The sequence below is a fragment of the Cupriavidus sp. 22TCCZM04-2 genome, assembly GCF_057798895.1.
On sequence record NZ_JBYOJS010000016.1, the window covers coordinates 1 to 55,781 of the forward strand.

The following is a 55,781-nucleotide window of genomic DNA, read 5'->3' on the forward strand; positions in this document are numbered from 1 at the left end:
CGGATACCCCCCCAGCGCCAACCGCGCCCCAGAGGCAGCCCCCCCGGGTCCCCGGAAGCATCGGCCGAAATCCCCCCCCCCCCCCCCCCCGCAGCCACCTTACTGAGATCAAGCATGACCAAGCCCTGCATCATTTCTGTCGCGATCACGGGATCCCTGCCGCGCAAGAAAGACAATCCGGCCGTGCCGATCACAGTTAGCGAACAGGTGGAGTCGACCCAGGCGGCATTCGAAGCCGGTGCGACCCTGGTTCATCTCCATGTCCGCAACGACGATGAAACGCCCACGTCCAATCCCGATCGCTTTGCCCTGGTGCTTGAAGGTATTCGCAAGCACGCGCCGGGCATGATTACCCAGGTGTCCACCGGCGGTCGCTCCGGGGCCGGCAATGAGCGCGGCGCCATGCTGTCGCTGCGACCCGACATGGCGTCGCTGGCGACCGGCTCGGTCAATTTCCCGACCCGGGTCTATGACAACGCGCCGGACCTGGTCGACTGGCTCGCCGCCGAAATGAAGGCTTATGGCATCAAGCCCGAAGTCGAGGCCTTTGACCTGTCGATGATCTTCCAGGCGGCAGCAATGCAGGCGGCGAACGCGATCGTCGGTCCCCTGCACATCCAGTTCGTCATGGGCATCAAGAACGCCATGCCCGTCGACCGCGAAGTGCTTGAGTTCTACGTTCGTACCCTCAAGCGCCTTTCGCCCGATGCGACATGGACCGGCGCCGGCATTGGACGCCATCAAATGACGATGGCTCGCTGGTCGCTCGAACTCGGCGGTCACTGCCGCACCGGGCTCGAGGACAATGTGCGGATGGACAAGAACACGCTCGCCCCATCCAATGCCGCGCTCGTGCGCCAGGTTGCCGAGCTCTGCGAGGAGTATGGTCGCCCGGTCGCGACCGCCGCCCAGGCTCGCGAGATGCTGAATCTGGGCTGAGCCGTTTCGGCGCATCGCGCCACGCGCGGAACGTCAACAGGCACAGCAGCGTGATCGCGCCGACTCGAGCTGGTCCGGCGCCAGGCTGCGCAACTGCGCAGCCTGCGGAACGGATCCTAGTCGAGCGAGATCTTGCCCGCCTTGACGATTGCACCGTAACGCGCAATGTCCCGATCGATCAGCTTGCGAAACTCGTCCGGCGTACCACTCACAGGTACGAAGCCCAGGTCGGTCAGCTTCTTCGCCACATCGGGGTTGCGCACGGCCATGGCGATCTCCTTTGCCATCCGGTCGACAATGGCCGGCGGCGTGCCTGCCGGCGCGAGGAGCCCGGTCCACGAGCTCATCACGAAGCCCGGAAAGCCAGCTTCCTCCATGGTCGGAATGTTCGGCTCGCCAGGCCAGCGCCTGGCCGAGGCGACCGCCAGCACGTTGATCTTGCCCTGCTTCGCATGCGGCATCGGCACGAGCAACGGATCGAACGCCACCGAGACCTCACCCGAAACGAGCGCCGGCAAGATCGGCGCGCTACCGTTGTACGGGATGTGGGTCATCTTCACCTTCGATTCCATCGCGAAGCGCTCGCCGGTCAGGTGCGCCGAGCTGCCGACGCCGCTGGAGCCAAAGGTCAGCGTGTCAGGATGCGCCTTGCCGTAGGCGACGAGCTCGGACACCGTTTTGACGGGGAGCTTCTTGCTGGAAAACAGGAACAGCGGCAGCTCCGCCATTTGCGCAACCGGCACCAGGTCAGACGGCTTGTAGCTCAGCTTTGAATACAACGACATATTGGCGCTGTACGCGGCAAGGATCGACACAAAGGTATAGCCGTCCGCTGCCGAGCGGGCCGCGACGCCGACCCCCAGCGTGCTGTTGGCGCCCGGCTTGTTCTCGATGATGATCGGCTGCCCGAGACTTTGGGAGACCTTCTCGAACACCACGCGCGACACCGTGTCGGTCGATCCGCCCGGCGTATAGGGAACGATCACTTTGATCGGCTTGGCGGGCCAGGCATCCGCGGCGGCGGCATGGTTGCCCACCGCCACGCAGGCGATTGCCGCAAGCTGCACCATGGTGACCCAATGTTTCTTGACGCTCAATTTCATCTCCATCCTTCATTGTCATGCGCGCCCCGCCTTCTTCCTGGAGGGCATTCACAGCCGATCCGATCGGCGGATCCATTTTCCGTGCGGCGGCGTCGGAGAGGTAGGCAAGAACAACGGTCTGCACCGAGATTTGCGCGATAAGCGCACAAAGGCAGGGGCAGTGCATGGGCTCCGGCAGATTTCATGGCGGGCACGCTCCGTTGCCCCTGAGGCCCCGCAACCTTCGCTTGAGTCATCACGGCCGCGTCGGGTACGGCACTCTTTCCAGTTCCACCTGGGTTGCCTCTCACCCTCGCGCCATCGAAAGATGTAATCGTCTGTAAATACCGGCGCCACGTCGACCCTTTCCCGGTGGAAGCCCCCGGTGGCTTTGGTACGATCGCGTTTTTTCTTCAGCCCCTGCCGCCGTGAATCGCCGCCCTGTCATTGTGTTTCGCGCGCATTGCGCACGGTGGCTCGCCCGCATCCGGCCTGTGGCGGCAGCCTGCAAAGCGACATCCGGGCATCTTCTCGACAGTGCCCGAAGCCAGCTTCGCCACCCGACACGACGCGGCGTCACTCTCGCGCTCGTCGCCTTGTCGGCACTCTTCGTGCTGTTTACGCTCGCACTCATCCGGTCGACGCCGACGCTCGGTGACATCCGCAAGGCCCGCATCGATCGGCCCGCTTTGATCCTGTCGGCCGATGGCCAAATCCTGGATGAACTCAAGCCGGTCAATCGCGCTTGGGTGCCGCTCAGGCAAATCTCGCCCGACGTCGTCGCCGCATTGATCGCGACGGAAGATCGCCGCTTCTACGACCATCACGGCATCGACTGGATGCGGACGGCGGCGGCGGCACTGCATACGTTTTCCGGCGACAGGCAGGGTGGTTCGACAATCACGCAGCAACTGGCGCGCAACCTCTATCCCGACGACATCGGCCGTGCGCCAACGCTGACTCGCAAGCTCAGGGAAGCCATCACGGCCTTCAAGATCGAATCCGTGTACAGCAAGGAACAGATCCTCGAGACCTACCTGAACACGGTACCGTTCCTGTACAACGCCTACGGCGTTGAAATGGCCGCCCGCACCTACTTCGGAAAATCGGCCGACCGGCTCGATATTCTTGAAAGCGCGACGCTCGTCGGCATGCTGAAGGCCAACAGCACCTATAACCCGGTCCTCAATCCCGAACGCGCACTGCAGCGGCGAAACACCGTACTCGGGCAGATGCAAAAGTACGGCAAGCTCAAGGCCGATGCCTACGCCCGGCTCGAACGGCAGCCGCTCCACGTCGAATTCGCGCCGCAGACCGAGCCGCCGGGTGCCGCACCGCATTTTGCGGCGCAGTTGCGCAAATGGTTGACCGCGTGGGCCGATCGCAATGGCTACAACCTCTACGCCGATGGGCTGGTGGTGCGCACGACGATCGATTTCCGCTTGCAATCCATGGCCACGCAGGCGCTGGCCTGGCAGACGAATCAGTTGCAATGGATCGCGAACCAGGCATGGAACGAGCATACGGGCTGCTGGCCAGGCAATGACCTGTTCCAGGCATTCATCCGGCAGACTTCCGAGTACCGCGCCGCGCGCGGGACCGGACAAACGGACCGCAGCGCACTCAGGAACCTCGCGTCCAATCCCGACTTCGTACGCGCACTCTGCCGCGGCAAGACTCAGGTCCAGGCCGGATTCGTCGCGATCGATCCACGCAGCGGTGACATCAAGGCCTGGGTCGGCAGCCCCGACTTCCGTGCCGAGCCGTTCGATCACGTGCAACAGGCGCGCCGCCAGCCGGGCTCGACATTCAAGCCGTTCGTCTATGGCGCAGCGTTCGCAGGCGGCGCCCAGCCAGGCGATACCATCGTCGACCGCAACGTGGCCATCCCCCTGTCCGACCATGCCGTCTGGCGGCCGACCGACGCCGAACCCCCTACCGACCGGCCCATGACGCTGCGCGACGCGCTGGCGTTCTCGCGCAATCGCATCACGGCGCAGCTCATGCAGAAGCAGGGCCCGGAAAAGGTCGCACGCCTGGCGCAGGCGATGGGCGTACGCGAGAGCCCGCTCGAACCGGTGCCTTCGCTTGCGCTCGGCACGAGCCCGGTGACGCTCAGGGAAATGGTTTCGGCATACGCGACGATCGCCAACCGTGGCAACTATGTCGCGCCTCGCATGGTAACCCGCATCGAGGACCCCCATGGCAAGCTTCTGGCCGAGTTTGCGGGCGCCGCGCCAGCCGCGGCGCTACCCGCCGGGGCCGCGCTGACGCTGGTCGACGTGATGCGCGATGTCGTCACGCGCGGCACCGGCTCGGATATCCGGTCGCGCTTCGGGATTCGCGCTGACGTGGCCGGCAAGACCGGAACGACGCAGGACAACGCCGATAGCTGGTTCATCCTCATGCACCCGCAGCTCGTCGCAGGCGCGTGGGTGGGCTTCGACGATGGACGCGTGACCCTTGGCAGCTATTGGAGCCAGGGGGCGCGCAGCGCCCTGCCAATGGTGGGCGCCTTCTACGACATGGCGCTGCGCGCGAAGGCGATTGATCCCGCCGCGCGCTTCAGCCCCGCAAAGCGCCCTTCTCCGGCGGCCAAGCCCCGGCAGCATCGCTTCCTCTTCTGGCGATTCTGACAGGACATCGGCGCCCGGCACGCCGGACCGCGGCGCCCGGATTCCGCCTCTTGCGCGACCTCAGGTCGCGCCAAGCCGATCCCGGGTGCGGCGCGCGACGTTCCTGGTCCAGGGAAATGCCGACCAGTACTTGTCCGCGAACGCTTCAATCTCGGCCTGGTGCTTCAGCGAAAGACCAATCATGTCGAGGCCTTCGATAAACATGCGGCGGTGCCGCTCGGACAACCGGAACGGATGCTCGCCCACGGGCGTCTTCACGCGCAAGGTCTCCACATCGATGTGGATCGCGTTCCCGCTATCCGCATCCGCCGCATCCATCAGCGCCTCGATGACAGCGCGCGGAAGCATCACCAGCAGCAAGCGGTTGTTCATTGCATTGGAGTAGAAGATCTCTCCATAGCTCGGCGCAATCACGGCCTGGATGCCGAACTGCTGCAGTCCCCAGACGGCATGCTCGCGGCTCGACCCGCAACCGAAGTTGGCGCCGCCGATCAGGATGCTTGTGTCCGCATACTCCGGGCGATTCAGTACAAAGTCCGCACGCGGATTGCCGTTTCCATCGAAGCGTTGGTCGTACAGAATCCCCTTGTCGAGGCCTGCCTTGTCAATGCCGCGAAGAAACTGCTTCGGGATGATCTGGTCGGTGTCGAGGTTCTCGAAGCGGATGGCGGCCGCCTTGCCGGTGATGCGGGCGTACTCAGACATTGGCGATCTCCAGCTTGCGCACGTCGGTAATCTTGCCGGTGATGGCAGCGGCTGCGGCCATGGCCGGGCTCATCAGGTGCGTCATGGCGCCACGCCCCTGCCTGCCTTCGAAATTTCGATTGGTGGTCGATGCGCAACGAATGCCATCCGCCAGCACATCATCGTTCATGGCCAGGCACATGGAACAGCCAGGCTGCCTCCATTCAAACCCCGCCGCGATCAGGATCTCCGCAATCCCCTCCCGCTCGGCCTGGGCCCTCACCGCGCCGGACCCGGGCACAACCATCGCCCGGACGCCGCTGGCTACCCGCTTTCCGCGCACGACGCCGGCAACCGCCCTGAGGTCTTCGATCCGGCCGTTCGTGCAGGAGCCGATGAAGACATGCTGGATGGCGGTGCCTTCAAGCGCCGAGCCGGGCGAGAGGCGCGTATAAGAGAGTGCGCGCTCGACTGCGCGCCTGCCAGCCTCGTCCATCTGGTCCTCCGGGAACGGGATACGTCCCGACACCGGCACCACCTGGTCGGGACTGGTGCCCCAGGTCACATACGGCTCGATATCGCCGGCGTCGAACGCGAATTCGAGGTCGTATGCCGCCTCCGGGTCGCTCTTCAGCGTCTGCCAGTACGCCAGGGCCGCTGCGCGCTGGGCATCGTCCATGTCCGGCGCGCGGCGCATCACGTAATCGGTCGACACCGCGTCCGGCGCAATCAGCGCGCCGCGTGCGGCCGCCTCCACCGTCATGTTGCAAAGCGTGAAACGCGCTTCGACGCTGAGATCGCGGATGGCCGAGCCGCAGTATTCCACCACGTAGCCGCGTGCGCCCTGCGCCCCGATCCTGCCGATGATCATGAGGATCAGGTCCTTGGCCGTCGTGCCGGCCGGGAGCTTGCCGTCCACGCGAATGCGCATGGTCCTGGCCATGCGGTAGACCAGCGTTTGCGTAGCGAGCACGTGCTCGACTTCCGACGTGCCGATGCCGAAGCCCAACGCGCCCAGCGCGCCATAGGTCGTGGTGTGGCTGTCGCCGCAGATCACCACCATGCCCGGACGGATCATGCCGTGCTCGGGAGCGATGACGTGCTCGATGCCTTGCAGCGTATCGTTGGTATCGAACAGCGGGATACCGTGCTGATCGCAGTTGGCGCGCAGGTTCGTCGCCTGCAGCGACGAGGCAGGGTCGGCGATCACTCGGATCTTCGCCGGATGCGTCGGGATGATGTGGCTGACGACACTGACGTTCTGCCCCGGCATCAACACGCCGCGGTCCTGCTCGTGCAAGCCGGCAAACGCCTGCGGACTCGTGTACTCGTTCATCAAGTGCAAGTCGCAGTACAGCAGGACGTTATCGTCGTCGAGCCTGGTGACGGTGTGGGAGTCGACCAGCTTGTGGTACAGAGTTCGTGGGGACATCGCTGCTACCTGTTTGGCAAACATTCGGCAATCATTCGGCGGCAATGCCGCGCTGCCTGATCAAATCGGCCCACATCGGCATCTCCTTCTCGAGCCGTTTGCGGGCCGCGTCGGGCGTGGTCGGCGTGGGCTCGAAGCCTTCCTTCAGCATCCGGTCCCTGGTTGCCTGCGCCGTGAGCGTGGCGTTCAGGGCGGCGTTCAGCTTGTCGATCACCGGCCTGGGCGTGCCGGCCGGCGCGAATACCATGAACCACGTTTCGAAGTTGAAGCCCGGCAGGCCCGCTTCGGCCGCGGTGGGCACGTTCGGCAAGAGCGCCGAGCGTTTCGAACCCGTGACGGCGAGCGCGGTGAGCTTGCCGGCAAGCACTTGCTGTTGCGCGGCGGACACCACGGGAAAGCTCATGTCGACCTGGCCGGCAATCGTGTCGACCAGGGCCGGGCCGCCGCCACGATAGGGCACGTGGACGATCGATACATTGGCCACCGACTTGAACAACTCGGCGGACATATGGAACGTGCTGCCATTGCCGGCCGAGCCATAGGTCAGCTTGTCCGGCTTCGCCCTGGCAAGGGCGACCAGCTCCTGCAGGTTCTTCGCCGGGACCTTGTTGTTGATGACCAGGACATGCTGGGAGCCGGCCACCATGCCAATCGGCGCCAGGTCCTTGAGCGTGTCGTAAGGCATGCGCGGGAACAGGCCGGGATTGATAGCCAGCGAAACCGTCTGCAGGCCAATGGTGTAGCCGTCGGCCGGCGACTTGGCGACCGCGTCCACGCCAATATTGCCGCCCGCGCCAGCGCGGTTCTCGACGACGATGGTGCCGGCCAGTTGCTTCGACCACGCATCCGACACGAGCCTGGCGGCGATATCGGCACTGCCGCCGGGCGCGTACGGCACGATCAGACGAACCGGGCGCTGCGGATACGACTGCGCCGATGCGGTTCCCAACATGGCGGCACAAGCGGCGAACGCGGCAAGGCGGGCAAGGCTCATCGGGTGTCTCCTTGAATTGATTTTTGTGCGAGGAATGCTAGCACTTGCCTGCGGAAACATAATTTAGGCAAAATCCATTCTTTATTGCCTGGAGTTCATGAGTGGACAGCTTCTCCGACGTCGCCTTCTTCATGGCAATCAACAAGCAAGGGAGCCTGGCCGCGGCCGCGCAGGAGCTTGGCGTAACGCCATCGGCGGTCAGCAAGCGCCTGCTCGCCCTTGAGTCGCGCCTCGGCGTCAGGCTGTTGAACCGGACGACCCGGCGCATCAGCCTGACTGTCGAAGGGGAGAACTATCTGGTCGAGGGCGCGCGCATCCTTGCGGAGCTGGAGACACTTGAACGGTCCGTGGCCGGCAGCAGCAGCACGCCGCACGGGCTGTTGAAGATCGGCGCAACGCTGGGCTTTGGACGCCGCCATATCGCGCCCGCGCTGGCTGCGTTCTCCAGGGCGTTTCCGAAGATCGAGATCCAGCTTCACCTCAGCGAGCGGCCCTTGAACCTGACCGAAATGGGCCTGGATGCCGTCGTGCATTTTGGCGAAATGCCCGATGTCCGGCTCACCGCGCGGCTGCTCGCCAACAACCGGCGCCTGCTCTGCGCCGCACCGTCCTACCTGGCGCGGGCGGGCCTGCCCGGCAGTCCGCGCGACCTGGCCCGGCACAGCTGCATCTTCATCCGGGAGGCGGACGAAACCTTCGGCACCTGGCACATGCGCAACGGCGCGCAGCAGGAAACCGTCAAGGTGCGGGGCCCCATGAGCACGAACGACGGCGAATCCGCGGTGGTCTGGGCGCTTGAAGGGCAAGGGCTGGTGGTGCGGTCCGAATGGGACATCGCGGAACCGTTGCGGACCGGCGCCCTGTGCCGGGTGCTGCCACAGTGGCAGTTCACGCCGGCCGATATCTACCTGGTCTACGGCGCCGGCAAGACCCGGTCAGACCGGGTGAAAGTGCTCGTCGACTTCCTGCTCGATCGCTTTGCGTGCCATCGACAGGAAAAGCCCGGGGCCGATGGGGGCTGGTAGGGGTCGAAGGACTGGCACCCCAACCCTCATGGCCCGCCGCCCCGCGGGTCGCGCAACGGGAAATGAAGCGCTCCATGTTGGCCATGTCCGCCGAGCCACGGCGCAAGGCTGCGAATGGTACACATCGCGGATATAGTGAGCCTGGGTCTTGATCCGAAAGCCGGCGCGGCGAGCCAAGGTGTTCCCGCGCCGTACGACCAGGGTGCGCGACATGGATTACCTGACACATCCTCTTGCCTTGGGCGTCGCGGTTGTCCTGTGCGATGTGCTGGCCTGGCGCCTCATCCGCCCCGAAGGCAGGCGGCTGCGGATCGGCGTGCGCGTTGCGGTCTTTGCGCTGCTGAGCCTGGTGCTCGTCAGGAACGGCATGGGCCCGCTTGGCGGTGCCCCGTTTCCCGGGCAGCCCATGCTGCAGTTCCTGGCCCAGGCGCTGCAGATCGTGTGGTGGCTCCTGGGCGCGCGCGTCCTGACGATTACGCTCGATGCGCTGTTCCTGCCCAAGGCCTGGCAAGGCGAACGCCTGTTCCAGGACGTGCTGGGCGCGGTCATCTTTGTCGCGGCAGCGGTAGCCGCCACGGCCTATGTGCTGGGCCTGCCCGTCAGCGGTTTGCTTGCCACCTCGGGAGCCCTGGCAATTATTGTCGGCCTGGCGATCCAGAGCACGCTGGGCGATGTCTTTTCCGGACTCGTGCTTAACGCCACGCAGCCTTACCACCTGGGCGACTGGGTATCGATCGACAGCATCGAAGGCAAGGTCGTGGAAATCAACTGGCGCGCCACGCACCTGTTGAATGGGCAGGGAAATCTCGTGGTCATTCCCAACAATACGACGGCCCGCTCGAAGATCATCAACTCCAGCCGTCCATCGGAACTGCATGGCGTGAGCGTAACGATCGAGGTCACGCCGGAGGCGCGGCCGAAGGCGGTGATCGAGGCACTGGAACGCGCCATCACGGGCTGCCAGACTGCGCTGCCGAATCCCAAATCCTCCGTGGTCGTCAAGCACGCCGGCACCAACTCGATCGAATATGAGATGACCTGCTATGTCGCGACCCTGGCGAACAAGCTGGTCGCTACGAACCAGCTCTTTGACCTGGCCCACCGCCATCTGGCCGCGGCGGATATCAGCCTGCGCTCGCTCGGCGTTCCCGGCAACGTCCCGCCGGCCATCGATCGTCGGGTCCGGTTGCTTTCGATGGTTGGCATCTTCCAGGCCATTGGCACCGACGAACTGACGCAATTGTCCGGGCGCCTGTCGCGGCACGAATACGCGTCGGGCCAGGTGGTCGTGACGAGTTCCGATGTCACCGACTACCTGCTTCTGGTCGATTCCGGCGTACTGTCGGTCCACCAACTGCGCAACGGACAAGCCACGGAAACCAACCGCCTGGGACCAGGCGACGCATTCGGCGAACCGGGCGTGCTAGCCGGAATCGCCATGGATGCCACCATCGAGGCGGTCACCGATGCCGTGCTTTACCGGCTGGACAAGGCGGACCTCACGCCACTGCTGCAGTCGCGACCGGAAGTCGGGATGCAGATGTGCCAGCTTCTCTCCCAGCGGCGCGAAGCCGGCCAGGACCTGGCAAGCATCCAGCCCCCCACGGCAAGCAAGGTCGGGATCATCCAGTGGCTGCAGGACAAGATGCACAGCCTCCACCATCTCGCCGGGGATCGCGGAACGTGAAGCGCGGTTCTCCCGGCCGCCGTGCCTGGGCTTGCATGTGCTCCTTCGTCGGCTATGGTGAATGCAGGACGAGATAAGTTCCGCCCTGGTCGGAAGGACATGCTCCGCCACATTCGGTGAGGACCGCGATATGAGCGCACAGCTAAACCACACCATCGTCTGGTGCAGCGACAAGCAGAAATCGGCAAGCTTCCTCGTGGACATGCTGGAACTTCCAGCGCCGGTCGTGTTCGGGCCGATGCTGGTCGTTGCACTCGACAACGGCGTCTCGCTCGACTTCTATGAAAGCGACGGCGCGATCGCAATGCAGCACTATGCCTTTCTGATCAGCGAAGAAGAATTCGACCGCGTCTTTGCCCGGATTCGTGACAAAGGGCTTCAGTACTGGGCCGATCCCGGCAAACAACGGGCCGGTGAGACCTATCTGCACAACGGCGGGCGGGGGTTTTACTTCGACGATCCTGACGGCCATTTTCTCGAGGTGCTGACTCGCCCTTACAAGATCGACGCCTGACACGCGCAAATTCACCGGCCGGGCTCGGTCCGCGCATTTCAGCCGTCCAGGCACGCGCGCAACGTTCGCGCAAGACGGCTCGCTTCCGCTGCATCGGAGATGTTCGCGAAGCCCATCACCAGGCCGCGTGGCGTATGCCGCGTGCGGCCGCTCGCATACCAGGTCGACAGTGGCAGCACCGCCAGCCCGGCTTCGCGTGCCCGCGCGGCCACGGCGACATCATCGACCGGGCCCTCGGCCTCTTCGGCGAATTGCACGGCGAACTGGATTCCCCCGGGCGGCAACTCGACAATCAGCCGATCGCCAAACGCCTGCGCCAGCGCTTGCGCGATCAACACGCGCCGCTGCCCGTACAACGCCCGCATCCGCTTCACATGCCGCGCAAAATGTCCCTGCTCGATAAAGTCCGCCAGGGCCGACTGCAATAGCAGCGGCGAGCCCGCGTTCATGCTGCAGGCAACCCGTCCTACACGCTCGACAGCGCGCTCGGGGACCACCGCATACGCCAGCCTCAGGCCGGGAAACATCACCTTGCTGAACGTGCCGCAATAGATCACGCGATCATGCCGGTCGAGGCTCTTCAACGCCGGAAGTGGCCGCCCCAGATAGCGGAACTCGCTGTCGTAGTCGTCCTCGATGATCCAGCAAGACCCTTTCTCTGCCCAATCGAGCAGCGCCATGCGCCGTTCAAGCGAGAGCGTGCGCCCGAGCGGGCTCTGATGCGATGGCGTGACCAGCGCGAAGCGCGCGTGCGGATCCAGTGCCAGGCCACGCGCGACATCGATGCCTTCGTCATCGACCGGCACCGGTACGAGCTGCACGCCGGTCTCCGCCAGAAAGCCTCGTGCGAGCAGGTAGCCGGGATCCTCGAACCACGCGCGGTCGTTGGGGCTCGCCAGGCTGCGCAAGACGAGTTCGAGCGTTGCGCGATAGCCGCTGGTGACGAACACCTGTTCCGGCACGCAGCTTACGCCGCGCGACAGACCCAGATAGGTGGCGATGTGTTCGCGCAGCGGCCGATAGCCAACCGGGTCCGGGTAAGCCAGCATCGTGCGCTCGCCACTGCGCGCGCGACGCGAGACAAACCGGTTCCAGATCTTGCGCGGAAATGCGTCCAGCGCGGGCAGCCCCGGCTGCAGGGGCCGCGGCTCGCCGCTCATGGCGACGCTGATTGCCGGCGGCCGCGGCGTCGGCCAGGGACCGCGCAATGCGTCGGGAATCTTCAGCGCGCCCGCGTCTTGAGCGGCCAGCCCGCCGGGCGCTGGCTGGCGGCCCTGCGCGGACACCGAACGCGTCACCGCCTCCGGCAGTGACGGCGACACGAACGTGCCCGCCGCACCGCGCATCTGCAGGTAGCCCTCGTCGACCAGGATCGTATAGGCCAGTTCGACGGTGCCGCGCGCGGTGCTCAGCTGCATGGCGAGGCCGCGCAGCGCCGGGACGCGATCGCCGGGGCGCAGATGCCCTGCCGTGATCGCCGTCCTGAAGCGCTCGCAGATCTGCAGATAGATCGGCAACGGCTTCTGCCGATCGATTTCGATGGCCAACGCGGGCGTTCGTACAGTCATGGCGGTCTGGCAGGGGTGGGACGCAGCATGGATTTGGCCTAGTCATATTGGCAATTCTTGGCCCTTATTGCTAGGGCATGATTGTTCCACAATGGCCTGAGCGATGCGGCGGTGACAGGGACTTCCACCCGATGTCGTGCGCTTGAGCGCCCCGCACGTTCCTCTTCCCTTATCTGGAGACTCTCCCATGAAGATCGTCGTAATCGGTGGTTCGGGCCTGATCGGCTCACGTGTGGTCAGGCTGCTTGGCGAAGCGGGCCATACGGCAGTTGCCGCATCCCCGCGTACCGGCGTCAACTCGGTGACCGGCGAAGGCCTTAGCACCGCCCTGGCAGGTGCGGATGTCGTCGTGGATGTGACCAATGCGCCCTCCTGGGAGCCCCAGGCGGTGCTCGACTTCTTCCGTACCTCGGCGCGCAATCTCGGCAAGGCCGAGGTGGCCGCGGGCGTGCGCCACCACGTCGCGCTGTCGATCGTCGGCGCCGAGCTCATGCCGGACAACGCGTACTTCATTGCCAAGGTCGCGCAGGAAGAAGTGATCGAAGCCGCTGGCGTGCCCTTCACGATCGTGCGCGCGACCCAGTTCATGGAGTTCATCGGCGGTATCGCGGATTTCGGCACGGATGCCGGCACGGTGCGCCTCGGCGACGGACTGTTCCAGCCCATCGCGGCGGACGACGTTGCGGCCAACCTCGCACAGGTCGCGCTCGCGGCGCCGCTGAATGGCTCGATCGACATAGCGGGTCCGGATCGGGCGCCGTTTGCGGAGATCGTGGCGCGTTACCTGAAAGCGGCGGGCGACGCCCGGCCCGTGGTGACCGATCCTGAAGCGCGGTACTACGGTGGCCAGGTCGAGGAACTATCGCTCGTGCCGCTGGGCGATGCGCGGATCGGCCACATCAGCCTCCAGCATTGGCTCGCGCAAGCCAATGCGGAGTAAGGCCATGAAAGCGATCCTGTCGATTGCCGCCGCCATGGTGCTGTCTAGCGTGATGGTCGGGCAGCCAGCCATGGCCGCACCGGAAGCCAGTGTCACGCCGCTGCGCACGGAGCCCTTGCCAGAGTACCCGGGCAAGGAAGTCCAGATGATCGTCGTCGACTATCCGCCCGGCGCGATAGACCCCGTGCATCGCCATGACGCCCAGGCCTTTGTCTACGTGCTGGACGGAAGCATTGTCATGGGCGTCAGGGGCGGCAAGGAAGTGACCCTCAAAGCCGGGGAAACTTTCCACGAACGCCCCGACGACATCCACACGGTGGGTCGCAATGCCAGCTCCACGCAACCGGCCCGGTTTGTGGTGTTCCTGATCAAGAACAAGGGCGCGCCGATCCTGACGCCCGTGAAGTAACAGGCTCGTTGACGCAGGCACCGGCGCTGCCGGACCTGCGCGTGATTCAGCGCTCGCCAAGCTGCCTTGCCGGGCTGAACCCCTCCCTGATTTCCTTCCCTGAAAGCGCGTTTCACATTACGAAATTCGCGCGAATTTTCCCCGCAATATTTTTTCGTTTCCCGAAAACGCGTTCCACATCGCAAAATCACACGCCTATCTCATTGAAAAATAAGGGAAAAGTAAGTCTTATGTCTTATATAAGACCTTACCGCACCGCACCAGATACACCCTACAATTACTCCACGCTGCTTGCTTCGACATCGGTAGCGACACACCGAATCCCTATTCTGAAACGCGCCTCATCCCTTAGGAAATTGACATGGCCCAGTATCAAGACGACATCAAGGCAGTTGCCGGTTTGAAAGAGAAGCATGGCAGCGCGTGGGACGCCATCAATCCCGAGTACGCCGCACGCATGCGTGCCCAGAACAAGTTCAAGACGGGCCTGGACATCGCCAAGTACACCGCCAAGATCATGCGCGCCGACATGGCCGCCTACGATGCGGATCCGTCGAAGTACACGCAGTCGCTGGGTTGCTGGCACGGTTTCATCGGCCAGCAGAAGATGATTTCCATCAAGAAGCACTTCAACAACAACACCGACCGCCGCTACCTGTACCTGTCGGGCTGGATGGTTGCCGCGCTGCGCTCGGAGTTCGGCCCGCTGCCGGACCAGTCGATGCACGAGAAGACTTCCGTCAGCGCGCTGATCCGCGAGCTGTACACCTTCCTGCGCCAGGCCGACGCCCGTGAACTGGGCGGCCTGTTCCGCGAACTGGACGCCGCCAAGGACGCCGCCGCCAAGGCCGCCATCCAGGCAAAGATCGACAACCACGTGACCCACGTGGTGCCCATCATCGCCGACATCGACGCCGGCTTTGGCAACGCCGAAGCGACGTACCTGCTGGCCAAGCAGTTCATCGAAGCTGGCGCCTGCTGCATCCAGATCGAGAACCAGGTGTCCGACGAGAAGCAGTGCGGCCACCAGGACGGCAAGGTCACCGTGCCGCACGAAGACTTCCTGGCCAAGGTCCGCGCCGTGCGCTACGCCTTCCTGGAGCTGGGCGTGGACGATGGCGTGATCGTGACCCGTACCGACTCGCTGGGCGCCGGCCTGACCAAGCAGATCGCCGTGACCCACACGCCGGGCGACCTGGGCGACCAGTACAACTCGTTCCTCGACTGCGAAGAAATCTCGGCCGACGCCCTGGGCAACGGTGACGTCGTCATCAAGCGCGAAGGCAAGCTGCTGCGTCCGAAGCGCCTGCCGAGCAACCTGTTCCAGTTCCGCGCCGGCACGGGCGAAGCGCGCTGCGTGCTGGACAGCATCACGTCGCTGCAGAACGGTGCCGACCTGCTGTGGATCGAAACCGAAAAGCCGCATATCGAGCAGATCGCCGGCATGGTCCGCGAAATCCGCAAGGTCATCCCGAACGCCAAGCTGGTGTACAACAACAGCCCGTCGTTCAACTGGACCCTGAACTTCCGCCAGCAGGCGTATGACGCGATGAAGGCCGCGGGCAAGGACGTGTCGGCCTACGAACGCAGCCAGCTGATGAGCGTGGAATACGACGACACCGAACTGGCCAAGGCCGCCGACGAGAAAATCCGCACCTTCCAGGCCGACGCCGCCCGCGAAGCCGGCATCTTCCACCACCTGATCACGCTGCCGACGTACCACACCGCCGCACTGTCGACCGACAACCTGGCCAAGGAATACTTTGGCGAGCAAGGCATGCTGGGTTACGTGGCTGGCGTGCAGCGCAAGGAAATCCGCCAGGGCATCGCTTGCGTCAAGCACCAGAACATGTCGGGCTCGGATATCGGTGATGACCACAAGGAGTACTTCAGCGGCGAAGCAGCGCTGAAGGCGGCGGGCAAGGACAACACGATGAACCAGTTCTGATACCGGTAATACCCCGAGCAAAACGCCAACCCGTGATGGGTTGGCGTTTTTTTTGGGCGTAAATGGGTGCTTACGCACCCACCCGGCGCATCGCCTTCATTGTTTTCGAGAATCCGAGAATTCTGAGCACGCGCTTCAGGTTGTACGCCAGAACATGCAGGCTCATTTCAGTACCTACATTGGGTAGCGTGCGCGTCAAGAAGTGCGTGTAGCCCATCCAATGTTTGAAGGTTCCGAAGACATGCTCGACCGTTCGCCTGCGAACCGCCATGGCATCTGGCGTCTTGTCGAACCGGCGCTGGACGGCCTCCAGCACTTCCTCATGCTCCCATCTGGAGATGCGCCGGTACGGACGCCGCGTGCATTTCGACCGCATTGAGCACCGTGGACAAGCACTGCTCCAATAGCGGCATAGCTGCAGTCCATGTTCTTCTGTGGTGAAGCGGTATATCGCACGTTCACCGGCGGGACATTGATATTCATCGTCTCGGGCAATGTAGATGTATCCGCGCTGACGCTTGTCGACCTTGCCAGCAGTGAAATTGCGGTCCCGAGTGTTGACTGCCTTGAACTTGCTGCCGTCGATGGGGACCATGGCCTGCGAGAATAACTTCAACTCGCGGCACAACACAACGAAACGACGGCAGACATTGCGAATGCCTGTGCTGTTATCCCTGCGGAAGGCTGCAATCGTCTTGAAGTCCGGCGCCAGTCGACCGGTGGGGCGGCCCGCGGCTACTTCAAGCAAGTCTTGGCAAAGACTGGGACGCACCGGCAGGGAGAACTTGTGTCACTTCTGCTACGCGGCAATATGCCAAGCGCGTGAAGGTGAGTCGCTCAAATTCGCTGAGGCTCGAGGCAATCGTCCTACATGAACATTACCGATAAATAAATTCCCGAATCAATTGGCGAAAGTTTTCCACCTGCGAACTTAATCCTCTGGACGGAAGGCTATGTTTCGCCACGATCGAAGGCATTGCGTAGACTAAAATCTGATCTGCGCAAAACTAAATGCCAGCCTGACCGGTCTTCGCCTAACCTGAAGCCACAATCAGCAAACAACAAGTGCTCCAGGAGGCCGTCATATGGATACGAGTGACAGGGCGGCCCTCCGGCAACGCGTTGCAACGGTCAGGCGAGTGGACGCGCTATTCCGCGCAATGTCGACGGACTTCCTCCTGCGCGAACAATTCATTACCAACCCCACACAGGTTTTGTCCGAGTTCCTGCGCGAGCGAGAGATCCCGCCAGAGCAGGCGGCCGCCAACAATGAGCTCGTGTATGCATTCCTGGCCCACCGAGGGCTCCGGGTGTGGTTGCATCGCTATGCAATCGCACGCCGCGACAGCATCCCGTCCGGGTTGGAGTTTGTCGGCGAATTCGCTCGCGCCGTAGTCGAGAATGGCGCGGTGAGCGTCGTGCGCGCTCTCAGCCGGGCTGCAGCCCCTGGCCATGGTGTTTCTTTCGACCCTGATCTGCTGCATTTTCTTCTGAACTTGCCGTTCGTGGGCAGGGCGAACGGCGACGGTGACACCGCCACCGGACAGACGGGGGAAACCGAACAGACGGGAGAAACCGGACAGACCGGGGAAACCGGACAGACCGGGGAAACCGGACAGACTGGGGAAACCGGACAGACCGGACAGACCGGACAGACCGGGCAAACCGGGCAAACCGGACAGACTGGCGAAACTGGACAGACCGGGCAAACCGGACAGACTGGCGAAACGGGACAGACCGGGCAAACCGGACAGACTGGCGAAACGGGACAAACCGGGGAAACGGGACAGACTGGCGAAACGGGACAGACCGGGGAAACGGGACAGACCGGGGAAACGGGACAGACCGGCGAAACCGGTGACGGCCCCGTTGCCGGCACCCTGACGGCAATCACCTTCAAGACCTTCGTCACCAATACAACCGGAACCGGCACCAATGTGACCGACCCGTTCACGCGCAGCCCTTTCACACATGGCGGCACTACCACCGGTACCCCTGTCGCAATCTTAGGTGAAGAAATGTCAGGCTTTGCACCACCCTACGTGATGGTCACGCTCGAAGCTCTGACACGCTATTCAGTCCGCCTAGAGGAAGACGGCGCGCTATAGGCCGCGCCTTGCCCCCCGGGAGGTCTCATGTCCAGGCCATTGGCTGATTCCGATCAAGTCGCCGCTCAACTGGTCGACACCGGCCAGCGGTTTTCGGATGTGCGAGCGTGGACGGAGGCAGAAGCCTGCTTCCGGCGGGCGATTGAGATCGACGACTGCAATGTCAAGGCCCATTGCGGCCTGGGCTCGATTTGCCGCGGCCGGGGAGAACACGCCGCCGCACTCCAACACTACGGTCAGGCGCTGAGGCTGGCCCCCGCCCATCGCCTGGCGCGACGTAATCTCGCCACGCTCCTGGTGCAGGCTGGGCGCATCGACGACAGTCTGCCGCTGTGGTGCGACGAGTTCGCCGAGCAAGGAGGACTTGCCTGGATGCAAGGACTGATCACCGCGAGCCTGAAGGACAAAGACCTGTCGCTCGCCGGCAGCTATGCGTCCATCGTCGCCCGACTGCGCTGGGGCGCCGACCAGGCATCCCTGGCTCGCTGCGGAAAATCCTGCGCGGAGCTGCTCAGTAAGCCTGGATTCGCACTGTCGGGGCCAAAGCTGCGCCATGACATTGGACAGATGCGGTATTTGATGGGCGAGGGTTTGCTTGACCCCGCCTTTCAGGAGGTAGTGACCCGCTACGAACAGGTCTTGGCCAAGCTCCTGCTTGCCGGCGAAGACGCAAGGTTACCGCTCCACACCGACGCAGCCCGCAGCCTGACCGATGTCTACAATCGACTGCTGCATGTGCATGAAGCGCCTCGAGCACCGCACGCACTGTCGCGCGAATGGGATGCTGCCGCCATCGAGCAGCAGTACCTCGGGAATCCACCCGGCGTGGTCTGCATCGACCGCTTCCTTTCGGACGAGGCACTCGATGGCCTGCTTCGGTTTTGCCTCGCCTCAACGATCTGGTCAACGAATCGTTATGCCAATGGGCGCCTTGGTGCGTTTTTCCAAGACGGCTTCAACTGCCCCCTCCTGCTGCAAATCGCTGAGGAAATCCGCGAGGTATTCCCCCGGATGATCGGCCACCGCTACCCTCTGCGACAACTGTGGGGCTTCAAGTGTGGCCCATACCTGCCACCGGCCGCCACCACCCACGCCGACTTCGCTGCCGTCAACGTGAATTTCTGGATCACGCCGGATGCCGCTAACCTTGATCCGAGTTCGGGCGGACTAGTCATCTACGACGTCGACGCCCCGCAACACTGGGACTTCGAAACCTACAACGGGCGTTCCGACGTCATCGAGCCCTTTCTGCGGCGCCAGCGCTCGCGCTCCATCACGATTCCATATCGCCAGAATCGAGCAGTGATCTTCAATTCCGACCTGTTTCACGGAACCGATCGCGTGCAGTTCCGCCCGGGCTATGAGCACCTGCGCATCAACATCACGATGCTGTACGGCGACCGCGAGCATGATGTCGACCACCGCAACCTGGCCCGTCCGGAGCCAGATTGGTATCAGGCGGGCACCACCCCTGCATGGCGTTCGGCGGCGTTCCGGCGCGCACGTGGCGCCTGGCCTTGAGTGCGTCGACGCTATCACCTCATCTGACTTTAAGGAAGGAGCCACTCATGGACGCAAACACCCTAACTTCACACCTCCACACTCGTACCACGCATGTGGTGACATTGGGTGGCCCCGGCAACGCCATGCTGACCTTCGACCTGGCTTCCGTCAGCATGACGCCCGAGCAGGAAGTTATCGTCCGCAAGCTGTTCAGCCAGCGGCCGGCTCTGGTCGCCACCGAAGGCCTGCACGCTGCCCATGAGGAAGCCGGCAAACCCGGTCCGGCCAGCCAATACCTGACACAGGCCGAATTCGAGAGCATCCGCAACCTCGGCGTGCGCCTGGGTACGAAGGGAGTGCTAGCAGCCACTGCTTGCGACTTCTGCCTCCATTGCGTCAAGTTAGAAGCAATGCCGGCAGCGGGACCGGTGCAGAACGCCTGAACCGAAATGCAACGACTTGACGGGGACTGCGATCTTGCCACGCAGGCCGCTGCCGATCGCCTGATTCTGGGCCGCGCCGCCGAGCACGAGATCGCGGCATTCTTGGACGGCCTGCCGCCGGGCAGATTCGCCGGCGCCTGTGCTGCGCTACTGAGCCGGGCCGACGACGCGCGGCTTCGCTTCGTCGGCGTCTCGCCGCCAGCGCTTGGTGGCTGGCTGTCCGCCCGGTTATCAGCACGCGGGTACGCAGTCGCCTACGACACTCGCACAGCGATGTATGCATTGGCCGATGCCGCAAGAACGCTCTCCGTTATCGACCTATTGCGCTGGCTGACGGTAGTCGAAGCATTGGCTGTGCCCCCCCAGTTCGATAGCGTCCGGGACAGGCTGCTCTTTCAAAGCCGTGCGTTGCTGCGCACACTCGCGCGCCTGGCAGACCACAAGGACCTGCGTCATGAGCACCGAGTGCTGAAATGCCTGAGAGACCGCCGATGAAGCCGGAGTTACAACCAGGCGCCATCGCCACCGCGCAGCGCGGCCTGTTGCTGGGATTGGGCTGGCTCGGCGAGAATCTTCAGCAATTTTCCGTACCCACGGTCGACCACCAGCGATTTGACAAGCACGACGTGGCACGCCTGAAGCCCCTCTCCGAATTGGCCCTCACACTGTGGATACTGACGAGCAGCGGCGTCCAGCTCCCTTTCCTTGATGCCGCTGCCAGTTGGATCTGGCAACAATGCGAGCATGGCCGCAAACTGGCAGCCCTGCTGCTGGCCCGGCACGACTTCCTGCCCTGCTGCGCACTCTATGCTCCGCTGCGCCAACTTGGCTTGCGCGACCCGGCGCTGGACCGGTTGCTGCGCATGCTGTCCCGCACCGATATGGCGACGGCGCTGCCGCTGCAGCCATGGTCGCGACTGGCTCTTCGCTACAACCTGTGGAAGCTTGGCTTGTCGCCATGGCCTGGTGATGAACAGGGCCTTTATGTGATGGCCCGCCCTGAGCCCTGGGTGGTTTCAGGTGAGGTGGCCTATGCCATCACCCACGAGGTGTTCTACCTGACTGACTTTGGCGCGCGCCCGCTTGAAGACGACCTGGTCACCGACTACCTGCGTGCCTGGCTGCCTTACTGGACGCGTTCCTTCGTTGCAGAGACAGATAATGACCTCGCTGCGGAGTTGGCAATGGTTGCGGCTTGTCTGCATGCCGACGACGACGAGTCGAACATCCAGGGGCTGCTTAGTGCCCTAGCCTGTCAGCATTCGGATGGCTCCGTCGCAGGGCCGGAAGGTGCAGGCAGCTTCCTTTTTAGCCACGACGACACTGCTGCGCGCAGGGCCTTCCTCGGCTGCTATCACACTACGCTTGTCACCCTGATGGCCATAGCGATGATCTTGCGGCACGCGGCCGCCTGACCATCGGAGCAAGACCGGCGGGCTCTTTGCGCATGGATTGCAGCCTACGACGTTGTTCTAGAGCCGCAGACTCTGGGTGGCCGTTTCTGGAAGCCTGTCGATCAACTCTTGCAGTGGGCGTGGGAAAGAAACGAATTTCACATTCACCATGGTGATTTCGCATACTGCCGTTTGCACCCGGCACTGGCGGGAAAAACTGATGAATTCAACGCCCTCGGCCTCTTTACAGCAAAGTGGTGCTCCGCGTGTCGAACCGGCCTTCGTCAGGCTGACGGAAACGATGCAAGTTCGAAGTTGGTGGTCAAAAACCCTTACTTTCGAACTGCCAAATTGCCAGCGCGTAGCCAGCGGGTGATCATCATTGTCCGACCGACTTCGCTGACGTTCTGCATATGAGTGCAATCCTGAAAGGCATCAAGGTGCTCGACTTGACCCGCGTCGTCGCTGGCCCATGGGCCACGCAGAACCTCGCCGACATGGGTGCCACCGTCTACAAGATCGAAAAACCCGGCGACGGCGACGACACGCGCCGCATGGGCCCCTTCCTCACGGACGCCAACGGCAACGAGACGAACGACTCCGCCTTCTTCCTCTGCTGCAACCGCGGCAAGCAGTCTGTCACCGTGGACATCTCCCGACCCGAAGGCGCAGACCTGGTGCGCCGGCTGGCGGCGCGTTGCGACGTGGTGGTGGAGAATTACAAAGCCGGAAGCCTGAAGAAATACGGGCTAGACTACGCCAGCATTCGCGCGCTGCGTCCGGACATCATCTATTGCTCCGTCACTGGCTTCGGCCCCGACGGGCCGTACGCGCCCCGCCCCGCCTATGACTTCATCCTGCAAGGCATGGCCGGCCTGATGAGCACCTGCGGCCAACCTGACGGCACGCCCGGCGCGGCGCCTATGCGCACCGCGATTCCGCTTACCGATATCCTCACTGGCTTGTACGCGTCAGTGGCGCTGTTGGGCGCGCTTTACCATCGTCAAGCCACCGGCGAGGGCCAGTACCTGGACGCCGCCATGCTCGACGCCGCCGTGGCCGCCAACGGGCATCTCGCGCTCGGCTACCACATGACCGGCAAGGTACCGCAGCGAGCGGGCAACACGAACCCGGTGGCATCACCGTCGGAGGTGTTCGCCTGCCGCGACGGCCACCTCATCATCGCCGCCGGCAACAATGGGCAGTTCGCGGCGCTGTGCCGCGTGGTAGGTTGCGAGGAACTGATCTGCGATCAGCGCTTCCTGCAGAACATGGACCGGGTCCGCAATCGTCCTGCTCTGCGCGAAGCGCTCACCGCGCACCTGACCAATTGGAACGCGGCGGACCTGATCCGCACGCTCGAAGCAGCCGGCGTGCCGTGTGGCCGGATCAACAGCGTCGATGAAGTCTTTGAGGATCCCCAGGTAAAGCACCGCGGCCTCCTGGTTCGGCTGCCACATGCGAGCGGCACGGACGCACCCACGCTGCGCAGCCCGCTGCGCTTCTCTGCCACGCCCGTGACCATGACAGCCCCGCCGCAACTTGGCCAGCACACCGAGACCGCGCTGTACGCCGAGCTGGGAATGACTCCGGCCGATGTGCGCGCGTACCGCGAGCAAGGACTGATCTGATAACAAACGGGCCGCGGCCCGTTCTTCATTGAAGCAAACTGCGAAGCAACGCATTCAATCCAGCTTCACTCCCGCCTTCTGGACCACCCCGGCCCAGCGCACGAACTCCTCTTTGATGAACGCCTGGAACTGCTCAGGACTACCTCCGACCGGGTCGATGCCGTAGTCAATCAGCTTCGCCCGAACATCCGGCGCATGCACCACCGCGTCGAGTTCCGCCGACAGCTTGTTCAGGATGGCAGGCGGCGTCTTCGACGGCGCCAGCACGCCGATCCAGCTACCGGGCATGATATTTGGGTAGCCTGCCTCGGCCATGGTCGGCACATCGGGCGCGGCAGGCCAGCGTTTCGGGTTGGTGATGGCGAGGGCACGGACTTTGCCTGCCTTGGCCAGTGGGATCATGGTCTGGACGGAGTCGAAGATCACGGCGATCTGGCCAGAAAACAGGTCTGTCAGCGCCGGAGAGATTCCCTTGTAGGGCACGTGGGTCATCGCCACGCCCGTGCCTTGGGCGAACAGTTCACCTGCGAGGTGTGCCCCGGAGCCACTGCCGCTGGAGGCAAACGTCATCTTGTCCGGATTGGCCTTGCCCCACGCCACCAGTTCCTTGACTGACTTTGGCGGCAATTGCGCGCTCGACACCATCAGCAAAGGAATGCGGCCGATCTCGCTGACGCCCGTCAGATCCTTGATCGGGTCGTATTTCATATTGGGGTACAGACTCGGATTGATGACGTGCGCTGCCACCACGACCAGCAGCGAGTACCCATCGGGCGCGGACTTGGCGACGTTGTCCGAGCCGAGCATGCTGTTGGCGCCGGGGCGGTTCTCGACCACCACCGGCTGGCCGATGCGCTCGGAAAGCTTGTGCATGACGAGTCGCGTCACGGTGTCGGACACGCCTCCCGGAGTGTACGGGACCACTACGCGCACCGGACGCGCCGGGAAGCCAGCCGCAGCATTGTCCAGCGCCAGCGCAGGCAAGCCGGGCAGTGCGCTGACTGCGAACACGGTGGCCTGGATGAGCCGCCGTAGCGCGATGCGTCGGCGCGATCCGCGTTGCGAATCTGAATTGTGTGGGTCCTTCATCTCCGTCAGTCTCCTCTCTTTGGTGATGGTGTCTTTTCCAAGTTCAGTCGTTCGCCCACGCCTGCGGCACGGACAGCGGCAAGTCCAGCAGCATCTGCGCAAAACTCTTCCCGAGCGGGTCGGAGCGCAGGCTCGCCACGCCACCGCCGCCAAGTGCGCCGTGCATGAGGAAGTTCAGCGCCTGCAGGCCCGGCACCTCGAACCGTTCCACGTCACCGGTTACAAGATGGGCGAAATACTCGCGCACGGCGGCCGGCGTCAGTTGTTCGCGCAGCAGGGCCAGATATTCCGGCTTGCGCGCGATCACGCCGATGTTCTCGTCGTCTCCCTTGTCGCCGCTGCGGGCGTAGGCGAGCGACACGAGCGGCCGTTGCACGCGCAGGCCAGATGGCACCGCCGTGGCTGGCGGCATGTCGACCGGTTCCGGGACAGATGGCTTGCCCGCTTCGGCCGCCACCGGCAGCACGATGCGGCGGTCGCCTATCTCGACGACCATCGGCACACGGTCCTTCGGCACAAGGAAGGAAAACACCTTGACCACAGGCTGGATATCGACACGGCCCGAGAACGAGGAACGCGTGCCCGCCGCCATCGACGTGCCGGCCGACGCGCATTCGCGCTGCAGGAAGGCAAGCGCCTTTGCTTGCGTGTGGCGGGCGCCGATGCGCAGAACGACCTCGCGCGTGGGCAGCGCGCGGGCGTGGGGGCCGTAGTGCGACTCGCAGCCGAGCAGTTCCACCACCGTCTCGCTGTAGTCGCCCATGCCTCGCTCGACCAGCATGTTGCGCGTGCGGGCAAGAAGCGCCTCGGCGGTGCGGCGAGCTTTGACGGGGGCATCGATGCCCCGGATCGCCATCATCAGGCTGATCTGGTAGCCGTCCTGCCACGTGGCGTTGCCCTTGTAGTGCGATCCCGGCGTACGCCCCCGGGCGCCATGCACGCGCACCCGGCCGTTGCCGATAGCTTCGGTACGTACCTGCCGGAAGTCGCAGGTGACATCGGGCATCAGGTAGTTGGCGGGGTCGCCCACTTCGTAGAGAATCTGCTCGGCCACGGCAGCGGGATCAATCAGGCCGCCGGTGTGATCGGGCTTCGACAAGACGAAGCTGCCGTCGTCGGCGCAGTCGATCACCGGGTAGCCGATGCGGTCCCAGTCGGGCACGCGCTGCCAATCGGTGAACAACCCGCCCGTTGCCTGTGCGCCGCACTCGATCACGTGGCCGGCGAGCGTGCCAGCGGCGAGGCGGTCCCAGTCGTTCCAGCCCCAGCCAAACTCGTGAGCGAGCGCACCGACCACCACGGCGCTGTCAACGCAGCGGCCGGCGATGACAATGTCGGCCCCGCTGTCGAGTGCGCGCGCGATGCCCTGCGCTCCGGTGTAGACGTTGGCCGACCACGGCTCGGTGGTGGGCACGGGATTGCCGTCGATCTGCGTCAGTCCCGACACGCACCAGCCGGCGAAGTCGTGCTCGACGTCGTCACCGCTGACGACAGCAATGCGCGGCGAAAGGCCTTGCTGCGCGGCGATCTTCAGCAACGCATCACGGCAGGCATGCGGGTTCAGGCCACCGGCATTGGCGATAACACGGATGCCCCTTTCCATGATCTCGGGCAGGTGCGGGCCGACCGCAACGTTGACGAAGTCGGTTGCGTAGCCCAGCGACGAGTCCTTGGCGCGGGCACGCGCCAAAAGCGACATCGTGGTTTCAGCGAGGTAGTCGTAGACGAGATATTGCAGACCCGGCACGGTCAGCAACTGGGGCGTCGCGACGGCCGAATCGCCCCAAAAGCCGCTGGCGCCGCCGATGCGGACTGTCCGGGTGGGAAGTGTGGTGCTCATGCCGCGCCCTCCCCTGTCGCTTCGGCTTCCACGCGCGCCAGCACCGCTCCGGCGGAGGCCTGTCCGCCGACCCGCGCCGGCAGTTCCGCCACCACGCCGGCGAATGGCGCGGCGAGTGTGTGTTCCATCTTCATGGCTTCGAGGATGACCAGCGGCTGGCCGGCTTCGACGCGGTCGCCTTCGGCCACGTTTACGGCGACGATGCGCGCGGTCAACGGTGCAGTTAGCACCCCGCTGGCCTCGCCGCCGATGTCGCGGCGACGCGGATCATGGCGGGCGAAGCGCCACGCGCGGCCGTCCTGGAAGAGGTGCAGCGCCTGCTCGTCCGTCGCGTGGACAAGGGGCCACGCGACGCCCTCGCATTCGATGAGGGCTGTGCCTTCGCCGGCATCGGTGCGCAGGATGCGGACACGCTGGGCAGGCGCGCCGGTCTCACCGCGCGGGTTGACGATGACGTCCCAGCCGTGCTCCAAGGCACGCAGGCTTGCCTCCCATGACTTTCCGTCGGCGTGCAGTACGATGGTCGATGCGGCGCGCGACAGTGCGGCAGGCTCAGATTGCGCTAGCAGCCCCGACGCGACCATCGCCGCCGCGGTCAGCACATGACGCGGCGGCTCGGCCGGCTGCAGCGCGGCCTGCATGTGGGTGTCGACAAAGCCGGTGTGGACATCGTTGCCGGCAAACGCTTCGCTGGCAAGACACGCCGCCAGGAACGGCTGGTTGGTCGGTACACCCAGCAGCACGCAGTCTTCCACGGCACGCTGAAGCTTGCGGCGCGCTTCCTCGCGCGTGCGGCCGTGGGCGACCAGCTTGGCAATCATCGAATCGTAGTGCGTGGGGATGTCGCCGCCCGCTTCGAGCGCATGGTCGACACGCACATCCCGCCCGGCATGCGGCACGCGCCAGCGCAGCACCGAACCGCCTTGCGGCAGGAAGCCCGCGGGGACGTCCTCTGCCGTCAGCCTCACTTCGATGGCGTGGCCGGCAAGCTTCACGTCGTCTTGCGTGACAGGCAGCGGCTCGCCGGCTGCGACGCGCAGTTGCCAGTCCACCAGGTCGAAGCCGGTGATGGCTTCGGTCACTGCGTGCTCGACCTGCAGCCGGGTGTTCATCTCCATGAAGTAGAAGTTGCCCTCGGCGTCGAGCAGAAACTCCATCGTGCCGGCGCCGACGTAACCGATCGCACGAGCCGCGCGCACGGCGGCGTCGCCCATGCGGGCGCGCAGGGCCGGCGACACGGCCGGCGACGGCGCTTCCTCGATCACCTTCTGGTGGCGGCGCTGCACCGAGCAGTCGCGCTCGCCGAGGTGGATCACGTTGCCGCGCGTGTCGGCGAAGACCTGGATCTCGACGTGGCGCGGAGTAATGACGGCGCGTTCGAGAATCAGTTCGTCGGAGCCGAAAGCGGCAGCGGCCTCGGAACGAGCGCTGGCAAGGGCGGCGGGCAAGGCGGCGGCGTCGCGCACGAGGCGCATGCCGCGGCCGCCGCCACCGGCGGCCGCTTTGACCATCAACGGAAAGCCGATGCGCGCGGCTTGGGCGAGCAGCGTGGCGTTGTCCTGCTCGCTGCCCTGGTAGCCGGGCACACAAGGCATGTCGGCAGCGAGCATCAGGCGCTTGGCCTCGGCCTTGTTACCCATGGCGCGAATGGCATTCGCGGGCGGACCGACGAAGACAAGGCCGGCGTCTGTCACGGCTTCGGCAAACGCGGCGTTTTCAGCGAGAAAGCCGTAGCCGGGGTGAATCGCGTCGGCGCCAGCCGACTTCGCAGCGTCGAGGATGGCGGGGATGTTCAGGTACGACTCGCGCGGCGCGGCGGCGCCAATGCAGACGGCGCGGTCGGCGAAGGCCACGTGCGGACTGTGGCGGTCCGCCTGGGAATAGACGGCGACGGTGGCCAAGCCGAGTTTGCGAGCGGAGCGCATGATGCGCACGGCAATCTCACCGCGGTTGGCGACGAGCAGTGTGTGGAAGGAGCGACTGGGTGCTGACATGGGAAGTTCTCTGGAAATGGTCTTTGCGCTCAGACGCCGGTTGATTGCGCCGCGCGGACGGTTTCTGTGTCGAACCGCACGGTCCATCTTGCCTCCCGCCTCTCACGGAACGCCTCTATACCTTCCGCACCTTCGGTGCGCATACAGGCCGCGAACTCGCGCGAGGCATCGTCAAGCAGACTGTCTACCGGCTCCTGGCCGCACCGCGCCACCAGCGCCTTGAACCGGCGATTGGCGTGCGGGCCGCAGCGGCCTATGCGCGTCAGCCATTCGGCGACGAGGCTGTCGAGTCCGGCACTGTCATCAGCCAACTGGTCGACGAGACCAATGGCAAGCGCCGCGGCCCCGTCCAGCCTCTCCCCGGTCAGCCCGAGGCGACGCGTCAGCGTCGGGCCGAGCCGGCCGACCACGAACGGCGAGATCTGCGCGGCGATGATTCCCAATGTGGTTTCGGACAAAGCGAAGCGCGCGGCGCGGGTGGCCAGGACGATGTCGGCCGCGCAGGCGAGGCCCATGCCACCGCCCATGGCCGGACCGTCGACCGCCGCAATCACCGGCACCGGCAGCGCGGTCAGCCGCGTCATGAAATAGCCGAACTGGCGGTTGCGCGTGGAAACGGGGTCTTCGTCATCGGCACCACCTGCGTCGAGCCGCGCCTGGAAGTTGCCGACGTTGCCGCCGGCGCTGAAGGTTCCCCCAGAGCCGCGCAGCACCAGGGCCCGGACGCCGCTGTCAGCCTCGGCCTGCGCCACGGCGTCGGCCAGGGCGGCGACGACTTCCGGGGCGAGTGCGTTGCGGGTGGCCGGAACGTTCAGTGTGGCAAACAGCACGCCGTCCACGCGGCGCACGATCACCGGGTCACTCATGGTCTTTTCCTCCTGGCGACTCAGCGGTCGTTGCGGGACATCAGCCCCATCTGCTTGGCGATGACCTGCAGCATCACCTCGTCCGCCCCACCGCCGATGGAGCCGAGGCGGAAGTCTCGGTAGGCGCGGTTCGCGTGGTTATCCCACGTGTAGCCCATGCCGCCCTGGAACTGGATGCACCAGTCGGCAATCTCGCGCGACAGGCGGCCGGCCTTCAGCTTGGCCATCGACGCCCGCTCCACGACGTCCTCGCCCTTGATATACGCCTGCGTGGCAACATGAACCAGTGCGCGCAGCGATTCGAGTTCAGTCTTCAGCTCCGCCAACTTGAACTGGATGTACTGGTTGTCGAGCAGCGGCTTCCCGAACGCGATACGCTGACGCAGGTAGTCTGCGGTGTTCTCGATCAGCGCGTCACAGGCCAGACGGCGGGCGGCACCATTCAGCCGCTCCTCCTGAAACTGCTTCATCTGGTAGATGAAGCCCATGCCCTCCTCTCCGATACGATTGCGCACCGGAACGCGGACCTCGTCGAGGAAGATCTGGGCGGTATCGGAGCACCACATGCCCATCTTGCGGATCTTTTGGGTCTCCACGCCGCGCGCGCGCTTGCCGTTCTCCTTCAGAGGCACGATGATCAGCGACTTGTTCTTGTGGACTGGCCCGTCGGACGTGTTGCACAGCAGGCAGATCCAGTCAGCCTGGGTACCGTTGGTAATCCACATCTTGGAGCCGCTGATGACGTAGTCGTCGCCGTCGCGGCGGGCGCGGGTCTTGAGCGAAGCGACGTCGGAGCCGGCGCCGGCCTCGGACACGCCGATGGACACCACTACGTCACCCGCGATGGCGGGGGCAAGGAATTCGCGCTTCAACGCATCGGAGCCGAAGGTGGCCAGCGCAGGGGTCGCCATATCGGTCTGCACGCCGACGCCCATGCCGACACCCTGGGCCCGCGCATGGCCCAGCGCCTCGGCTGCCGCCACGGCGTAGGAGAAATCGAGGCCCAGGCCGCCGTATTCCACCGGCTTGGTGATGCCGAGGAAGCCGAGGTCTCCCATCTTCTTGAACAGTTCATGCGCGGGGAAGACTTCGGCGGCTTCCCATTCGTCGACGTGAGGATCGATCTCCGCCGAGACAAACCGGCGGATGCTGTCCATGATGTTGCGGTGGTCTTCGGTGTAGAGCATGTGGTATCTCCGGTGTTCTTTCCTGTTAGAAGCGGGCCACGCCGAATTGCATGGCACGAGGTGTCCGGGCGGCCGCTTCGCGGACGGTGGCCAGCACGAAGGCGAGCACGGCGCGGGTGTCGCGGGGGGCGATCACGCCGTCGTCCAGAAGCAAGCCGCTGGTGACGAAAGCGCTGCCCTGCCGGTCGAAGTTGGCGACGATTTCGGCGGTCTGCGCGGCGAGCGCACCTTCGTCGACGGCCACGCCTTTGCGCTCGGCCTGCTGGCGGGCCACGATCTCCAGCGTCATCGCAGCCTGTTCGCCGCCCATCACAGCCGTGCGGGCATTGGGCCACGAGAAGCAGAAGCGTGGGCGGAAGCCGCGTCCGCACATGCCGAAGTTTCCCGCGCCGAAGCTCGCGCCGCAGTACAGCGTGATCTGCGGCACGGTGGAGTTCGACAGCGCCTGAATCATCTTCGAGCCGTGCTTGATCATGCCGGCTTCTTCTGACGCCTTTCCGACAATGAAGCCGGTGGTGTTCTGCATGAACACAATGGGCGTGCCTGACTGGTTGCAGGCCTGGATGAACTGGGCGGCCTTCGTCGCGCCGGCTGGATCAATGGGGCCGTTGTTAGTGATGAAGCCAACCACGTGGCCCTCGATGCGGGCGTGGCCGCAGACGGTACCGGGGCCGTAGTCGGGCTTAAAGGGGAGCCAGGCGGAGTCATCCGCAAGGCGGGAGATGACTTCGCGCATGTCCACCGGGCGCTTGTGGTCGAGCGTCATCACGCCATCCAGTTCTGCCGTATTCAGTTTCGGCTGGCGGGCCGGCTGCTGCGGCGTCACCTCGGCACGCGGCCAGTCGAGGCTGGCGACAATGTCGCGCGCGGTCGCGATCCCGTGTTCGTCGTCCTCGGCCACATATTCGGCCAGGCCGCTGACCGTGGCGTGCAGGTCGGCGCCGCCCAGCTCCTCATCGGTGGCGATTTCGCCGGTAGCCGCTTTCAGCAGGGGCGGGCCGGCGAGGAACGCGCGGGCGCGCTTGCGGACCATCACCACGTAGTCGGACAGGCCTGGCATGTAGGCACCGCCCGCCGTGGAAGAACCGTGGACCACGGTGATGATCGGCAGCCCGGCGGCCGACAGGCGGGCAAGGTTGTAGAAGATGGTGCCGCCGCGCACGAACTTGTCGACGCGGTACTTGCGCAGATTGGCACCGGCCGACTCCACGAGGTGGATGAACGGCAGCCGGTTTTCCAGCGCGATCTCCTGGCAGCGCATCATCTTCATGTTACCGGCCTCGGTCATAGCGCCAGCGTCAATGCCAGAGTCCGTGGCGAGCACCATGCAGCGCACGCCGCAGACGAACCCGATGCCGGCCACTAGCGAGCCGCCAGGGATCGACGTGTCTGGGTCGGGGTCGTCCATGCCGTAGCCCGCCAGCGTGGCGAGCGGCAGGAAAGGCGCGCCGGGATCGAGCAGGCGGGCGACACGCTCACGCGGCAGCAGCGCGCCGCGCTTGTCGAAGCTGACGCGGGCTCGGGCGGAGGCGTCGACGGCACGCTGCTCCAGTGCGCGCAGGCGGTCGATCAACGCCTGCATTCCGCTGCGCTGCGCGGCGAAGGCTTCCGAGGAGGGATCAATCCGGGTATCGAAGGGAATCATGGCGGTGCCTTCTGCGCTCATTGGCTTGTATGGTTTGGTGAAGGCATTGCATATCAGCGCACCGCTCCCGACAACCGCAACTACGCAGATCGTGCATAATATGCACAGTCTTGGTGTTTCCCCTGCCCTCCCCCCATGTCCACCACCTCGACCGACGCACGCGCGGTGCAGTCTGGCGTGCAGAGTCTGTCACGTGCCTTCGCACTGCTTCACCTGCTGGGAGAGCACCATGAACCCGGCCTGACCCTGCCCGAACTGGCCATGCTGGCGGGCATCGACCGCACCACAGCGCACCGGATGGTTCGGTTCCTGGAGTCCGCCGGCTACGCTGAGCGCGAACCAGCCGGAAAACGCTACCACCTCGGCACGGCGGCTATGGCCCTCGGCGTGCGCGCCATGAACCGGCCGCCGCCCAGCAGCCAACTTGTCACTCGCATGAAGGCCGTGGCCCGCCTGACCGGGGACGCCGTCTTCCTGATCGCGCGCTTGGGCGACCACGGCTACTGCCTGCACATGGAGGAGGACGCCAATCGCGCCAAGACCTTCCATTTGCTCACGGGCACCTCGCGCCTTCTCGGCCAAGGTACCGCCAGCATGGCACTGCTGGCACGGCTGGACAACGACAGCATCCGTGCGCATTACGACCGCCACCGGAGGGAATATGAAACTAGCGGCCTAAGCCTGCTGACGCTGCTGCGCGGCGTTGAGCGCAGCCGCCGTCTCGGCTACGCGCTGGCTGGCGCCGCCGGCGTGGCGGGCGTGGGGTATGTGCTGCCGCTGGCGTTGGCGGGGGATGCAGCAGTCAGCGTGGTGTCCACCGCCTCGCGGATGCCTGTGTCGCGCCGGCACGAGATCGGGGCGCTGCTGCGCGCGACGTTCGAGGCGACGTGAGAAGGTCCGGGCCGGCGAACGTTCGCCCGCTGGTCAGTTTGAATCAACTGGCCGGGACTCTCTATGACCGAACTGCCGATCACGCGCCAGTCAGCCGCCACGCCCGGTACGGACAACTTGCGCGCGAGCTTGCCGAATTCGTCCACCGTGTTCGCCGAGATACTGGCGACCAGTGCCGGTCGGTAGGGTCTGTAGAATGGCACCGTGTGCTTCAGGTAATAGTGCCCGCCCTTGCTGGGAATGCCGATGGAGAACAACGTCGCGTCGCTGAATTCCGCCAACGTGCGGCGGCGGATTGCCTTCCCGAAGGTCGTCAGTGATCGTCCTGGTCACTATCGCGCCAAGCCGGTTCAGGTCGAACTCATCGGCCAGACCTTCGGCAAGGGTGCCGGAGGCCGGCATGACGGGATTCTCTAGCCTTAAGGCGCCGATTTCCACGCCAGGATCTACCACGATACGGTCTCCTGGAGATTGAATACAGGTCCTTCCCAGCAGCCCCTTCGATAAGTGAGATCCTGCGTGACGGCCTCCTTGCGAAACTGCCGAACGCAGGCGAACCAGGCACCCAGGGCGCAGCCCATCTGCTGCTCGAGAGCGATCTCCCCCGGGATGCCGAGGTCGGCGGCAACCCGCTGCAGCAACTGCAGCAGGCGGTTCGATCCACAAGTGGCGACGTAGTCCAGCCTGCGCTCGGCGTGCATGCTGCTGATCAGCGCCTCGACTTGCCCGACCTGGCTGGTGCTGTCCTCGTGGGTGACGATCGGCACGTTTGCGCCGACCTCTCGCCGACATGACCGGTTCCTGGGATCTGACGCTCAGCACGGCAGTGACAGCGCCGTCGCGCGTTTAGTGCATGACAGCGTTTGTGCGGGTCTCGGGCTCGCTGCTATTTAGCAAGCGCAGGTCACGAGGCGTTCTCGTAGCGGCTGGCGGGCATGACTTCGTCCTCATTGAGCGCGTCCTGCAGGCGGAAATCAAAGCGAACGCGGATAAAGGGACCATCCAAGCCGAGCGACTCATATCCCGCCACACTTTCCACCGGTTCGAGTTCGACCACCAGGCCATCTCGGGTAGCAAACGCAAAGTCGTCGTCCAGGAACGTGTCGCCCGGAATATTTATCTGTGTGGTCAGGGCACGCTTGTCTGCCCCGGAGACCAGGAAATGGATGTGCGCCGGGCGATTGCCATGGCGACCAAGCAAGTCAAACAGTTCCGAGACCGGGCTGTGGGGTGGAATGGCGTAGCCCGGCGGCAGGAAGCTGCGGAAGCGGTAGGCGCCATCGGCGTCGGTCTGGATGCGCCGGCGCAGGTTGTAGTCCGGTTGGTCCGGGTCGAAATGGGAGTATCGGCCAAGTTCATTGCAATGCCAGACATCCACCAGTGCATTCGCGACAGGATTGCCCGCCACGTCCAGCACGCGGCCCTCCATCACCAGCGGCTGGCCCTTGCCTTCGTTGCCTTCATCGAGCCTCCCCTCGCGCTGATGAAGGGGCGCGCCAGCAATATAGAGCGGCCCTTCGATCGCGCGGGGCGTGCCTAGCGCGCGATCCGCTGCACGGTCGGCCTCGTCCTCTCGGATATCGAGCAGCCGATCAAAGCCCAGCCCGGCGGTGATGAGTCCGATCATGTCGACCTGCCCGAGCCGGGTCAGCCACTTGGTTGCAGCCCAGAATTCGTCGGGCTTCACGTCGAATTCCTCGATGGTCTGGAAGAGATCGCCGACAATGCGTGCGGTGATGGCGCGCACGCGCTCGTCGCCGGGTGCCACCTTGCGGGTATTCACCAGATCGAGCAATTGGGGGATATCAAGTTCGGACATGGTTGTCTCCTTGTCGGTGTAATGGGGAAATACAGTGGCCGGCAGCCACGCGCTCAGAACTTGTGCCGGATGCCGGCAACCAGTACGGTTTGCTTGTCGTTGGAGGATGGTGCGAACAGGTAGATGTCAGCCTGGGACGATGACGCTTTCTGATAGACGCCGTAGATGTAGACGTCGGTTCGCTTGGACAGGAAGTAATCCAGGCTCAGCTGTCCCATGTGCCATTTGGGACTGCGGTCGATACCGCTGTAACTGCCATCCGTGAATACATAGGCCGCGCCGAGTACGAGCGCCGGCGTGAGGTTGTAGGTGGCGTTGATGTCATAATTGGTCAGGCGCAGGCCAATGCCGTCCTGGTATTCGTATCGCGATTGCGTGACCATGGCGTTGGCACGCCATCTGTCGTTGCCATATCCCGCGGCGAAGCCGCCCACACGCTGGCGTGCGACCCCCGCCGACGGATTAATCGGGCTGGTATGGAACAGCACGAAGGGGGCGCCGGCATAGTCGTCGGTCACCGCCCCGTTGGGATTGCTACTGGCGGCCAGACCGGGGCGGTCCAGTTGCATGAATGCAGCCGCCAGGCGCAGCGCCCCGCGGTCGTAAGTGGCGCCGAGGCTGAAGGAGCGATTGTTCATGCTGGTGGCGCTATCCGACAACGCATATGAGGCCTCTGCACGCAGCCCGCCCCAGCTGGGGCTAACGTACTTGAGCGCATTGTTGTGCCGGAAGCTGCCGAAGGCATTGTCGTTGTCGCCGATGTGGGCCGCCATCCCATTCGCCGCCACGGGTGCAGACATGATGTCCAGCGTGTCATAAATGGCGTCGTACTGGCGGCCGAGCGTCAGCGTGCCCAGCGGATCGCTGCCCAGGCCAACATAGGCCTGGCGCCCGAACATGCGTCCCCCCTGCTGAAACTTGCCGTCGTCGAGGGCAAATCCATTCTCGAGCACGAAGACGCCGCGCATGCCGCCGCCGAGATCCTCAGTGCCGCGCAAGCCCCAACGGTTGTTCTGCATGGTGCCCGGCACCATCTTGACGGCCCCATGGCCGCCTTCATTACTGACATAGGCAACACCGGTGGACAACACCCCGTACAGGGTGACCGAGTTCTGGGCGTAGGCGCCGGGAGACTGCGAGAATGCCGCGCATGCGCCTAACGCTGCCATGCCGGCTTTGGACATCGACTTCATTTTCCTCCTCAATTTCTTGGTTTCTCGAACGGTAGGTTCACGGGGACCGATGCATTGCCGGCCACCGGGATCAGCTCTCCAACAGCCATTGCTGCAGCAGCACGGGATCTCGGGTCTGTGTCAGGGCCAGCATCAGGAAGATGCGCAGCTTTTGCGGCGCCAGATCGCCGCCCGCCAGCACGCCGGCGGCGCGCAGGAATGCCTGCGGCGGCACCATGCCACGCGGCGCGCGGGTGGACTGCACCACCGTGGTACCAGTCCCAACGGCGTCGGCCAGGCCTTGCATCTCTGCGTTCGCGGGCCTGCCAGGCGGCAGTCCTGCGCTGACAATGCCGGCGCAGCCGGCCGCCACCAATGCATCGATCGCCGTGCGATCGGCCCCGGCATACGACATGACGATGTCCACGCGCGGCATCGCGTCAAAGCTTGCCAGGTCAAGCATCGGAAGGACCCTGCGTCGTACCGGCAGCCGCCGCATGGTTACCGCTCCGCTGGGCTCGACGCGGCCCAGCGGCCCGAACGGCGGCGCCTCGAATGCGTTCAGATCGAAGCTGGCCGCCTTGGTAACGTCCCTTGCGGCGAAGATATGGCCGTCCATCACGACCAGGACGCCGGCGCCGCGCGCTGCATCGGACTGCGCCACTGCGAGCGCCGCCCGCAGGTTGGCCGGCACATCGCTGCCCGCCGTGTTCGCAGGGCGCTGCGCTCCTGTAATGACCACCGGCTGGTCCAGTACGAGCGCCAGGTCGAGAAACCAGGCAGTCTCTTCCAACGTGGCCGTGCCGTGTGTGACCACGAAGCCGGCCAGGCCAGGATCGCGCCGCGCGGCTTCCCCGATCAGCCGGGCCAGCGCGAGCCAGTCCGCCGGGGTGATGCCGGTGCTGCCCAGCGCCCGGAACGGCACGGGCACCAGTTCGACCGCCTCGGCCACCTCGCCGAGCTCGCCCAGGTCATCAAGCAGCTTTGCAATCGGATGGACCACGCCGCTCTCGCTGTACTCGACCCAGTCAAAGCGATGCCTTGCGTGCATTGCGAACGTCCCGCCGGTGCCGATCACGGCAATGCGTGGCCGCGCGCTGTCGCGCGAGGCGTTGGCCTCTGTGGAGGTCATGGCGCTCATTTTGCCTCCGGTGCGGCAACGTAGACCATGCCGGCTTCCACCTTTACGGCATGGCAGCGGGCATCGCGGGTCAGCGGCGCACACATCGCGCGGCCGTCGCGCACGTCAAACAAGCCGGCGTGCAACGGACACTCGATCCCGTGTCCGTCCATTTCCCCATCCGACAGCAGCGCATTGCCGTGCGTGCAGATGTCGTCCAGCGCATAGATGTCGCCGTCGACCTTGAACAGTCCGATGCGATGGCCATGGACGTCGAGACCGTGACAATCGCCGTTGGCGAACAAGGCGCCTACTTCGCCAGCTTGATACCAGCGGATGACGGTCTCGCGCGCCGCCGGTTCCCGGACCAGATCTGCTTGCTCGGTAATCATGGTGTTTCCTTTCTCACGAATTCAGGCACGCAACTCAGGGTGCCCAGGCTGGCTCGCTACCCTGGCGTCCAGTGCCGCCAGGGTCGCCGCCAGCGGCATCGCGCCCTGGCCCAGCGATGTCATATGGATTTCGGCGAAGCGCATGCGGCAGCACCGCCATTCGCCATCAACTTCACGTCGATAGTCTTCGTGCGTGGTGGCGGCCAGCAGGACGGCATCGCGGTTGTCTTCACGCAGCGCCAGCTGCCACAGGCGCCAGATGCCCTGAGCGCCATCGCCGTCGATCTCGAACCGTGGGCTGCCGTAGTAATGCGCGGCGAAGCACCAGGGCGAGCGCTGAAACCAGTCGTGCAGCTGCGCGCGCCCCACCAGCGAATCGCCGAATCCCTGTCCGCCTTCCCAGATCGCGTCCTCGGTGAAACACAGTGCTTGCTCCCACGCCACCCGGCGCATGCCGTCGTCGTCCAGCCGTGAGTAGTCAGGCCGGTACTTGGCGTCGGCCAGCGCGGCATAGCGCGCTTTCAGGGCACGGATTGCCTCCGCGGCTTCGAGCCGCGCCAACCGCTGTTCGGTGGTATGCGCGCTCATGACGCCAGCACCTTGAGCGCAATCGCACTGTCGGCGAGACGGCTGCGCTCGACCGGTGTGCCGCTGCGCACCAGGGCTTCCAGGTGCTTGCGCTCGCGTCCGTTGTCAATCAGGACCCCCCCCACGACTTGCTCGCCGCGCACCAGCAACATGGCTGCGGGATCGCCGGATGCGCCGTGGCGGACGACGATCTCGTCGGCGTCGCCGGGTTGCCCCACGACCTGGATGTTGTGCCCGAGCTGATCGGTCCACATCCACGGGATTTCGACGTATGGCTCGGTGCGCCCGAGCAGAAATCCGGCGACCGCTTGCGCCTGGTTCTCGGCGTTGCGCCAGGTTTCCTGCCGCACGGCGCGCTGGTAAATGGGGCTGTAGGTGAGCGCCACGTCTCCCGCCGCAAAACACCACGGCACAACCGGACTGCGGCAATCGGCGCCGACCGGAATGCCATGCTCACTGGCAATTCCTGTCCCCTCGAGGAAGCTCACGCTGCCATCGATGCCCACCGCCGCCAGCACGACGTCCGCGGCCACGGACCAGGCTTGGCCATCACGCGCCACCTCCACCCGCATGGCCGTGCCGTGGCGCTCGATACGACGGATCTCGATGCCGGTCTCAATGCGGGCGCCATTTGCCGTATGCAGGCCATGCAGCCATTCCGAAGCCGCTGCAGGCAAGCAGCGGGCGAGGATGCGGCTGCCCACCTCGAGCACGGTCACGTCTGCCCCGAGTGCCCTTGCGCTGGCAGCGACCTCCATGCCGATCACGCCGGCCCCGACGATCACCACGCGCCGCCCCGGACCAAGCGTCTCGCGCAACGCAAGACTATCGTCGAGGGTGCGCAGGGTCACGACGCCCGGCAGGTCAGCACCGGGAATATTGAGCGTACGCGCGCGGCCGCCGGTCGCAACGACCAGTTGGTCAAAGTGAATCTGGCTGTCGTCGTCGAGGGTCAATAGTCGCGCCTCGGCGTCCAGGGCGCGAGCCCGTGCGCGCACATGCTCGACTGCGCTGCCGTCCGTCCAAAAGGCGGCAGGGCCGAGCACAAGCTCTGCCGCAGTGCGTTCGCCTTTGAGCAGTTCCTTCGACAGTGCCGGCCGCTCATAGGGAGCGTGTGCCTCCTCGCCGACGAGCGTCAACTGTTGGTCATAGCCCAGCGCGCGCAAGTGCTGGGCGACACGACCACCCGCATGGCCCGCGCCCACGATGACGATATGTCGGGGCGTGCTCATGTCGCTGCTCAAGCTTGGGTCGCCAGCGAGGATCGGTTGATGACGCGATACAGGCGGCCGCCCTCGGCGTCGCATGTCCACTGCCGAGGCTCCGCACTGGGAATAATGATCCCTTCACCTTCCGAGAGGTGGTAGGTCTCTCCGGCGGCGTGGACCGTGAACGTGCCCGCCAGCACTGCAGCCACTTCCTCGCCCGCTTCGCCTGCCGCGGCCCCCAGCGATTCGCCCCGGCGCAGCACGTGGATAGCGATGTCGAAGGCGTCGCCACTGGTGGCGTGGCACGCGGGCGCAGTCGAAATCGATTCACCGACCGTTACGCGGCGGCAAAGTGCCTCGCCGGCGCGGGTGTGAACGCCCGCAAATTCTGTCTCGCTCATGCCCGTTCTCCCCGGTCGGCCAGCGGGTAATAAGGCACCGTATCTTCGGCGCCGTATTCCTTGCGGGCGGGTGTCACCACATTCAGCCGCATGCTGACGCCAGCGGGCGCAAAGCGATTGCTGCCGTAGTGCATCAGGCCGGCCGGGATCAGCAGGGCATCGCCCTGCTCCATTACGGTCTCGTGATCGCCGGCTTCACCCAGCCCTTCGAAGACGGAGCAGGCGCCCGAGAACTGCAGCGAGGCCTCCTCGCCATGCTGGTGGGATTTCGCCGGCAGATCCCGGCCGGCGGATTCAACGAACTTGACGACGGCAACGCTGACCGTTTCGCCAAACATGTGTTTCATGTACAGGCCATCGGCGACGACTTCTTTCAGGTTGTCGTCGATGGCAAACACGCGGCATTTGGGCATGGTGGACTCCTCTGCGAACGGGGCGATCAAAGTCCCGGCGACAACTTGAATGCCTCGTCGGCGATGAAACGACGCGGATCGTAGCCATCGATCACCGCTTGCTGGCGATAGAACTCAATGGCCGGCGCAACCTCCGCAAGCGACAGCAGCAGGTTCATGAGTGCCTGGGCTTCGGCGGGCATGGCGCCAAGTTCAAAGGTGTTCAGGTATGCGGTAATCGCATCGATCTCCCCGAGCATGGTGTCGGCGAACACGCGGATTTCGTCCATCGAGGCGCGATGGCGCTGGATATTGCGCGCGGTTTCAGTCGTCAGGCTCCAGTGCGCGATCGTGTTCAGGTGCGCAAAGCGCTCGGGCAAGGCTGGCGTGCGTTGCGTTTGCAGACCGCCGATGTTGATGATCTTTTCTTCCATGATTTCGCTCCGCGGTGTCTTATTGCGCTGCGCCGATCAGACGATCGACCACGTGCGCGCCATGGCGCACCAGGATTTCGCTGTCCTGGAGGATCATGTGCGTCTTTGCGCCGGTTTCCGCCGCGGCCTGCGTGCGTTCCAGCGTGCTCATGTCCTCCAGCAGCACGTCGCGTAATGCGACCTTCATGTATTCGAGGAAAAAGCGGCCGCCGGCCGTGGTCATCTCGGGGTAGTACACCCGGCCCTCGAACAGGATCTTGTTGTGCGCGATGGGACGGAACGTGTAAGCCTGGTAATAGTTGGGCCGCAGCGAGACGTAGAAGTCGGGGAAGATGACGTTGAGGTCGAACAGCCAGTTCTTGCTCTGCGTCCAGTTGACGCCTTTGGGCAGGGCCTCGAGGGGAAACTCGTGCTTCGCGCTGCCCATGCCGGCCCGCAGTGCAGCGGCGGCGATGGGTCGAGATCCCGCCGATTCTGCGAGCGCCTCGGTGGCTGCGGCGCCGCCGCTTGTCACCGCTTTCGGGTTGCCGTAAACCGACTTCTGATTGCCCGCGAGCGAGAGGCGCCTGTGCACGTCTCCGCAGACCACGTCAAGAGGGCGCATGATGCCGCCATCGGTCTTGTCGATCGCGTCCGCAATAGAATTGCCATGGATATAGGCAACGTGATAGGCCTCCTGAAAGGCGTCCAGTGCCAGCTTCCAATTGCAGTTGACGACGCTGGTCCACTGGAAGGCGCACGTCAGCTTGTCAAACGGGTATTCCTCAATATCGCCATAGACCGGCTTCATGAACTCGGCCAGCGTCTGTGCCGGCTGGGCTTGCATATTGACGAAGATGAATCCCTGCCACACGTCGCATGACACTTGCGACAGGCCATAGTCTTCACGCTGCAAATCGAAGAAGCAGCCTTCTTCCGGGACACCCGTCAGGCGGCCATCGAGGTCATAGGCCCAACCGTGAAACTTGCAAAAGAACTTTCGCGCGTTGCCGCACTTTTCATAGACCAGCTGGTTCAGCCGGTGCGCGCAAACGTTGTGCATGGCACGGATCTCGCCCTGCTTGTTGCGCACGACGATGATCTCGGTATCGCAGACCGCCAGTTCCTTGACAAAGTAGTCGCCCGGGTTCGGGATCTCTTCCACGCGGCCAACCTGCAGCCAGGTCCTCTTGAAGATCTCGGCTTTCTCGCGCTCGTAGTACTCGGGCGATATGTAGGGCTCGACCGGTATTGGACCTTTGCCAAGCTCCGGGTACCGGTCGGTGAAGAACGTTTGCTGCAATGTCATTGCGCATCTCCTACTGGATGGGGACATCGGCGAGGGGTCGCCGTCGAATAATGAATGGCATTTTATTTTCAACGGAAAAAAAGTCAAGTTCGAATTTAGATGACTTGCCGAGAGGCTCTTTCGGCATCACCCCTGCCCCATGTTGGTAAAATACCGAACCACGTTGGGGCATCTTTGCACCAGCGACAAGGCGGACAAGAAGACAGCCCGGGGGCGGGCTGGAAGGAAAGGGCAATGCCACAAGTCAAGAAGGCCGGGATGCGCGAGGCGATCCTTGCGGCAGCATTCGATCTGTTTTGCCGCAAGGGCTACACGGCAACCACCATGTCGGAGATCGCGCGCGCGGCCGGCATGACCGTAGCCAATCTGTACGTGTACTTCGATTCCAAGCTGCTGATCTTTTACGAGATCTATACGCCCTGGTTGCTCGCCCGGGTGGACACCCTGCGCGAGTCGGTGCAGAAATTTCCGACTCCTCGCACACGGCTGCGGCGCATCATCGTTGGCCTGTGGGGTGACATTCCCGCGGCGGACCATTCGTTTGCCAACGCGATGATCGAGGCACTCGCCAGTGCCCCGATGGACACCCCGAAGCCGAACAACCTGCTCGAACAATGCGAGGTCGCCATCACGGACCTCATCCTTGATTGCCTGCCGCCGGCGCGCGCCCACCTGGCGTCGAACCGCCTGCTGTCGCATATCCTGTGGATGGCCTTCGACGGCTTTGCCATCAACAGCCGCATTGGGGATACGCGTGACCTAGAGGCGATCGCCGCGTTGATGACGGATATGATCCTGGGGCCGGAGGTCGCCATGGACCCCGCCCCTCGCGGCAAGGGCCGTACGGTGCGCTCGCGCAAAGAAGCGAACACGAACACGGCGTCTTGAGCCTTTCGAAGGCTAAAACGGCCCGCCCCTCGCCCGCCTGAATAGCAAATACCACTTATTTGCCGGCGCCTCATCCACCGGGGCGCTCCCTCCGCATTGCCGTCCGGCAACCTGAATCCTGCCACACATAGCCCACCCACCCTGCCTCCGGGGAATCCGGCCATCCTTGAACGGCCCACGTGCAGTTACCTTGAAGCGCCTATATTTCTATCGCAAACGCGCTGGGGGGTATGCCCCCGAATGCTCTTTCACGCTTCAACCAGAACCGCTCAAGCTGCACTCTGAGGGGCCTCGCCCCATCCGGTGGCATTTTTCTTGAGTACGTGACTAGGGTATGTACCGATGCCTCGCATGTATTAACGAATACTACTATTTATTTAGCTGCTGCCTACGCGGTCTCAGCGTAGGTCGCCGGCAGCCAACGCCCCCATTAAAAGCCGCCCCCCCCCTTGGAGTCTTCGCCATGCATGTTGCTGGTACATCCGAAGCCGCCCGGTCCGTGCCCCAACGGACCACCTATCTTGTCCTGTTCCTTTGCTGGATCGCCATTCTTGCCGAGGGGTACGACATCGGCGTGATGGGCACCATCGTTCCCGCGCTGATCCAGGATCCGCAGTGGAAGCTGACACCCCTCGAACTCGGCCAGATGAGCAGCGCGGCACTGGTTGGTACCTTATTCGGCGCCTACTTCATCAGCCCGCTAAGTGACTTGGCCGGTCGGAAAAAGCTTCTGATCGCCTGCGTAGCATTGTTTTCGCTGTCCATGCTGGCCGCAGTCTGGGCCCCGTCGCCCGCTATCTTTGCCTTGGTGCGCGGCATTGGAGGGCTCGGTCTGGGCGGCGTCATCTCAGTAGCTGCCGCCCTCACGGTGGAATACTCGCCGCCCGGGCGCCGCAATCTGAACTTCGCGTTGATGTACTCGGGTTACCCAATCGGTGCTGTGGTCTCGGCGCTAGCCGGTATGGCGTATATGGAGCAATTCGGATGGCGCGCAGTCGTGGCCATTGGCGCCCTCCCGCTGGTGTTCATTCCGGCCCTGATGCTGTGGCTTCCGGAATCGCTGGACTTCCTCGTCAGCAAGGGCCGGCATCGGGACGCACAGGCACTAGCCGAGCGCCTCGGCGTCGAGACGCCTGCTGCGCTAGCCCTCGATGAGACGCCGCCCAAGTCGCTGAAGGACGTCTTTGCCGAGGTCTTCTCGCGCAAGAACGCTGTGGGGACGATCTGTCTGTGGACCGCACAGTTCATGGCGATCACTATGGTCTACGGGCTGGGAACGTGGCTTCCGCAGATTATGCGCAAGAGCGGCTATGACCTTGGCTCGAGCTTGTCTTTCTTCGCGGTCTTCAACCTTGCCGCAGCCATCGGCGGCGTAATGATCGGTCGGATAGCCGATTACTTCGGGCCGCGCAGAACCATCGCCGTCAGTTTCCTGGTAGGCGCGGTCTCGATTCTCGCGCTTTCCCAGAAGAACGGTCTGCTGGTCAACTATGTCCTTGTGGCTCTGGCTGGCTTTGGCAGTATCGCCACGGCCCTGGTACTGCTCGGCTACGTCGCTAGCTACTATGCGCCGCATGCCCGCGCTTCCGCAACTGGCTGGGCGGTCGGTGTCGGCCGCTTGGGCGCGATGGCAGGACCAGTACTTGGTGGCTATATCGCCGGCCTGCACGCCAGCCCGGTGTGGAACTTCGTGCTGTTCTCAACTGCTGCCGTACTGGCTGCGTTGGCGGTGTACGTCACGCCGACGCCAGAGCACGTCGGACAAGCACAGGGCAGGAAGTAATTCGCATAAATTTGCCGGCGCCGGGGCGATACCGGTACCGGCCTCGAATTTGACAGGAATCAGCATGAGCCTTGGTTTTGGATATCTAGCGCGCATCGGACACCTTTACCCGTCCGGCGGCCTATGCGACTTTGAAGTTCAACTGATGGCACCCGCCGGCGTGCAGTTCGTCACCACCCGCATGCCGTTCGCGCGAACCTCGTTGGAGAGCGACAAAGCGGTGGTTGCCGATGTCGAATCCCACGCCGCATTGCTGGCGACCGCCGGGGTCAGTCTGATCGCCATGAATTGCACCGCGGCGAGCATGGCAGTCGGGGCACAGATAATCAACCAGCGCATCTTCGATGCCACGGGCATCCGCTCGGTCACCACCACCGACGCCATACTCGCAGCCTTGGGCGCGGTCGGCGCACGCCGTGTCGCGTTAATGACCCCCTATCCGCGCGAAGTCGTGGAGATGGAGATCGCCTTTCTAGCCAGGCACGGCATCGACGTCGGCAGTGACGTTGCGACGCCCTGTTCCACCCCTATTGAACAAGGCTCCATTCGCGCCTCGCACTGGGCCAAACTGGCGCAGACACTCGACGTCCGCGATGCCGATGCAGTACTGGTAAGTTGCGCTGGCATTCAGGTGAGCGCTGTCATTGAAGAGATAGAGCGCTGTGGCAAACCGGTTATTACCAGCAACCAGGCGTTGCTGTGGCACTGCTTGCGCACGCTCGGGCTGCAAGACAGGCTCACCGGGTTCGGGGCCCTGCTCTCCGGCGCGTTTGACTAGTTGTTCGAGGTTGTTATCGTTGAAGTGATACTGACACCCCAGCCGTTGCGGCTGAGACGATGATTTCCACCAGAATGTCCGGATGACCCAGTTGGCATTGCGCGGTCGCCCGCGTGGACGCGGCGTTCGGAGCAGTCCACGCGTCCCAGATTTCATTCATGCCTTCGAAGTCCCGATCAAGGTTCTTCAGCCAGATCTGGGCTGTGAGCAATCGATGCTTGTCAGTGCCAGCTTCTGCCAGGAATTTCTCGATCTTGGCCAAGGCTTGTCTGGTCTGGCCGCGAATGTCCTGGCTGCGGTCGTCAGCGGTCTGCCCGCCGACAAACACCATGCCGTTGTACACGACCGCGCGGCTACGTCTTTTGTCCGTGGCAATTCGCCGGATTTCACTCATAGGAACTCCTGATTCAGGGCTGTTGATCGTCATACAGAAACATTGCACTTGTTGGCCTCGGCCAATTGGCTGCGGCCAGGTTAAAACTATCCCGCCAGCTCTCCCAAGCTGACGGGCTTGATCGGCGGACGGATCCGGTAATAGCCTACCTCTTGCGGCGGCACGCCACGCCCCTGCGCGATCATTTCGGTCACAGTCAACCCGCACAGGCGGCCCTGACATGGCCCCATGCCACAGCGCCCAAACGCTTTCGTCTGATTCGGGCCCTGGCAGCCAACTTCGATATACTTCCTGATCCGCCCCGCCGACACCTCCTCACAGCGACAGACAATGACCGAGTCATCCGGGGGCATGCGATGCGCGTCCTTGGGGCGATACAACGCGTCCAGGAATGGCCGGATGTGCAGATGCTTCTGCAACTCGGCACGCACCTGCTGCTCTTTCAGCCGCCGGTCGGTCATGCCAGGTCGCTGGAACCTGGAGGCAATCGAGATGGCGGCCAACCTGCCTTGTGCCGCCGAAGCCTTGGCACCCACAATGCCCCTGCTGTCGCCCGCGATATAGATTCGCGTGTCTTCGATTTCACCGTACTCGTCGGTATCGGGAATCCAGCAAAGCTGGGCGTCGCTCCAGTTGTGCCTGGCTCGCAGTGCCCAACTGATCTGAGTATTGGGCACGACACCCTGATGGAGCAATACCAGGGAAGTGTCGATGCGGCGCTCTACGCCCCTGTGCGTGAAGCACAGCGCTTCGGCACGTTGCTCCCCCTGGATGGCGATGGTCTGCGCCCCCGCATACACAGCAACTTTATGGCGACGCAATAGCCTGAGCATGTCCATGCCCTTGCGGAGATCCCGCCAGCCCCGCAGGGCTTTCGCCAGATGAGGAATGGCTCGCAGATAGTCGGCGCGTTGCGTGGTGTGCACGACGGCCTTGAGCTCGATCCCCGCTCGCAGGTACTGCACCGCCAACAGGTACAGCAGCGGGCCACAACCCGCGAGGACGGCAGGCTCTCGCGGCAACGCACCCGCGCTCTTGATCAGGATCTGCGCCGCGCCAGCGCCCATCACCCCGGGCAGCGTCCAGCCAGGCACCGGGAACGGACGCTCCATGGCGCCGCTGGCAAGCACGATGGACCTCGCCTCTACGGCGTGGCTGACACCGTCCTTCAGATAATTGATGTTCCGGTCCCGGCCGACGTTCCATACGGACGCGCCAGCGATATGCTGGGCGCCACTGAGGGCAAAGGCCTGTGTCAGCGCCGCACCAGCCGCATAGTCCTCGCCGAGCAGCGCACGCAGCTTCGGGCTTGCCCCGTCGACATTCCGATAGATCTGCCCACCCGTCGCCGGCTGTTCATCCAGTACGGCAACACTCAGTCCCCACTGCCGCGCTTCGATCGCGGCAGACAGTCCGGCAGGGCCAGCCCCCACGACAATGACATCGTGCATGTCAGCGTTCATTCGACTTCACCTTCTTCCTGTATGGCAAGTGCCGAGGCGCCTTGCTGGCGCTTGACGACCATGCCCTCGCGCACCATGGCCAGGCAAGCCTGGCGGCTGGGCTTTCCGTCCACCTCCACCAGGCATTCGAAGCAAACGCCCATCATGCAGTACGGCGCCCGCGGCGCCGAAGTCACTGGCGTGGTGCGAAACGGGGCTACGCCACTCAGCAGCAACGCTGCGGCGACGGTCGTGCCCGCCGGCGCTGTCAGTGTCTGGTCTTCGTACGTCAGCGTGACGCTGCAACAGCGATCCGCCTCTGCCGGCGCAAACAGGGGCGCCGTGGCGAGCTTGTGATCAGTGGGCATTATTAAAACTCCTGGTCGGATCAAGGTAACGGTCCCCGGCAAATGCATCGATGTCGTCTGGCGCAGGTCCGAAGCCCGCAACCCACGGACCGACCACGTATGTGTGCGTGCCGGCGAGCGTCACGCCGCTGTGACTGGTTGCAACGAAGGCTCCCGGGCATGACGTGGATTCCTGATAGATCGGGCTTCCGTCGGGCGTCATCACGCGCAGCGCGCCCCAGGCACGGACCAGGCGCACGTTGGCAAGGATGGGGAACGTCTCCACGGCACGCCGTGCAATCCATTCGATGGCGGACACGGTCGTCCCATCATCGAAGCCGACATCTTCGACCGAGTAGCCAAGCTGCACCGTTCCTTCGGACGTTTGTCGCGCCTTGTTGGTCGGATAGGGCAGGAACGGCCTGAGCCTTTCGGTGATCAACACCTGACCCCGGTTAGGCTTGACCGGCGCGTGCAGCCCGACCTGCGGTGCGAGATGCTTGTTGCCAAGCCCTGCCGCGAGAACGACCCGATCTCCGCTCCAGGTGCGCTTGTCCGCCGCTGTGACAACAAAGCCGCCGCCTGGGCGATGACGCACGGCGGTCACGTCCACGCTGGAAAACACCTGTGCGCCCACCGCCTTCAGACCTGCGTGCAGCGCGTGCAGCAGCTTCAGCGGGTTGACGTGGCCGTCCAGCGGACACCAACTGCCCCCGGCGACTTTCGGACCGAGCGCCGGAAGATGGCGCTTCAGCTCGGCATGGTCCATCATCTGGTAAGGCACGCCTGGACCAGTGTTCCTGAGGCCCTCCAGCATCGTCTGGCGAGCCCGCATTTCCTTGTCGCTGAAGCCGATCCAGAAGCCGCCAGACTGCTGCAGATCGACGTCAACCCCGGTCAGTTCCAGCAGTTCGCTGGCGAGTGGCTGCCAGTAATCGATGGCTTCCCTGGACCAGCGGGCATAGCGAGGAAACCCATCGCCTTTGCTCTGCGCCCATACCAGCCCAAAGTTGCCGCGCGAAGCCCGATTGGCGATGTCTCCCTGATCCAGCAATGTGACTGGCGCCCCGGCTTTCGCGGCGCCGAAGGCGATGGCCGCCCCCACCACGCCGCCGCCCACAACGATGACTTCTTCCTTGCGCATGTTTATCCTTCGACCGCCCGATCCTTCCTTCACAACACTGCAACATCGAACGCCGGGCGGCGTCATCTTTCAATCGATACTGATGTGACCGGCCTTGATGACGGCGCCCCATTTGGAGGCGTCGGCTCTGATCAGGTCGGCAAACTGGGCCGGCGTACCCGGCGCAACGGTCGCCCCCAGGCTTTCGTGCTGCTTGATGATCCTGGGATCCGACAGGATCGCGTTGATCTCGGCGTTCAGCTTCTGGACAATCGCGGCGGGCATGCGTGCCGGCCCGACGACTCCGCCCCAGGTCACCATTTCGACGGCGGGAAATCCGGCTTCCGCGATCGTTGGCACTTTTGGCAGCAGCGGCGAGCGGGTCGGGCCCGTGATGGCCAGCGCGCGAATCCGGCCAGCGCGCACCTGCGGCTCCATGGATGTGAAATTGCTGACCATCAACTGGATCTGTCCGGCGGCCAGGTCGGACTCAGCCGCAGGCGCGCTCTTGTACGGAACGTGCGTGATCTGGATACCCGCCTTTGTCCGGAAGAGTTCGGTCACCACGTGCAAGGACGTGCCAGTACCAGTGGAGCCATAGAACAGCTCCCCCGGATGCGCCTTCGCATACGTCACGAGCTCGTTGACCGAGTTGACGGGAAGCGAAGGCGTCACGCCCAGGAGGTTCGGTTGTGTCCATTGCTTTGCAATGGGCGTGAAATCCTGGATAGCCCGATAAGGCAGGCGCTTGGCAGCAAGCGCTGCCACCACGAACGTAGAGAGGTTTGCGCCCCCGATTGTGTATCCGTCAGGCTCGGCCTTCGCAATGACGTCTAGCCCGATAACCCCTGCCCCACCGGGCTTGTTTTCAACAATGAAGGGCTGGCCCAGGCGCTCGCTGAGCGCAGTGGTGAGAATTCGCGCCGTCACGTCGGCGGCGCCCCCGGCGGCCGCATTGACGATGAATCGGACAGGCCGGTTGGGGTATCCGCCCTGGCTGAAGGCCGTAGACGCGGCAAACGTTGCAATCAGGCCGAGGGCAGTCCGGCCGAGGTTCAGCATGGAAAACTTCACAACCGCCTCCTTGGAAAGTCATGATGGAGATGTTATGAAGAAACCGCCGCCGAACCCATGGCCGCCGCATGTGCAACCTATTCAGATTTGATATGGGTCTTGGCCCTCTCCGTCGCCGTCGACAGGTAGCGAAGCAGATCTCGGGCCGGCTCGCTGAGCCGGGTGTCGCTCATCGCCGTGGCATAGAAGGTATAGCTGAGCGTCGGCCTCAGCGGCAGGACTATCCCTCCACGCTTCCGATGCAGTACGCCGGTGAGCGGATCGACAATCGAGACACCCATGCCACGCAGCACCAGTTCGCTCATGGAGTGAAAGAGCGAGGTTTCGACGGTGATATCGAGTTGCAGGCCGGTGGTGGCCAACAAGGCATCCAGCCGCTTCTGAAATGTTCCGGTAGGACCGACAAAGGGCTTCCCGACGAGATCCTTCAATTCCACGGCAGAAGATTTCGGCGACAGCCATTTGCGGGTCCCGATGCAAACGCAGTCCGCACTGAACTCTGCAACGGTCTCAAGATCCCCAAGCGAAAGCGTATCCGCGGTGAAGCCAATGTCTGCCTGACGGTTCCGTACGGCGCGCGCGACTTCGACATACGAGGTCACCGACAGCGTAATGAAGACGTCGGGATACTTGCCGCTCAGATATTCGATCGCCTCCGGCATGATCGAGTGCCCGATCGACGGTATGGTTGCGATGGAGAGCCGTCCCATCTTCTGCTTGCGCAACTGGTCCGAGAATCTCATGATCTCCTCCAGCCCCAGGAAGGACTGCTGGACCTTGGTCATGAGGGCCAGGGCTTCCTCAGTCGGCTTGACCGTTCGCCCGTGCTTCAGAAAAAGCGGAAAGCCCACCAGCTTCTGGAGTTCCGCCACGACCCGGCTCATGGAAGGCTGGGACATGCCAAGCGCATCGGCACCGGCGCTCATCCCGCCATGCATGATGGCGGCTCGAAACGCCTCGATCATCTTGTGGGTAATCACTTTCTCGGACATATGTCACCTGCGGCCTGCTCAACAAGCATGCCACGATACCGCAAGGGATACCCGTCGGCGCTACCTGGCCCGGAAAAACTACACGTTCTGTCCCGAGTGCGCAGAATGAAAGCCTTCTGCGTGGAAGCCAACTTACGGGCGTGCACGACGGGGCCCACACGATCGCTGGCGCAATACAATGCTACTGTCCAGACGGCGGTGGGTCCTGAGGGAGTCTCCAGATGACCGACAGCAGAGTGAAATCCAATCTTCACAATACGTGGGAAGCGGCAGCAACCGGCTGGGCGAAGTGGGAGCATGTGTTCGCCACCAGTCTTTCGGGCGCCACGGACACGCTCATCGATATGGCCGGTATCCGGCCGGGCATGCGCGTTCTCGATCTCGCTTGCGGTGCCGGCAGCCAGAGCATCCAGGCAGCGATGCGAGTGGGTGCCGACGGCGAAGTGGTCGCCTGTGATTTATCGGGCACCATGCTCGAGCACGTCCGCCGAAATGCCGCTCAAGCCGGTCTTCAGAATATCGAAACGCTGGAATGCGCAGCAGACGAATTGGACGAGACATTGGCGCCGTTCGACGCAGCGATGTGCCGATTGGGATTGATGCTTTTTCCATCGCCTAGCGAGGCATTGACCGCTGTCCAACGGGCCCTCAGGCCAGGCGCGCGTTTCGCGGCGCTGGTCTTCACGACGCCGGCCAACAATCCCTTTATGGCTCAGCCGATGGCGATCCTGCTACGCCATGCGGGCAAGTCGCCTCCCGCGCCCGGCCAGCCTGGAATCTTCGCACTGGGAAGCGATGGCGTGATGGAACGCCTGCTGAACGGCAGCGGTCTTGGCGATGTGAAAACCCAGCGTGTTCGAGCGCAGCTCGTCTTGCCGAGCGCGTCCGACGCTCTGCAACTGATGCAGGAAGCCGCCGGGGCATACCGGGCTGTGGTAGCGGAGCTCGATGTCGCGGCGAGATTGAGGGCCTGGAACGATGTTTATGAATCCCTGAAGCAGTTCGACGTCGGCGAAGGCTTCAAGGCAGAGCTCGAACTCATCATCGGGTCGGGCGCCAAGCCTGGATAGCGTCGACAGGCCGATGCAGATCGGGAGGAAGTTTGCGTCCTGTCCGCGCTACCGAGTTTGCAGGTGTGAGCGAACGACGGCTCAACAACGATGGACGGCCGTTCGGGACACGAACTCTTGATCGACGGAGAAGATCCTTGTTGCTGCCAATACCCGATACCGCGCCCTCGCTCAGCGGCTGCCCTCGAATTCTGCCACGATGGCGTCGATCATCGCCCGCACCCGGGCGGTGTGGCGCAGGTCCTGATGGGTGACCAGCCACACCTCGTAGGGCTGCGCGCGCTCGCGTTTGGGCCAGATCCGCACCAACCCGTCGCGCTCGGCCAGGTGCACGGGCACTTCGCCGATGGCAATGCCGGCCTGGATCGTCGCGCGCAGCATCAGGCTGGAGTTGACCGTCGACACGAGCCGGCCCGCGTGGGTCGGCTCGCCCACCAGCGTCGGAAGGCGGCTACCGCTGGTGTGGGGCTGGTAGATGACGAGGTCGTGCCCGGCGAAGCCGGTGCCGGCGGCGGGCTCGCCGTGCCGCTTCAGGTATGCCCTCGACGCGTACAGTCCGACGGGCCAGCGGGCCAGCAGGCGAGCCGCCAGGTCGGGGTTCCCGGGCTTGATCGTGCGCACCGCGATATCGGCCTCGCGTCGTGCCAGGTTCATCATCTGGGTGGACGTGTTGAGCTGCACGCGTACGTCCGGGTGCTCGGCGTGCAGCCGCTCGATGGCCGGGATCAGGAACGCCAGCGCCAGCGTGTCGGTGGTGGTTACGCGCACCTCGCCCTCCAGCCGGGTATCGACGCCCTGCGCTTGCCGGGCTAGCTCGTGGGCCGACTGCTCCATTTTCTCCGCGGACCGGAGCGCGTTCTCGCCGGCGTTGGTCAGCACGTATCCATCGGAAGTGCGCAGGAACAGCGTCGCGCCCAGCGCGTGCTCCAGCGCAGCGATACGCCGGCCCACGGTGGCCTGGTCCAGGTTGACTACCTTGGCCGCGCGCCGCAGCGTGCGCTCGCGCTGCACGGCAAGGAATACACGGGTGTCGTCCCAGTTCATGTCGGATCCTTCCGAGCAGTCGGATGAGGTGATGCAAAAATGCATTGCTGAACGGGAATATATCAGCATGACTGCATCACCGGGCCTGGCCTACATTGAGGGCCTACCCCAGAAGCCGGGCCGCGTATCGCTCCCGTCGGCCTCCGGCCCATCCAAAGGACATTCCCATGAAAGCCATCGACTTCCTGGACTTCGGCGACGCCGACGTCCTGCAACTGCAGGATCTGCCCGCGCCCGAAATGCGCCCGCAAGACCTGCTGGTGCGCACCCACGCCGCCGGCGTGAACCGCGCCGACATCATCCACCGCCGCGGCGGCTATGGGCGCGCCAGCTTTGGCGATTCCACGGTGATGGGCCTGGAAATCGCCGGCGAAGTCATCGCAGCCGGCGCCGAGGTGACGGGCTTTGCGACTGGCGACCGCGTCATGGGCATCGTGGGCGGCGGCGGCTATGCCGAGGTGGCGCGCATCGACTACCGGCAGGCCATGCGCATCCCCGAGGGGCTTGACTACGTGCACGCCGCCGCGATTCCCGAGGTGTTTGTCACGGCGCACGAGGCGCTGCTGCACCTGGGCCGTCTGCAGCCTGGCGACAAGGTGCTGATCCACGCGGGCGCCAGCGGCGTGGGTTCTGCGGCCGTGCAATTGGCACATGCCACCGGCGCGCGGGTCTTCGCCACGGCCAATGGCGGCAAGCTGGCACGCGTTCGCGGCTTCGGCGCCGACGTGCTGATCGACTACAAGGCGGAGGATTTCGGCGAGGTGGTGAAGCGCGAAACCGATGGCAAGGGCGTGGACGTGATCGTTGATTTCGTCGGCGGTTCCTACCTGGAGCGAAACGTGCTGTCGCTGGCCAATGGCGGCCGGCTGGTGCAGGTCGGCCTGCTTGGCGGCGCAGAGGGTGCCAATCTGCCGCTGGAGCGATTGCTTTACGGCCATCTCCAGATCATCGGCACGGTGATGAAATCGCGTACGCCGGAAGTCAAGCGGCAGATGGTGGCGCGCTTCGCGCAGCGCTGGCTGCCGGGCTTTACCGAGAGCGGACTGGTGCCGGTGGTAGACAGCGTGTACCCGCTGGCCCGGGCCGCCGATGCGCACCGGCGCATGGAGTCGAACCAAAGCGTGGGCAAGATAATTCTGTCGACCGGGGCGTGATCACTACGTTGCCGGCAGGCGGAAAACGATGGTGGATCTGAGGCATCCAATGCCCCTCGCCGTCCCCCCCGGACGTGGATTGAACTGTTTGCGGCCCAATTGTTTACACCGTCCGTCAGTCAACGTCATGATGTCCAATCAAGAAGTTGTCCCAGTCGGAGCGCTCTCTTCCTGATCCGCAAGGCATGATCCGTTTTCGCATTAGACGTCCGGCAGCTCAATGCCATCGGCTTGCGTATATCGCGGACATTGAGTACGAATCTCAAAGATACCGCTCTCCATGTTTGCGCATACGGACAATCTTGGCCGGGACTCCATAAGCGACGGCGAACTCTGTAATGTCCTTGTTAACCAAGGCACCCGCACCGATTACGGTGTCGCCGCCAATTTTGATTCGGTGAGTCAGATTTGTGCCCAAGCCAATGGCAACATAAGGCCCGATCTTGCATTCCCCCCCGATGACTACTCCTGGCCCGAGACTGACACAGTCGGCAAGTTCACAGTCGTGGTCGACACATGCGTGAGTGTTGATGATGCAATGTCGGCCAATACGTGAGCACGCATTGATCACTGCACCAGCCATTACCACCGTGCCGGGGCCAATCACGGTATTCCTGCCGATACTGCTTGCGGGATGGATTGCCGTCGCAAACTGAAGCGTAGGGCACAACGCCTTAAGTGTCTCCGAAACGAGGGCGCGAACGCTGTTGTCACCGATAGCAATCAAGGCGCCTTGAATCCGTAGTTCCTTTACCATTCGGCCGAGGCCGGCCTCGTCGCAAACCACCGGATAGCCCAAAACGTGGCGCGGTATAGCGTCTACCAATCCGACAATGCGATATTTACCCTGCCTTTCCACTACATCAATGACGGATTTTGCGTGTCCGCCAGAACCGATGATGACGATGTTTTCCACGGCGGCCCTTTTGTATAGGTCAGGGAATGTGTCGTGAAGCCGGCAAGCCGTTCTGGAATGCCGAAAAGACCACTCAGCGCTGTTGGACGATCGTGCCAAATTGGTGCACCGCACCCGCTGGCAGACTCAATTAAGTGATACTAGGGTCTGATGTAAAAAATATAAAGGTCAGATGGAAGAAATACGAGTGCACGGCACTTCGCTCGCGGGGTAGTCTCTGTGAGACTATGCTTTGTCGGACACACCGGCCCCATTGCCGCGGGCGTCAGGCAAAGGGCTGCGGATCAACGCAATGCGCCCGGCGCGAGTTTTCGGGGGCCTGCAGGGCTCTCTCATTAAAATCGACGTCCAAGTCGGTACGCCATCCCGTGGGGCGCACCGGACAGCCCGAGGAGGCAGCAAGCCTTGTGGCCTGCCTCGCGTCCTGGAAGTCGTCTTTCGTGACAGGACAAGCATGGACGGTCGACGCGTGCGGATGGTGGCTTGTTCCCAGCCTGGACGCGGAGAATGGTGTCAAGCTACGTATGGTTGACCGTGACTTACCGAAGCCACCCACTCTGGACAGCCCGGGCACGCTCGCCGACGAACGTCGTGGGCCAATGCGGGCCGTCTGACCGAGCCAAGGTCAATGGCTGAGACGGGTCGGGTAGCGCCAACAGGCGCCCTGCCCTCTCGGCCGGCTCAAAATCGGCCAGGTTCCACCACTCGCCATCATCATGGCACGGTCATTCGAGCCGCGGCTCTGCTCTAAGCATCAGAGGGCTGGATGACCGCTGCACTTCGGTGCTGACGCCGGCGCCGCGCTTGGACGAACGGCTGCAGTGGGTCGCCTTCTGCCCTACTCGGACCGGTCCAGGAGGAGCGCTCGGTTGTGCTTGGCGTCGGGCCGCACCCGGCCATGAAGCGTCCTTCGCACGTACCGCGGGGAGGACTCTCGAGGGTCGGCTCCGCACTTGCAAGCAGTGTGCGTGCCGAGCGAGCCACCACGGTTCCCGAAGATCCGCTGAACCAACGTCACGACAATCACGGTAGTTGCGCCGTTAGAGCGCGTAATTCCTCGAGAAGCTTGATGGAAGGACCGGGCAGCATGCCGGCCCTTCGACGGAACGCAGTCAGAACTCTCTTGTCGCTGGCGCCTGGTATCTCCAGTGCGTCGATAAGCCCCGCCTTCCGCTCGGCGTCGTACATGGGCTCGGGCATCCAGCCGAGGAAACCTGAACGGCCAATCAAGCTCTTGAGCGCAGTGACGGAGCGTGTTTCGACGACGACATTGGGCAAGTCCAGGTTCTGTCGCGAAAAAACTTTCTTCATGTGCTCGAAAGGCGCTGTTCCTTTCGGAAGCATGGCCCAACGCTCTTGCAGCGTATCAGCGAGCTCCAGATTTGGTTTTTTTCGCAAAGGATGGCGCCGACCAGCAACCACGTAGCTGGTGTCCTCCCAACGGCAATCCTTGACAGCGACGATTTCGTCAGTGTCCTCAACCTCGACCCCCAGCGCCAGATCGATTTCGTGC

53 protein-coding genes and 1 pseudogene (1 of these 54 running past the window's edge) are annotated in these 55,781 nt (G+C 63.8%); 21 read left to right on the plus strand and 33 right to left on the minus strand.

Going from position 1 to position 55,781, the window contains the following annotated elements; translation table 11 throughout:
• Positions 1 to 114: 114 nt before the first annotated feature.
• On the plus strand, positions 115 to 939 hold the full coding sequence (locus tag AC3FKG_RS21530) for a 3-oxoadipate:acetyl-CoA acetyltransferase (protein WP_483713818.1): 825 nt from the start codon (positions 115 to 117) through the stop codon (positions 937 to 939).
• A 116-nt stretch (positions 940 to 1,055) separates the two neighbouring features.
• Here AC3FKG_RS21530 and AC3FKG_RS21535 read toward each other — a convergent pair whose 3' ends face one another.
• The gene (locus AC3FKG_RS21535; RefSeq protein WP_483714482.1) at positions 1,056 to 2,009 is read right to left on the minus strand and encodes a Bug family tripartite tricarboxylate transporter substrate binding protein; all 954 of its coding nucleotides are present in this window, start codon (positions 2,007 to 2,009) and stop codon (positions 1,056 to 1,058) included.
• Positions 2,010 to 2,449: 440 nt separating this feature from the next.
• Between AC3FKG_RS21535 and AC3FKG_RS21540 the strand changes: the two genes are divergently transcribed.
• Positions 2,450 to 4,657: a penicillin-binding protein 1A gene (locus tag AC3FKG_RS21540; protein ID WP_488744078.1), complete on the plus strand. Its 2,208-nt coding sequence runs from the start codon at positions 2,450 to 2,452 to the stop codon at positions 4,655 to 4,657.
• A 60-nt stretch (positions 4,658 to 4,717) separates the two neighbouring features.
• Here AC3FKG_RS21540 and leuD read toward each other — a convergent pair whose 3' ends face one another.
• From leuD to AC3FKG_RS21555, 3 genes are read right to left on the minus strand one after another with little or no spacing between them, the layout of a single operon-like run.
• Positions 4,718 to 5,362 (minus strand): 3-isopropylmalate dehydratase small subunit, encoded by a 645-nt coding sequence (leuD, locus tag AC3FKG_RS21545; RefSeq protein WP_483713816.1) that lies wholly within the window; start codon positions 5,360 to 5,362, stop codon positions 4,718 to 4,720.
• Positions 5,355 to 6,773, minus strand: a complete 1,419-nt coding sequence (gene leuC / locus AC3FKG_RS21550; RefSeq protein ID WP_483713815.1) for a 3-isopropylmalate dehydratase large subunit — start codon at positions 6,771 to 6,773, stop codon at positions 5,355 to 5,357. The genes leuD and leuC overlap by 8 nt, the downstream gene beginning before the upstream one ends.
• A 31-nt stretch (positions 6,774 to 6,804) precedes the next feature.
• Positions 6,805 to 7,767 carry a tripartite tricarboxylate transporter substrate binding protein gene (locus tag AC3FKG_RS21555; RefSeq protein WP_483713814.1) on the minus strand — a complete coding sequence of 321 codons (963 nt, stop codon included), beginning with the start codon at positions 7,765 to 7,767 and terminating at the stop codon, positions 6,805 to 6,807.
• Positions 7,768 to 7,868: 101 nt separating this feature from the next.
• Here AC3FKG_RS21555 and AC3FKG_RS21560 point away from each other — a divergent pair, with 101 nt between their 5' ends.
• From AC3FKG_RS21560 to AC3FKG_RS21570, 3 genes are all read left to right on the plus strand, one after another.
• Complete coding sequence (locus tag AC3FKG_RS21560; protein ID WP_483713813.1) at positions 7,869 to 8,792, plus strand: LysR family transcriptional regulator; 924 nt, start codon at positions 7,869 to 7,871, stop codon at positions 8,790 to 8,792.
• Between the two features lie 211 nt (positions 8,793 to 9,003).
• Complete coding sequence (locus AC3FKG_RS21565) at positions 9,004 to 10,479, plus strand: mechanosensitive ion channel domain-containing protein (RefSeq protein ID WP_483713812.1); 1,476 nt, start codon at positions 9,004 to 9,006, stop codon at positions 10,477 to 10,479.
• A 130-nt stretch (positions 10,480 to 10,609) separates the two neighbouring features.
• Positions 10,610 to 10,993, plus strand: a complete 384-nt coding sequence (locus AC3FKG_RS21570) for a VOC family protein (protein ID WP_483713810.1) — start codon at positions 10,610 to 10,612, stop codon at positions 10,991 to 10,993.
• Positions 10,994 to 11,031: 38 nt separating this feature from the next.
• On the opposite strand, the gene pdxR is transcribed toward AC3FKG_RS21570, so the two are convergent.
• Positions 11,032 to 12,561, minus strand: a complete 1,530-nt coding sequence (gene pdxR, locus AC3FKG_RS21575; protein ID WP_483713808.1) for a MocR-like pyridoxine biosynthesis transcription factor PdxR — start codon at positions 12,559 to 12,561, stop codon at positions 11,032 to 11,034.
• 187 nt (positions 12,562 to 12,748) lie between these two features.
• Here pdxR and AC3FKG_RS21580 point away from each other — a divergent pair, with 187 nt between their 5' ends.
• The 3 genes from AC3FKG_RS21580 to AC3FKG_RS21590 all read left to right on the plus strand — a co-directional run bounded on the left by AC3FKG_RS21580 (position 12,749) and on the right by AC3FKG_RS21590 (position 15,858).
• Positions 12,749 to 13,501 (plus strand): SDR family oxidoreductase, encoded by a 753-nt coding sequence (locus AC3FKG_RS21580; protein WP_483713807.1) that lies wholly within the window; start codon positions 12,749 to 12,751, stop codon positions 13,499 to 13,501.
• 4 nt (positions 13,502 to 13,505) lie between these two features.
• Positions 13,506 to 13,910, plus strand: a complete 405-nt coding sequence (locus AC3FKG_RS21585; RefSeq protein WP_483713806.1) for a cupin domain-containing protein — start codon at positions 13,506 to 13,508, stop codon at positions 13,908 to 13,910.
• Positions 13,911 to 14,271: 361 nt separating this feature from the next.
• On the plus strand, positions 14,272 to 15,858 hold the full coding sequence (locus AC3FKG_RS21590) for an isocitrate lyase (protein WP_483713805.1): 1,587 nt from the start codon (positions 14,272 to 14,274) through the stop codon (positions 15,856 to 15,858).
• A gap of 70 nt (positions 15,859 to 15,928) precedes the next feature.
• Here AC3FKG_RS21590 and AC3FKG_RS21595 read toward each other — a convergent pair.
• A pseudogene (locus AC3FKG_RS21595) lies at positions 15,929 to 16,579 on the minus strand (transposase); the annotation flags it as partial.
• Positions 16,580 to 16,943: 364 nt separating this feature from the next.
• Here AC3FKG_RS21595 and AC3FKG_RS21600 point away from each other — a divergent pair.
• From AC3FKG_RS21600 to AC3FKG_RS21625, 6 genes are all read left to right on the plus strand, one after another.
• Positions 16,944 to 17,966: a hypothetical protein gene (locus AC3FKG_RS21600; protein WP_488744079.1), complete on the plus strand. Its 1,023-nt coding sequence runs from the start codon at positions 16,944 to 16,946 to the stop codon at positions 17,964 to 17,966.
• Positions 17,967 to 17,993: 27 nt separating this feature from the next.
• Positions 17,994 to 19,487 carry a tetratricopeptide repeat protein gene (locus tag AC3FKG_RS21605; protein WP_488744080.1) on the plus strand — a complete coding sequence of 498 codons (1,494 nt, stop codon included), beginning with the start codon at positions 17,994 to 17,996 and terminating at the stop codon, positions 19,485 to 19,487.
• Between the two features lie 47 nt (positions 19,488 to 19,534).
• The gene (locus AC3FKG_RS21610; protein ID WP_483713802.1) at positions 19,535 to 19,912 is read left to right on the plus strand and encodes a hypothetical protein; all 378 of its coding nucleotides are present in this window, start codon (positions 19,535 to 19,537) and stop codon (positions 19,910 to 19,912) included.
• A gap of 6 nt (positions 19,913 to 19,918) precedes the next feature.
• Positions 19,919 to 20,407 carry a hypothetical protein gene (locus AC3FKG_RS21615; protein ID WP_483713801.1) on the plus strand — a complete coding sequence of 163 codons (489 nt, stop codon included), beginning with the start codon at positions 19,919 to 19,921 and terminating at the stop codon, positions 20,405 to 20,407.
• A complete protein-coding gene (locus tag AC3FKG_RS21620) occupies positions 20,404 to 21,327 on the plus strand; it encodes a DUF6895 family protein (RefSeq protein WP_488744081.1) in 924 nt (307 codons plus the stop codon). Before AC3FKG_RS21615 ends, AC3FKG_RS21620 begins: the two co-directional genes overlap by 4 nt.
• 392 nt (positions 21,328 to 21,719) lie before the next feature.
• Entirely contained in the window at positions 21,720 to 22,937 is a 1,218-nt protein-coding gene (locus tag AC3FKG_RS21625) for a CaiB/BaiF CoA transferase family protein (protein ID WP_483713799.1), read from the plus strand.
• A 54-nt stretch (positions 22,938 to 22,991) separates the two neighbouring features.
• Here AC3FKG_RS21625 and AC3FKG_RS21630 read toward each other — a convergent pair whose 3' ends face one another.
• The 6 genes from AC3FKG_RS21630 to AC3FKG_RS21655 form a co-directional block, all read right to left on the minus strand.
• A complete protein-coding gene (locus tag AC3FKG_RS21630; protein ID WP_488744082.1) occupies positions 22,992 to 23,837 on the minus strand; it encodes a tripartite tricarboxylate transporter substrate binding protein in 846 nt (281 codons plus the stop codon).
• A 232-nt stretch (positions 23,838 to 24,069) separates the two neighbouring features.
• On the minus strand, positions 24,070 to 25,866 hold the full coding sequence (locus tag AC3FKG_RS21635) for an acyclic terpene utilization AtuA family protein (protein WP_488744083.1): 1,797 nt from the start codon (positions 25,864 to 25,866) through the stop codon (positions 24,070 to 24,072).
• Positions 25,863 to 27,860 (minus strand): acetyl/propionyl/methylcrotonyl-CoA carboxylase subunit alpha, encoded by a 1,998-nt coding sequence (locus tag AC3FKG_RS21640; RefSeq protein WP_488744084.1) that lies wholly within the window; start codon positions 27,858 to 27,860, stop codon positions 25,863 to 25,865. Before AC3FKG_RS21640 ends, AC3FKG_RS21635 begins: the two co-directional genes overlap by 4 nt.
• A 29-nt stretch (positions 27,861 to 27,889) precedes the next feature.
• The gene (locus tag AC3FKG_RS21645; RefSeq protein WP_488744085.1) at positions 27,890 to 28,726 is read right to left on the minus strand and encodes an enoyl-CoA hydratase/isomerase family protein; all 837 of its coding nucleotides are present in this window, start codon (positions 28,724 to 28,726) and stop codon (positions 27,890 to 27,892) included.
• 20 nt (positions 28,727 to 28,746) lie between these two features.
• Positions 28,747 to 29,913 carry an acyl-CoA dehydrogenase family protein gene (locus AC3FKG_RS21650; RefSeq protein ID WP_483713794.1) on the minus strand — a complete coding sequence of 389 codons (1,167 nt, stop codon included), beginning with the start codon at positions 29,911 to 29,913 and terminating at the stop codon, positions 28,747 to 28,749.
• 25 nt (positions 29,914 to 29,938) lie between these two features.
• Positions 29,939 to 31,558, minus strand: coding sequence for an acyl-CoA carboxylase subunit beta (locus AC3FKG_RS21655; protein WP_488744142.1), 1,620 nt, complete (start codon positions 31,556 to 31,558; stop codon positions 29,939 to 29,941).
• A gap of 135 nt (positions 31,559 to 31,693) precedes the next feature.
• Between AC3FKG_RS21655 and AC3FKG_RS21660 the strand changes: the two genes are divergently transcribed.
• Positions 31,694 to 32,449 (plus strand): IclR family transcriptional regulator, encoded by a 756-nt coding sequence (locus AC3FKG_RS21660; RefSeq protein ID WP_483713793.1) that lies wholly within the window; start codon positions 31,694 to 31,696, stop codon positions 32,447 to 32,449.
• Between the two features lie 90 nt (positions 32,450 to 32,539).
• Here the strand turns inward: AC3FKG_RS21660 and AC3FKG_RS21665 are convergent, their stop codons facing one another.
• The 12 genes from AC3FKG_RS21665 to AC3FKG_RS21720 form a co-directional block, all read right to left on the minus strand.
• On the minus strand, positions 32,540 to 32,851 hold the full coding sequence (locus AC3FKG_RS21665; RefSeq protein ID WP_488744143.1) for a hypothetical protein: 312 nt from the start codon (positions 32,849 to 32,851) through the stop codon (positions 32,540 to 32,542).
• Positions 32,852 to 32,895: 44 nt separating this feature from the next.
• Positions 32,896 to 33,216 (minus strand): iron-sulfur cluster-binding protein, encoded by a 321-nt coding sequence (locus AC3FKG_RS21670; protein ID WP_488744086.1) that lies wholly within the window; start codon positions 33,214 to 33,216, stop codon positions 32,896 to 32,898.
• A 137-nt stretch (positions 33,217 to 33,353) separates the two neighbouring features.
• Positions 33,354 to 34,268, minus strand: a complete 915-nt coding sequence (locus tag AC3FKG_RS21675) for a dioxygenase family protein (RefSeq protein ID WP_488744087.1) — start codon at positions 34,266 to 34,268, stop codon at positions 33,354 to 33,356.
• A gap of 53 nt (positions 34,269 to 34,321) precedes the next feature.
• On the minus strand, positions 34,322 to 35,461 hold the full coding sequence (locus AC3FKG_RS21680; protein ID WP_483713790.1) for a porin: 1,140 nt from the start codon (positions 35,459 to 35,461) through the stop codon (positions 34,322 to 34,324).
• A 70-nt stretch (positions 35,462 to 35,531) separates the two neighbouring features.
• Entirely contained in the window at positions 35,532 to 36,581 is a 1,050-nt protein-coding gene (locus tag AC3FKG_RS21685; RefSeq protein ID WP_488744088.1) for an asparaginase, read from the minus strand.
• Entirely contained in the window at positions 36,578 to 36,952 is a 375-nt protein-coding gene (locus tag AC3FKG_RS21690; RefSeq protein WP_483713787.1) for a non-heme iron oxygenase ferredoxin subunit, read from the minus strand. Before AC3FKG_RS21690 ends, AC3FKG_RS21685 begins: the two co-directional genes overlap by 4 nt.
• 21 nt (positions 36,953 to 36,973) lie before the next feature.
• Entirely contained in the window at positions 36,974 to 37,540 is a 567-nt protein-coding gene (locus AC3FKG_RS21695; protein ID WP_483713786.1) for a nuclear transport factor 2 family protein, read from the minus strand.
• On the minus strand, positions 37,537 to 38,772 hold the full coding sequence (locus AC3FKG_RS21700; protein WP_483713784.1) for an NAD(P)/FAD-dependent oxidoreductase: 1,236 nt from the start codon (positions 38,770 to 38,772) through the stop codon (positions 37,537 to 37,539). Before AC3FKG_RS21700 ends, AC3FKG_RS21695 begins: the two co-directional genes overlap by 4 nt.
• Before the next feature lie 8 nt (positions 38,773 to 38,780).
• Positions 38,781 to 39,149, minus strand: coding sequence for a cupin domain-containing protein (locus AC3FKG_RS21705; protein ID WP_488744089.1), 369 nt, complete (start codon positions 39,147 to 39,149; stop codon positions 38,781 to 38,783).
• Positions 39,146 to 39,562 carry a cupin domain-containing protein gene (locus AC3FKG_RS21710; RefSeq protein ID WP_483714480.1) on the minus strand — a complete coding sequence of 139 codons (417 nt, stop codon included), beginning with the start codon at positions 39,560 to 39,562 and terminating at the stop codon, positions 39,146 to 39,148. The genes AC3FKG_RS21705 and AC3FKG_RS21710 overlap by 4 nt, the downstream gene beginning before the upstream one ends.
• A 26-nt stretch (positions 39,563 to 39,588) precedes the next feature.
• Positions 39,589 to 39,975, minus strand: a complete 387-nt coding sequence (locus AC3FKG_RS21715) for a hypothetical protein (RefSeq protein ID WP_483713781.1) — start codon at positions 39,973 to 39,975, stop codon at positions 39,589 to 39,591.
• 19 nt (positions 39,976 to 39,994) lie between these two features.
• Complete coding sequence (locus AC3FKG_RS21720; RefSeq protein ID WP_488744090.1) at positions 39,995 to 41,263, minus strand: aromatic ring-hydroxylating oxygenase subunit alpha; 1,269 nt, start codon at positions 41,261 to 41,263, stop codon at positions 39,995 to 39,997.
• A gap of 234 nt (positions 41,264 to 41,497) precedes the next feature.
• On the opposite strand from AC3FKG_RS21720, the gene AC3FKG_RS21725 reads away from it, so the two are divergent.
• The 3 genes from AC3FKG_RS21725 (at position 41,498) to AC3FKG_RS21735 (ending at position 44,712) form a co-directional block, all read left to right on the plus strand.
• Positions 41,498 to 42,151 carry a TetR/AcrR family transcriptional regulator gene (locus AC3FKG_RS21725; RefSeq protein ID WP_483713779.1) on the plus strand — a complete coding sequence of 218 codons (654 nt, stop codon included), beginning with the start codon at positions 41,498 to 41,500 and terminating at the stop codon, positions 42,149 to 42,151.
• 463 nt (positions 42,152 to 42,614) lie between these two features.
• Entirely contained in the window at positions 42,615 to 43,934 is a 1,320-nt protein-coding gene (locus AC3FKG_RS21730; RefSeq protein WP_488744091.1) for an MFS transporter, read from the plus strand.
• Between the two features lie 64 nt (positions 43,935 to 43,998).
• Positions 43,999 to 44,712, plus strand: a complete 714-nt coding sequence (locus tag AC3FKG_RS21735; RefSeq protein WP_483713777.1) for a maleate cis-trans isomerase family protein — start codon at positions 43,999 to 44,001, stop codon at positions 44,710 to 44,712.
• A 13-nt stretch (positions 44,713 to 44,725) separates the two neighbouring features.
• Here the strand turns inward: AC3FKG_RS21735 and AC3FKG_RS21740 are convergent, their stop codons facing one another.
• From AC3FKG_RS21740 to AC3FKG_RS21765, 6 genes are all read right to left on the minus strand, one after another.
• Positions 44,726 to 45,106: a RidA family protein gene (locus AC3FKG_RS21740; protein ID WP_483713776.1), complete on the minus strand. Its 381-nt coding sequence runs from the start codon at positions 45,104 to 45,106 to the stop codon at positions 44,726 to 44,728.
• Positions 45,107 to 45,192: 86 nt separating this feature from the next.
• Positions 45,193 to 46,569, minus strand: coding sequence for an FAD-dependent oxidoreductase (locus tag AC3FKG_RS21745; protein ID WP_488744092.1), 1,377 nt, complete (start codon positions 46,567 to 46,569; stop codon positions 45,193 to 45,195).
• Positions 46,566 to 46,916: a (2Fe-2S)-binding protein gene (locus AC3FKG_RS21750; RefSeq protein ID WP_483713773.1), complete on the minus strand. Its 351-nt coding sequence runs from the start codon at positions 46,914 to 46,916 to the stop codon at positions 46,566 to 46,568. The genes AC3FKG_RS21745 and AC3FKG_RS21750 overlap by 4 nt, the downstream gene beginning before the upstream one ends.
• On the minus strand, positions 46,906 to 48,039 hold the full coding sequence (locus AC3FKG_RS21755) for an NAD(P)/FAD-dependent oxidoreductase (protein WP_483713772.1): 1,134 nt from the start codon (positions 48,037 to 48,039) through the stop codon (positions 46,906 to 46,908). The genes AC3FKG_RS21750 and AC3FKG_RS21755 overlap by 11 nt, the downstream gene beginning before the upstream one ends.
• A 69-nt stretch (positions 48,040 to 48,108) precedes the next feature.
• The gene (locus AC3FKG_RS21760) at positions 48,109 to 49,092 is read right to left on the minus strand and encodes a Bug family tripartite tricarboxylate transporter substrate binding protein (RefSeq protein WP_488744093.1); all 984 of its coding nucleotides are present in this window, start codon (positions 49,090 to 49,092) and stop codon (positions 48,109 to 48,111) included.
• Positions 49,093 to 49,169: 77 nt separating this feature from the next.
• A complete protein-coding gene (locus AC3FKG_RS21765; protein ID WP_483713770.1) occupies positions 49,170 to 50,084 on the minus strand; it encodes a LysR family transcriptional regulator in 915 nt (304 codons plus the stop codon).
• Between the two features lie 221 nt (positions 50,085 to 50,305).
• On the opposite strand from AC3FKG_RS21765, the gene AC3FKG_RS21770 reads away from it, so the two are divergent.
• Positions 50,306 to 51,154, plus strand: coding sequence for a class I SAM-dependent methyltransferase (locus AC3FKG_RS21770; protein ID WP_483713768.1), 849 nt, complete (start codon positions 50,306 to 50,308; stop codon positions 51,152 to 51,154).
• A 171-nt stretch (positions 51,155 to 51,325) separates the two neighbouring features.
• Here AC3FKG_RS21770 and AC3FKG_RS21775 read toward each other — a convergent pair whose 3' ends face one another.
• Complete coding sequence (locus tag AC3FKG_RS21775) at positions 51,326 to 52,198, minus strand: LysR family transcriptional regulator (RefSeq protein ID WP_483714479.1); 873 nt, start codon at positions 52,196 to 52,198, stop codon at positions 51,326 to 51,328.
• Positions 52,199 to 52,365: 167 nt separating this feature from the next.
• On the opposite strand from AC3FKG_RS21775, the gene AC3FKG_RS21780 reads away from it, so the two are divergent.
• Positions 52,366 to 53,352 carry an NAD(P)H-quinone oxidoreductase gene (locus AC3FKG_RS21780; protein WP_488744094.1) on the plus strand — a complete coding sequence of 329 codons (987 nt, stop codon included), beginning with the start codon at positions 52,366 to 52,368 and terminating at the stop codon, positions 53,350 to 53,352.
• A 262-nt stretch (positions 53,353 to 53,614) separates the two neighbouring features.
• On the opposite strand, the gene AC3FKG_RS21785 is transcribed toward AC3FKG_RS21780, so the two are convergent.
• Positions 53,615 to 54,268, minus strand: coding sequence for an acetyltransferase (locus AC3FKG_RS21785; protein WP_488744095.1), 654 nt, complete (start codon positions 54,266 to 54,268; stop codon positions 53,615 to 53,617).
• Between the two features lie 227 nt (positions 54,269 to 54,495).
• On the opposite strand from AC3FKG_RS21785, the gene AC3FKG_RS21790 reads away from it, so the two are divergent.
• Positions 54,496 to 54,882, plus strand: coding sequence for an SDR family oxidoreductase (locus tag AC3FKG_RS21790; protein WP_488744096.1), 387 nt, complete (start codon positions 54,496 to 54,498; stop codon positions 54,880 to 54,882).
• Positions 54,883 to 55,291: 409 nt separating this feature from the next.
• Here the strand turns inward: AC3FKG_RS21790 and AC3FKG_RS21795 are convergent, their stop codons facing one another.
• A protein-coding gene (locus AC3FKG_RS21795; RefSeq protein WP_488744097.1) for a LysR family transcriptional regulator crosses the window boundary here: on the minus strand, positions 55,292 to 55,781 show its 3' portion. 419 nt of this gene lie beyond the right edge of the window; 490 of the gene's 909 nt are visible here — the last part of the coding sequence; the start codon falls outside the window, past its right edge — the gene reads right to left on this strand; the stop codon is at positions 55,292 to 55,294.

What these genes read in the sequence shown, in the direction of transcription:
- AC3FKG_RS21530 (WP_483713818.1), top strand. Translation starts at nt 115, where the DNA reads ATGACCAAGCCCTGCATCATTTCTGTCGCGATCACGGGATCCCTGCCG.
- AC3FKG_RS21535 (WP_483714482.1), bottom strand. Translation starts at nt 2,009, where the DNA reads ATGGTGCAGCTTGCGGCAATCGCCTGCGTGGCGGTGGGCAACCATGCC.
- leuD (WP_483713816.1), bottom strand. Translation starts at nt 5,362, where the DNA reads ATGTCTGAGTACGCCCGCATCACCGGCAAGGCGGCCGCCATCCGCTTC.
- leuC (WP_483713815.1), bottom strand. Translation starts at nt 6,773, where the DNA reads ATGTCCCCACGAACTCTGTACCACAAGCTGGTCGACTCCCACACCGTC.
- AC3FKG_RS21555 (WP_483713814.1), bottom strand. Translation starts at nt 7,767, where the DNA reads ATGAGCCTTGCCCGCCTTGCCGCGTTCGCCGCTTGTGCCGCCATGTTG.
- AC3FKG_RS21565 (WP_483713812.1), top strand. Translation starts at nt 9,004, where the DNA reads ATGGATTACCTGACACATCCTCTTGCCTTGGGCGTCGCGGTTGTCCTG.
- AC3FKG_RS21570 (WP_483713810.1), top strand. Translation starts at nt 10,610, where the DNA reads ATGAGCGCACAGCTAAACCACACCATCGTCTGGTGCAGCGACAAGCAG.
- pdxR (WP_483713808.1), bottom strand. Translation starts at nt 12,561, where the DNA reads ATGACTGTACGAACGCCCGCGTTGGCCATCGAAATCGATCGGCAGAAG.
- AC3FKG_RS21580 (WP_483713807.1), top strand. Translation starts at nt 12,749, where the DNA reads ATGAAGATCGTCGTAATCGGTGGTTCGGGCCTGATCGGCTCACGTGTG.
- AC3FKG_RS21585 (WP_483713806.1), top strand. Translation starts at nt 13,506, where the DNA reads ATGAAAGCGATCCTGTCGATTGCCGCCGCCATGGTGCTGTCTAGCGTG.
- AC3FKG_RS21590 (WP_483713805.1), top strand. Translation starts at nt 14,272, where the DNA reads ATGGCCCAGTATCAAGACGACATCAAGGCAGTTGCCGGTTTGAAAGAG.
- AC3FKG_RS21600 (WP_488744079.1), top strand. Translation starts at nt 16,944, where the DNA reads ATGGATACGAGTGACAGGGCGGCCCTCCGGCAACGCGTTGCAACGGTC.
- AC3FKG_RS21605 (WP_488744080.1), top strand. Translation starts at nt 17,994, where the DNA reads ATGTCCAGGCCATTGGCTGATTCCGATCAAGTCGCCGCTCAACTGGTC.
- AC3FKG_RS21610 (WP_483713802.1), top strand. Translation starts at nt 19,535, where the DNA reads ATGGACGCAAACACCCTAACTTCACACCTCCACACTCGTACCACGCAT.
- AC3FKG_RS21615 (WP_483713801.1), top strand. Translation starts at nt 19,919, where the DNA reads ATGCAACGACTTGACGGGGACTGCGATCTTGCCACGCAGGCCGCTGCC.
- AC3FKG_RS21620 (WP_488744081.1), top strand. Translation starts at nt 20,404, where the DNA reads ATGAAGCCGGAGTTACAACCAGGCGCCATCGCCACCGCGCAGCGCGGC.
- AC3FKG_RS21625 (WP_483713799.1), top strand. Translation starts at nt 21,720, where the DNA reads ATGAGTGCAATCCTGAAAGGCATCAAGGTGCTCGACTTGACCCGCGTC.
- AC3FKG_RS21635 (WP_488744083.1), bottom strand. Translation starts at nt 25,866, where the DNA reads ATGAGCACCACACTTCCCACCCGGACAGTCCGCATCGGCGGCGCCAGC.
- AC3FKG_RS21640 (WP_488744084.1), bottom strand. Translation starts at nt 27,860, where the DNA reads ATGTCAGCACCCAGTCGCTCCTTCCACACACTGCTCGTCGCCAACCGC.
- AC3FKG_RS21645 (WP_488744085.1), bottom strand. Translation starts at nt 28,726, where the DNA reads ATGAGTGACCCGGTGATCGTGCGCCGCGTGGACGGCGTGCTGTTTGCC.
- AC3FKG_RS21650 (WP_483713794.1), bottom strand. Translation starts at nt 29,913, where the DNA reads ATGCTCTACACCGAAGACCACCGCAACATCATGGACAGCATCCGCCGG.
- AC3FKG_RS21655 (WP_488744142.1), bottom strand. Translation starts at nt 31,558, where the DNA reads ATGATTCCCTTCGATACCCGGATTGATCCCTCCTCGGAAGCCTTCGCC.
- AC3FKG_RS21660 (WP_483713793.1), top strand. Translation starts at nt 31,694, where the DNA reads ATGTCCACCACCTCGACCGACGCACGCGCGGTGCAGTCTGGCGTGCAG.
- AC3FKG_RS21665 (WP_488744143.1), bottom strand. Translation starts at nt 32,851, where the DNA reads ATGCCGGCCTCCGGCACCCTTGCCGAAGGTCTGGCCGATGAGTTCGAC.
- AC3FKG_RS21675 (WP_488744087.1), bottom strand. Translation starts at nt 34,268, where the DNA reads ATGTCCGAACTTGATATCCCCCAATTGCTCGATCTGGTGAATACCCGC.
- AC3FKG_RS21680 (WP_483713790.1), bottom strand. Translation starts at nt 35,461, where the DNA reads ATGAAGTCGATGTCCAAAGCCGGCATGGCAGCGTTAGGCGCATGCGCG.
- AC3FKG_RS21685 (WP_488744088.1), bottom strand. Translation starts at nt 36,581, where the DNA reads ATGAGCGCCATGACCTCCACAGAGGCCAACGCCTCGCGCGACAGCGCG.
- AC3FKG_RS21690 (WP_483713787.1), bottom strand. Translation starts at nt 36,952, where the DNA reads ATGATTACCGAGCAAGCAGATCTGGTCCGGGAACCGGCGGCGCGCGAG.
- AC3FKG_RS21695 (WP_483713786.1), bottom strand. Translation starts at nt 37,540, where the DNA reads ATGAGCGCGCATACCACCGAACAGCGGTTGGCGCGGCTCGAAGCCGCG.
- AC3FKG_RS21700 (WP_483713784.1), bottom strand. Translation starts at nt 38,772, where the DNA reads ATGAGCACGCCCCGACATATCGTCATCGTGGGCGCGGGCCATGCGGGT.
- AC3FKG_RS21705 (WP_488744089.1), bottom strand. Translation starts at nt 39,149, where the DNA reads ATGAGCGAGACAGAATTTGCGGGCGTTCACACCCGCGCCGGCGAGGCA.
- AC3FKG_RS21710 (WP_483714480.1), bottom strand. Translation starts at nt 39,562, where the DNA reads ATGCCCAAATGCCGCGTGTTTGCCATCGACGACAACCTGAAAGAAGTC.
- AC3FKG_RS21715 (WP_483713781.1), bottom strand. Translation starts at nt 39,975, where the DNA reads ATGGAAGAAAAGATCATCAACATCGGCGGTCTGCAAACGCAACGCACG.
- AC3FKG_RS21720 (WP_488744090.1), bottom strand. Translation starts at nt 41,263, where the DNA reads ATGACATTGCAGCAAACGTTCTTCACCGACCGGTACCCGGAGCTTGGC.
- AC3FKG_RS21725 (WP_483713779.1), top strand. Translation starts at nt 41,498, where the DNA reads ATGCCACAAGTCAAGAAGGCCGGGATGCGCGAGGCGATCCTTGCGGCA.
- AC3FKG_RS21730 (WP_488744091.1), top strand. Translation starts at nt 42,615, where the DNA reads ATGCATGTTGCTGGTACATCCGAAGCCGCCCGGTCCGTGCCCCAACGG.
- AC3FKG_RS21735 (WP_483713777.1), top strand. Translation starts at nt 43,999, where the DNA reads ATGAGCCTTGGTTTTGGATATCTAGCGCGCATCGGACACCTTTACCCG.
- AC3FKG_RS21740 (WP_483713776.1), bottom strand. Translation starts at nt 45,106, where the DNA reads ATGAGTGAAATCCGGCGAATTGCCACGGACAAAAGACGTAGCCGCGCG.
- AC3FKG_RS21745 (WP_488744092.1), bottom strand. Translation starts at nt 46,569, where the DNA reads ATGAACGCTGACATGCACGATGTCATTGTCGTGGGGGCTGGCCCTGCC.
- AC3FKG_RS21750 (WP_483713773.1), bottom strand. Translation starts at nt 46,916, where the DNA reads ATGCCCACTGATCACAAGCTCGCCACGGCGCCCCTGTTTGCGCCGGCA.
- AC3FKG_RS21755 (WP_483713772.1), bottom strand. Translation starts at nt 48,039, where the DNA reads ATGCGCAAGGAAGAAGTCATCGTTGTGGGCGGCGGCGTGGTGGGGGCG.
- AC3FKG_RS21765 (WP_483713770.1), bottom strand. Translation starts at nt 50,084, where the DNA reads ATGTCCGAGAAAGTGATTACCCACAAGATGATCGAGGCGTTTCGAGCC.
- AC3FKG_RS21770 (WP_483713768.1), top strand. Translation starts at nt 50,306, where the DNA reads ATGACCGACAGCAGAGTGAAATCCAATCTTCACAATACGTGGGAAGCG.
- AC3FKG_RS21775 (WP_483714479.1), bottom strand. Translation starts at nt 52,198, where the DNA reads ATGAACTGGGACGACACCCGTGTATTCCTTGCCGTGCAGCGCGAGCGC.
- AC3FKG_RS21780 (WP_488744094.1), top strand. Translation starts at nt 52,366, where the DNA reads ATGAAAGCCATCGACTTCCTGGACTTCGGCGACGCCGACGTCCTGCAA.
- AC3FKG_RS21790 (WP_488744096.1), top strand. Translation starts at nt 54,496, where the DNA reads ATGCTTTGTCGGACACACCGGCCCCATTGCCGCGGGCGTCAGGCAAAG.